Source organism: Aquabacter sp. DMC10, assembly GCF_056314145.1.
The window spans coordinates 166,812-221,865 of the sequence record NZ_JBQUYX010000008.1 but is presented as its reverse complement, the minus strand read 5'-3'; the positions used below and the strand labels follow the sequence as shown (position 1 = coordinate 221,865).

54 protein-coding genes (2 of these 54 only partly in view) are annotated in these 55,054 nt (G+C 69.0%); 31 read left to right on the top strand and 23 right to left on the bottom strand.

The window, feature by feature from the left end; genetic code table 11:
* Positions 1-158 carry the 3' end of a homoprotocatechuate degradation operon regulator HpaR gene (gene hpaR, locus ACT54L_RS20625; protein ID WP_476087516.1) on the top strand. Its footprint begins 442 nt before the window's first position, so the window shows 158 of its 600 coding nt (coding positions 443-600); its start codon lies beyond the left edge, outside the window; the stop codon is at positions 156-158.
* 11 nt (positions 159-169) lie between these two features.
* On the opposite strand, the gene ACT54L_RS20620 is transcribed toward hpaR, so the two are convergent.
* The 3 genes from ACT54L_RS20620 to ACT54L_RS20610 all read right to left on the bottom strand — a co-directional run bounded on the left by ACT54L_RS20620 (position 170) and on the right by ACT54L_RS20610 (position 3,042).
* Complete coding sequence (locus tag ACT54L_RS20620; RefSeq protein ID WP_476087515.1) at positions 170-493, bottom strand: 2Fe-2S iron-sulfur cluster-binding protein; 324 nt, start codon at positions 491-493, stop codon at positions 170-172.
* Positions 494-568: 75 nt separating this feature from the next.
* Positions 569-1,843 (bottom strand): NAD(P)/FAD-dependent oxidoreductase, encoded by a 1,275-nt coding sequence (locus tag ACT54L_RS20615; protein WP_476087514.1) that lies wholly within the window; start codon positions 1,841-1,843, stop codon positions 569-571.
* The gene (locus ACT54L_RS20610) at positions 1,840-3,042 is read right to left on the bottom strand and encodes a cytochrome P450 (RefSeq protein ID WP_476087513.1); all 1,203 of its coding nucleotides are present in this window, start codon (positions 3,040-3,042) and stop codon (positions 1,840-1,842) included. Before ACT54L_RS20610 ends, ACT54L_RS20615 begins: the two co-directional genes overlap by 4 nt.
* A gap of 153 nt (positions 3,043-3,195) precedes the next feature.
* Between ACT54L_RS20610 and ACT54L_RS20605 the strand changes: the two genes are divergently transcribed.
* Positions 3,196-4,110, top strand: a complete 915-nt coding sequence (locus ACT54L_RS20605) for a LysR family transcriptional regulator (RefSeq protein WP_476087512.1) — start codon at positions 3,196-3,198, stop codon at positions 4,108-4,110.
* Positions 4,111-4,117: 7 nt separating this feature from the next.
* Here the strand turns inward: ACT54L_RS20605 and ACT54L_RS20600 are convergent, their stop codons facing one another.
* Positions 4,118-5,137: a LacI family DNA-binding transcriptional regulator gene (locus tag ACT54L_RS20600; RefSeq protein WP_476087511.1), complete on the bottom strand. Its 1,020-nt coding sequence runs from the start codon at positions 5,135-5,137 to the stop codon at positions 4,118-4,120.
* 213 nt (positions 5,138-5,350) lie between these two features.
* Here ACT54L_RS20600 and ACT54L_RS20595 point away from each other — a divergent pair, with 213 nt between their 5' ends.
* Entirely contained in the window at positions 5,351-6,901 is a 1,551-nt protein-coding gene (locus tag ACT54L_RS20595; RefSeq protein WP_476087510.1) for an MFS transporter, read from the top strand.
* Positions 6,902-7,074: 173 nt separating this feature from the next.
* Here ACT54L_RS20595 and ACT54L_RS20590 read toward each other — a convergent pair whose 3' ends face one another.
* Complete coding sequence (locus ACT54L_RS20590; protein ID WP_476087509.1) at positions 7,075-8,301, bottom strand: ABC transporter substrate-binding protein; 1,227 nt, start codon at positions 8,299-8,301, stop codon at positions 7,075-7,077.
* Positions 8,302-8,343: 42 nt separating this feature from the next.
* Positions 8,344-9,627, bottom strand: coding sequence for a hydroxymethylglutaryl-CoA reductase, degradative (locus tag ACT54L_RS20585; protein ID WP_476087508.1), 1,284 nt, complete (start codon positions 9,625-9,627; stop codon positions 8,344-8,346).
* A gap of 217 nt (positions 9,628-9,844) precedes the next feature.
* Between ACT54L_RS20585 and ACT54L_RS20580 the strand changes: the two genes are divergently transcribed.
* From ACT54L_RS20580 to ACT54L_RS20545, 8 genes are all read left to right on the top strand, one after another.
* Positions 9,845-11,302, top strand: a complete 1,458-nt coding sequence (locus ACT54L_RS20580; RefSeq protein ID WP_476087507.1) for an aminotransferase-like domain-containing protein — start codon at positions 9,845-9,847, stop codon at positions 11,300-11,302.
* A 76-nt stretch (positions 11,303-11,378) separates the two neighbouring features.
* Entirely contained in the window at positions 11,379-12,140 is a 762-nt protein-coding gene (locus tag ACT54L_RS20575; RefSeq protein WP_476087506.1) for a GntR family transcriptional regulator, read from the top strand.
* Positions 12,141-12,468: 328 nt separating this feature from the next.
* A complete protein-coding gene (locus ACT54L_RS20570) occupies positions 12,469-13,344 on the top strand; it encodes a transporter substrate-binding domain-containing protein (RefSeq protein WP_476087505.1) in 876 nt (291 codons plus the stop codon).
* A gap of 64 nt (positions 13,345-13,408) precedes the next feature.
* Positions 13,409-14,062, top strand: coding sequence for an amino acid ABC transporter permease (locus ACT54L_RS20565; RefSeq protein ID WP_476087504.1), 654 nt, complete (start codon positions 13,409-13,411; stop codon positions 14,060-14,062).
* A 5-nt stretch (positions 14,063-14,067) separates the two neighbouring features.
* Positions 14,068-14,883 carry an amino acid ABC transporter ATP-binding protein gene (locus ACT54L_RS20560; RefSeq protein WP_476087503.1) on the top strand — a complete coding sequence of 272 codons (816 nt, stop codon included), beginning with the start codon at positions 14,068-14,070 and terminating at the stop codon, positions 14,881-14,883.
* A 17-nt stretch (positions 14,884-14,900) separates the two neighbouring features.
* A complete protein-coding gene (locus ACT54L_RS20555) occupies positions 14,901-16,268 on the top strand; it encodes an amidohydrolase family protein (protein ID WP_476087502.1) in 1,368 nt (455 codons plus the stop codon).
* A 3-nt stretch (positions 16,269-16,271) separates the two neighbouring features.
* A complete protein-coding gene (locus ACT54L_RS20550; RefSeq protein WP_476087501.1) occupies positions 16,272-17,039 on the top strand; it encodes an aspartate/glutamate racemase family protein in 768 nt (255 codons plus the stop codon).
* 77 nt (positions 17,040-17,116) lie between these two features.
* Positions 17,117-18,316, top strand: coding sequence for a PQQ-dependent sugar dehydrogenase (locus ACT54L_RS20545; RefSeq protein WP_476087500.1), 1,200 nt, complete (start codon positions 17,117-17,119; stop codon positions 18,314-18,316).
* 3 nt (positions 18,317-18,319) lie between these two features.
* On the opposite strand, the gene ACT54L_RS20540 is transcribed toward ACT54L_RS20545, so the two are convergent.
* On the bottom strand, positions 18,320-19,933 hold the full coding sequence (locus ACT54L_RS20540; protein WP_476087499.1) for a GMC family oxidoreductase: 1,614 nt from the start codon (positions 19,931-19,933) through the stop codon (positions 18,320-18,322).
* A 121-nt stretch (positions 19,934-20,054) separates the two neighbouring features.
* Here ACT54L_RS20540 and ACT54L_RS20535 point away from each other — a divergent pair, with 121 nt between their 5' ends.
* Positions 20,055-20,975 (top strand): LysR family transcriptional regulator, encoded by a 921-nt coding sequence (locus ACT54L_RS20535; RefSeq protein ID WP_476087498.1) that lies wholly within the window; start codon positions 20,055-20,057, stop codon positions 20,973-20,975.
* Here ACT54L_RS20535 and ACT54L_RS20530 read toward each other — a convergent pair.
* The gene (locus tag ACT54L_RS20530) at positions 20,956-21,714 is read right to left on the bottom strand and encodes a GntR family transcriptional regulator (protein WP_476087497.1); all 759 of its coding nucleotides are present in this window, start codon (positions 21,712-21,714) and stop codon (positions 20,956-20,958) included. The genes ACT54L_RS20535 and ACT54L_RS20530 overlap by 20 nt on opposite strands.
* Before the next feature lie 191 nt (positions 21,715-21,905).
* Here ACT54L_RS20530 and ACT54L_RS20525 point away from each other — a divergent pair, with 191 nt between their 5' ends.
* The 11 genes from ACT54L_RS20525 (at position 21,906) to ACT54L_RS20475 (ending at position 31,966) form a co-directional block, all read left to right on the top strand.
* Positions 21,906-22,856 carry a tripartite tricarboxylate transporter substrate-binding protein gene (locus ACT54L_RS20525; protein WP_476087496.1) on the top strand — a complete coding sequence of 317 codons (951 nt, stop codon included), beginning with the start codon at positions 21,906-21,908 and terminating at the stop codon, positions 22,854-22,856.
* A 48-nt stretch (positions 22,857-22,904) separates the two neighbouring features.
* Complete coding sequence (locus ACT54L_RS20520) at positions 22,905-23,981, top strand: tartrate dehydrogenase (protein WP_476087495.1); 1,077 nt, start codon at positions 22,905-22,907, stop codon at positions 23,979-23,981.
* A gap of 157 nt (positions 23,982-24,138) precedes the next feature.
* Complete coding sequence (locus tag ACT54L_RS20515; RefSeq protein WP_476087494.1) at positions 24,139-24,939, top strand: DeoR/GlpR family DNA-binding transcription regulator; 801 nt, start codon at positions 24,139-24,141, stop codon at positions 24,937-24,939.
* Positions 24,936-25,997, top strand: a complete 1,062-nt coding sequence (locus ACT54L_RS20510) for an ABC transporter ATP-binding protein (RefSeq protein ID WP_476087493.1) — start codon at positions 24,936-24,938, stop codon at positions 25,995-25,997. Before ACT54L_RS20515 ends, ACT54L_RS20510 begins: the two co-directional genes overlap by 4 nt.
* 54 nt (positions 25,998-26,051) lie before the next feature.
* Positions 26,052-27,317 carry an ABC transporter substrate-binding protein gene (locus ACT54L_RS20505; protein WP_476087492.1) on the top strand — a complete coding sequence of 422 codons (1,266 nt, stop codon included), beginning with the start codon at positions 26,052-26,054 and terminating at the stop codon, positions 27,315-27,317.
* Between the two features lie 269 nt (positions 27,318-27,586).
* On the top strand, positions 27,587-28,513 hold the full coding sequence (locus tag ACT54L_RS20500; RefSeq protein WP_476087491.1) for a carbohydrate ABC transporter permease: 927 nt from the start codon (positions 27,587-27,589) through the stop codon (positions 28,511-28,513).
* The gene (locus ACT54L_RS20495) at positions 28,510-29,340 is read left to right on the top strand and encodes a carbohydrate ABC transporter permease (protein ID WP_476087490.1); all 831 of its coding nucleotides are present in this window, start codon (positions 28,510-28,512) and stop codon (positions 29,338-29,340) included. The genes ACT54L_RS20500 and ACT54L_RS20495 overlap by 4 nt, the downstream gene beginning before the upstream one ends.
* Before the next feature lie 289 nt (positions 29,341-29,629).
* The gene (locus tag ACT54L_RS20490; protein WP_476087489.1) at positions 29,630-30,151 is read left to right on the top strand and encodes a YciE/YciF ferroxidase family protein; all 522 of its coding nucleotides are present in this window, start codon (positions 29,630-29,632) and stop codon (positions 30,149-30,151) included.
* Between the two features lie 85 nt (positions 30,152-30,236).
* A complete protein-coding gene (locus ACT54L_RS20485; RefSeq protein WP_476087488.1) occupies positions 30,237-30,440 on the top strand; it encodes a hypothetical protein in 204 nt (67 codons plus the stop codon).
* Between the two features lie 9 nt (positions 30,441-30,449).
* Positions 30,450-31,070, top strand: a complete 621-nt coding sequence (locus ACT54L_RS20480; RefSeq protein WP_476087487.1) for a cysteine hydrolase family protein — start codon at positions 30,450-30,452, stop codon at positions 31,068-31,070.
* A 38-nt stretch (positions 31,071-31,108) separates the two neighbouring features.
* Positions 31,109-31,966 carry an SDR family oxidoreductase gene (locus ACT54L_RS20475; protein WP_476087486.1) on the top strand — a complete coding sequence of 286 codons (858 nt, stop codon included), beginning with the start codon at positions 31,109-31,111 and terminating at the stop codon, positions 31,964-31,966.
* A gap of 54 nt (positions 31,967-32,020) precedes the next feature.
* Here the strand turns inward: ACT54L_RS20475 and ACT54L_RS20470 are convergent, their stop codons facing one another.
* The 5 genes from ACT54L_RS20470 to ACT54L_RS20450 form a co-directional block, all read right to left on the bottom strand.
* Positions 32,021-32,725 (bottom strand): alpha/beta hydrolase family protein, encoded by a 705-nt coding sequence (locus tag ACT54L_RS20470; protein WP_476087485.1) that lies wholly within the window; start codon positions 32,723-32,725, stop codon positions 32,021-32,023.
* 13 nt (positions 32,726-32,738) lie between these two features.
* Complete coding sequence (locus ACT54L_RS20465) at positions 32,739-33,893, bottom strand: DUF3182 family protein (protein ID WP_476087484.1); 1,155 nt, start codon at positions 33,891-33,893, stop codon at positions 32,739-32,741.
* A gap of 65 nt (positions 33,894-33,958) precedes the next feature.
* Positions 33,959-34,147 carry a hypothetical protein gene (locus tag ACT54L_RS20460; RefSeq protein ID WP_476087483.1) on the bottom strand — a complete coding sequence of 63 codons (189 nt, stop codon included), beginning with the start codon at positions 34,145-34,147 and terminating at the stop codon, positions 33,959-33,961.
* A gap of 29 nt (positions 34,148-34,176) precedes the next feature.
* Entirely contained in the window at positions 34,177-34,338 is a 162-nt protein-coding gene (locus ACT54L_RS20455) for a hypothetical protein (protein ID WP_476087482.1), read from the bottom strand.
* A gap of 115 nt (positions 34,339-34,453) precedes the next feature.
* Positions 34,454-35,593, bottom strand: coding sequence for a DNA topoisomerase IB (locus ACT54L_RS20450; RefSeq protein ID WP_476087481.1), 1,140 nt, complete (start codon positions 35,591-35,593; stop codon positions 34,454-34,456).
* A 173-nt stretch (positions 35,594-35,766) separates the two neighbouring features.
* On the opposite strand from ACT54L_RS20450, the gene ACT54L_RS20445 reads away from it, so the two are divergent.
* The 4 genes from ACT54L_RS20445 to ACT54L_RS20430 all read left to right on the top strand — a co-directional run bounded on the left by ACT54L_RS20445 (position 35,767) and on the right by ACT54L_RS20430 (position 38,639).
* Positions 35,767-36,093, top strand: coding sequence for a hypothetical protein (locus tag ACT54L_RS20445; protein WP_476087480.1), 327 nt, complete (start codon positions 35,767-35,769; stop codon positions 36,091-36,093).
* Positions 36,094-36,257: 164 nt separating this feature from the next.
* Positions 36,258-36,734 carry a hypothetical protein gene (locus tag ACT54L_RS20440; protein WP_476087479.1) on the top strand — a complete coding sequence of 159 codons (477 nt, stop codon included), beginning with the start codon at positions 36,258-36,260 and terminating at the stop codon, positions 36,732-36,734.
* A gap of 76 nt (positions 36,735-36,810) precedes the next feature.
* Positions 36,811-37,662, top strand: a complete 852-nt coding sequence (locus tag ACT54L_RS20435) for an endonuclease/exonuclease/phosphatase family protein (protein WP_476087478.1) — start codon at positions 36,811-36,813, stop codon at positions 37,660-37,662.
* Positions 37,659-38,639 carry a UPF0104 family protein gene (locus tag ACT54L_RS20430; RefSeq protein ID WP_476087477.1) on the top strand — a complete coding sequence of 327 codons (981 nt, stop codon included), beginning with the start codon at positions 37,659-37,661 and terminating at the stop codon, positions 38,637-38,639. Before ACT54L_RS20435 ends, ACT54L_RS20430 begins: the two co-directional genes overlap by 4 nt.
* Positions 38,640-38,698: 59 nt before the next feature.
* On the opposite strand, the gene ACT54L_RS20425 is transcribed toward ACT54L_RS20430, so the two are convergent.
* Complete coding sequence (locus tag ACT54L_RS20425) at positions 38,699-40,249, bottom strand: phospholipase D-like domain-containing protein (RefSeq protein WP_476087476.1); 1,551 nt, start codon at positions 40,247-40,249, stop codon at positions 38,699-38,701.
* Between the two features lie 195 nt (positions 40,250-40,444).
* On the opposite strand from ACT54L_RS20425, the gene ACT54L_RS20420 reads away from it, so the two are divergent.
* The 3 genes from ACT54L_RS20420 (at position 40,445) to ACT54L_RS20410 (ending at position 45,741) form a co-directional block, all read left to right on the top strand.
* On the top strand, positions 40,445-41,953 hold the full coding sequence (locus tag ACT54L_RS20420) for an OpgD/OpgG family glucan biosynthesis protein (RefSeq protein WP_476087634.1): 1,509 nt from the start codon (positions 40,445-40,447) through the stop codon (positions 41,951-41,953).
* Complete coding sequence (gene mdoH, locus ACT54L_RS20415) at positions 41,941-44,121, top strand: glucans biosynthesis glucosyltransferase MdoH (RefSeq protein WP_476087475.1); 2,181 nt, start codon at positions 41,941-41,943, stop codon at positions 44,119-44,121. Before ACT54L_RS20420 ends, mdoH begins: the two co-directional genes overlap by 13 nt.
* A gap of 186 nt (positions 44,122-44,307) precedes the next feature.
* Positions 44,308-45,741: an NAD-dependent succinate-semialdehyde dehydrogenase gene (locus ACT54L_RS20410; protein WP_476087474.1), complete on the top strand. Its 1,434-nt coding sequence runs from the start codon at positions 44,308-44,310 to the stop codon at positions 45,739-45,741.
* 46 nt (positions 45,742-45,787) lie between these two features.
* On the opposite strand, the gene ACT54L_RS20405 is transcribed toward ACT54L_RS20410, so the two are convergent.
* From ACT54L_RS20405 to ACT54L_RS20375, 7 genes are all read right to left on the bottom strand, one after another.
* Positions 45,788-46,630: a fumarylacetoacetate hydrolase family protein gene (locus ACT54L_RS20405; protein ID WP_476087473.1), complete on the bottom strand. Its 843-nt coding sequence runs from the start codon at positions 46,628-46,630 to the stop codon at positions 45,788-45,790.
* Positions 46,631-46,655: 25 nt separating this feature from the next.
* Positions 46,656-47,300, bottom strand: a complete 645-nt coding sequence (locus ACT54L_RS20400) for a polysaccharide deacetylase family protein (RefSeq protein WP_476087472.1) — start codon at positions 47,298-47,300, stop codon at positions 46,656-46,658.
* A gap of 41 nt (positions 47,301-47,341) precedes the next feature.
* On the bottom strand, positions 47,342-48,163 hold the full coding sequence (locus tag ACT54L_RS20395) for an ABC transporter permease (protein WP_476087471.1): 822 nt from the start codon (positions 48,161-48,163) through the stop codon (positions 47,342-47,344).
* A 1-nt stretch (position 48,164) separates the two neighbouring features.
* The gene (locus ACT54L_RS20390) at positions 48,165-49,004 is read right to left on the bottom strand and encodes an ABC transporter ATP-binding protein (RefSeq protein ID WP_476087470.1); all 840 of its coding nucleotides are present in this window, start codon (positions 49,002-49,004) and stop codon (positions 48,165-48,167) included.
* The gene (locus ACT54L_RS20385; protein WP_476087469.1) at positions 49,004-49,834 is read right to left on the bottom strand and encodes an ABC transporter permease; all 831 of its coding nucleotides are present in this window, start codon (positions 49,832-49,834) and stop codon (positions 49,004-49,006) included. The genes ACT54L_RS20390 and ACT54L_RS20385 overlap by 1 nt, the downstream gene beginning before the upstream one ends.
* Positions 49,835-49,836: 2 nt before the next feature.
* Positions 49,837-50,823 carry an ABC transporter substrate-binding protein gene (locus tag ACT54L_RS20380; RefSeq protein ID WP_476087468.1) on the bottom strand — a complete coding sequence of 329 codons (987 nt, stop codon included), beginning with the start codon at positions 50,821-50,823 and terminating at the stop codon, positions 49,837-49,839.
* 99 nt (positions 50,824-50,922) lie between these two features.
* Positions 50,923-51,567, bottom strand: coding sequence for an isochorismatase family protein (locus ACT54L_RS20375; RefSeq protein WP_476087467.1), 645 nt, complete (start codon positions 51,565-51,567; stop codon positions 50,923-50,925).
* A 135-nt stretch (positions 51,568-51,702) separates the two neighbouring features.
* Between ACT54L_RS20375 and ACT54L_RS20370 the strand changes: the two genes are divergently transcribed.
* The gene (locus ACT54L_RS20370; RefSeq protein WP_476087466.1) at positions 51,703-52,632 is read left to right on the top strand and encodes a LysR family transcriptional regulator; all 930 of its coding nucleotides are present in this window, start codon (positions 51,703-51,705) and stop codon (positions 52,630-52,632) included.
* A 4-nt stretch (positions 52,633-52,636) separates the two neighbouring features.
* Here ACT54L_RS20370 and ACT54L_RS20365 read toward each other — a convergent pair whose 3' ends face one another.
* Together ACT54L_RS20365 and ACT54L_RS20360 are read right to left on the bottom strand one after the other, a co-directional pair.
* Positions 52,637-54,304, bottom strand: a complete 1,668-nt coding sequence (locus tag ACT54L_RS20365) for an FAD-dependent oxidoreductase (protein ID WP_476087465.1) — start codon at positions 54,302-54,304, stop codon at positions 52,637-52,639.
* Positions 54,305-54,389: 85 nt separating this feature from the next.
* On the bottom strand, positions 54,390-55,054 hold the 3' portion of the coding sequence (locus ACT54L_RS20360) for a Bug family tripartite tricarboxylate transporter substrate binding protein (RefSeq protein WP_476087464.1). 397 nt of this gene lie beyond the right edge of the window; 665 of the gene's 1,062 nt are visible here — the last part of the coding sequence; its start codon lies beyond the right edge, outside the window — the gene reads right to left on this strand; it ends in the stop codon at positions 54,390-54,392.

Below are 55,054 nucleotides of genomic sequence, written 5' to 3'. Positions count from 1 at the left end.
CCTTGCTCCAGTCGTTGCTGCGGGAGCTGGAGGAGTGCCTGGACGGGCCGGCCATCGGCGATGCCTTGAACATTGCCGAAAGTGTGAACCTGCCCGCCCCCCGCCGCCGCGGCCGTCCGCCCAAGGCGCGCGCGGCCGAAGAGGCGGAAGAGGAATAGACGATGGCGCCTCAGACCTGCGTTTCCGGCACCCGCACGCGCAGACCGTCCATGTCCAGGGTCACGGTCACCTGACAGCCCAGGCGGCTGCCGGCCTCACGGGGGCTGGCGGCGAAGTCCAGCATGTCGCTTTCCCCGGGCTCCATGGGCGGCACGAGGGCGAGGTCCGCCGGGTCCAGATAGACATGGCAGGTGGCGCAGGAGCACGAGCCACCGCATTCGCCGATAATGCCCGGTACGCCGGCAGCAGTGGCGACCTGCATGAGCGACTGGCCAGTGGGGGCGGCGACCGCATGTTCGGCGCCGTCGGCTTCGATGAAGATGATCTGGGGCATAAGAACCGTCCGACGCGTCGCGCGCCTGTTGAGAGGGAAGAGTCCGGCGCGTCACGCGCCTTTTGGGAGGGAAGATCAGGCGGCCGGCGCCACGGCAGCCTTGGACAGAGCCTCTTTGGCATAGGCCTTCAGGTCGAAGCCTTCGCCCACGTCCTGCGGGGAAAGGGGAATGCCGCGCGCCAGCATCTGCCGGGCCGCCATATGGTCGGCGGGGCGGTTGGCGCTCTCGACGCCCAGGAAGCGCCCGTCGCGGAAGCACAGCACCGAGCCGGTGCCGGGCGCCTCGCCCCGCTGCACGATGGCCGTGTCATGGCCCTGGGTGAGGCCGGCGATCTGCAATTTCAGCGGGCCCTGGTCGCTCCAGAACCACGGCACGGCGTCATAGGGGGCCACGGTCTCGCCCATGATGCGCTTGGCCACGAGGCGTGCCTGATCGGTGGCGTTCTGCACCGATTCCACCCGGATGGGCCGGCTGGCGAAGGGGTTGGGATGCACGGCGCAATCGCCGATGGCAGAGATGGCGGGGTCCGATGTGCCGAGCCGGTCATCCACCAGGATGCCGCCTTCCACCGCAAGGCCTGCCGCCTGCGCCAATTCGGCATTGGGCTCGACGCCGATGCCGATGAGGACGAGGTCCGCCGGCAGAAGCGTGCCATCCTGGAGCACCACGCCGCTCACCTGTTCGTCGCCCACGATCTCCCGCACGCCGGCGCCGAACCGAAGCTCAGTCCCGAGGCCGCGCTGCACCTCTTCAACGAGAGCCGACATGGCCGGCGACAAGGCGCGGGAGAGCACCCGGTCCTCCCGTTCCAGGACCGTCACCTCCAGCCCTCGGGCGCGCGCGACGGCGGCGACTTCCAGGCCGATGAAGCCCGCGCCAACCACCACGAGGCGCTGCGCGGCCGGCATCAGGGCCTGGAGTTTCAAGGCTTCATCCGCTGTGCGCAGATAGAGGACGCCGGTCTTCTCCGCGCCCGGCACGGTCAGGCGGCGGTTGCGCGCGCCGGTGGCGAGCACGAGGGCGTCATAGGGCAGGCGTTCGCCGCCTTGAAGCTTCAGCTGCCGGTGCGCGCGGTCGATGGCTTCCACCCGCGCGCCCATGCGCAAGGTGATGCCTTCTTTCTCGTAATAATCCGGCGGCCGGTGCCAGAGCGCGGACGTCTGCGCCCCAGCCGCCAGCGCCGCCTTGGAGAGCGGCGGACGCTGATAGGGCAGATCGGGCTCGTCGCCGATGAGGGTGATGGCACCGGCATAGCGGGCCTGGCGCAAGGCGAGTGCCAGGTTGAAGCCGCCATGCCCGGCGCCGACAATCACCACCGAGGCGGGGAGGGGAGGCGCACCGTCCGTCATGCCCTGGCGGTTCCAGATTTGGCGTCCCAGGCGCAGGGCAGGTTGAGCGGTCCGCGAAACACCCAGCCCCCGAAGCGCGTCGGCTCGGTGGCGCTGAGGCGCAGGCCCTTGAGGGACGCGAACAGCTTCGGCAGGGCCACTTCCCCCACCAAAGCCCGCGCCGCCCAGGCGCCGAGGCAGAAGTGCGGACCGCCGCCAAAGGCGATGTGGGGTTTCTTGGGCCGGTTGATGTCGAAGGCGTCCGCCCGCTCGAACACGCTCTCGTCCCGGTTGCCGGAGGCCAGCACCACGCCGATGCGCGCGCCCTTGGGGATGAGCGCGCCGCCCAGTTCCGTCTCGCAGGTGGTCTGGCGCGGATACATGCCGATGGGCGAGATCCAGCGCACGGTTTCCTCGAACACGGCTTTCCAGAGGGCCGGGTCCGCTTCCACCTGCGCCCGCTGGTCGGGATGGGCGAGCAGGGCATAGGCGGCCGTGCCGATGGCGTCGCGCGGCTCATTGAGGCCGCCGCCGATGATGACCTTCACATTGGCCCCGATCTCGTCCCGGTTCAGCGGGTCGGCCGCGTGCAGCATGCAGGAGATGAGGGAGGAATCGGGCGTCGCGGTCAAGCGGCGGATGGCCGCGTCCACCGCCTCGTCGACACCCGCCGCCGCCGCTTCCGCCCGCCGCCAGATGGCGGGGTCGTCGCCATAATTGCCGGTGCCGTCCATCATGGCCTGCGACCATTCCCGCAAATCCTCCTGCGGGGTGTCGGTCAAGCCCAGCAGCAGGCCGAGCGCGCGTGCGGCACAGGGGGCGGCGAAGCGGTCGAACAGGTCCGCTTCCCCGCTCTCAGGCAAAGCGGAGATGAGATCGTCCACAATGGCATGGAAGGCGGGCATCCAGTGAGTCTTGATGAGGGCCGGCTTCAGCGCCGGCTCGCAGGCCACCCGCTCGCGCTTGTGGGTGGCGCCGTCCTTGCGCAGCATGGTGTGGCCCATGACGCGGATCATCAGCGAATTCTGCTCGGAGGCGGAGAACACCTCCGGATTGCGCTCCAGCGCCACGATGTCCGCATAGCGCGTCACCAGATAGCGATTGGCGGCGGGCACGAAGCAGGGCGGCTCTGCGCGCAGGCGCGCATAGATGGGATAGGGATCGTCCCACAATTGATCGAGGCGCACATGCGCGCCCGCGGACACGGTCCGGTCGTCCATTGGCGTCTCCTCCCGCCGCGTTGCGCGGCTCCGGCCCTTCGGGGCTCCATGGTGGCAGGGTGCCGGACTTTGCCTTGTTTTGCAAAATGGATAATTTGTTTATCAAATCCCGGTTTTTCCGGACAAGCCCCGCAAGGCCCCAGGGAAGAGCCCATGCAGATCCCCCGCTTCTCGCTCCGCCAGCTGGCCTATTTCGTCGCCGTGGCGGAGGCGGGCTCGATCCGCGCGGCCTGCACGCGGCTCAACATTTCCCACGCGGCGCTGAGCGCGGCGGTGGAGGAATTGGAGGCGGTGCTGGGCACGTGCCTCCTCATCCGCCGGCGGGCGCGGGGCATCAGCCTGACACCGGCGGGCACGGACCTGCTGCGCGAGGCCCGCGCCCTGCTGGAGGTGGCCGAGCAACTGCCCGGCCAGGTGATGGCGGGGGAGGCGCGCCTCGCCGGCCGGCTGGGGGTGGGGTGCTACACCACGCTCGCGCCCTTCCTCATTCCCCGCCTGTTCAGCGCCTTCGGCGATCTCCATCCGGGCATCCAGCTGGACCTGACCGAGGGCTCCATCCACGACATCACCGCCCTCTTGCGCACCGGTCGGTGTGAGGTGGCCATCGTCTATGATTTCGGGCTGGGCGAGGAATTCCGGCTCGACCGGCTCTATGCGGTGGCGCCCCATGTGGTGCTCTCCGCCGCCCACCGCCTCGCGGATCGGGAGAGCGTGGACCTGCGGGACCTCATAGACGAGCCGCTCATCGTCTTCGACGTGCCCCAGTCGGGGGCGAACACGCAGGATGTGTTCGCCCAGCTCGGCCTCGTGCCCCGCATCGCCTATCGCTCGACCTCCTTTGAACTGGTGCGGGGACTTGCGGCGCGGGGGCTGGGCTATGCGCTGATGCTGCAAAGGCCGGCGGCGGCGGTCAGCTATGACGGCGCCCCCCTTGTGACCTTGCCGGTGGAGGGCTATGGCCGGCGGGTTCATGTGGCGGTGGCCACCTCCCATGCGGTGCGCCCGACGCTGCGCGCCGAGGCCTTCCGCCGCCATTGCCTGGAGGCCTTCGCGGCAGCCGCTGTGTGAGGCGGCCTTACCGAGCCACGGGCGCGGCCGTCGATTCTCGCAGGACGGGGGTCGGGGGCAGCACCACCCGCACCGGCGGGCCGTCGGGCGCATGGATGGCGGCCAGCAAATGGTCCGCTGCCTCATAGCCCATGCGGTAATGGGGGATGCGGACCGTGGTCAGAGGCGGGCGCATGCGGTCCACGAACGGCATGTCGTTGAAGCCGGTGACGGAGACGTCCTGCGGACAGGTCAGGCTCAGATCTTCAAGCGCGCGGATCGCCCCGATCGCCAGCCAGTCATTGGCGGCGAGGACGGCGCTCGGGCGTTCCCCGGTCTCCAGCATGAGGCGCGCGCAGCGATAGCCTTCGGCCTCCGTGAAAGCGCCGGCGGTGATGTCGAGGCGGGCCTCCGGGGCAAGGCCCGCCGCATGGGCAAGCGCCTGAAAAGCGGCCCGGCGTGCCCGCCCTGTGGAGGTGCCCTGCGGCCCGCCGATATGGGCGATGCGGCGATGGCCGAGGCCGAGAAGGTGCTCGAACATCTGCCGCACGCCCGCGCCGTCATCGCTGATGACGGCCGTGATGGGCGCCCCGCTCTCCCGATTCATGAGCACCAGCGGCACCTTGCGTGCAAGGGCCGTCAGTCGCGCCGCATCCTCCAGATGGGCGGAGGCGAGGATGATGCCGTCCACCCGCCGGTCGAGATAGGTGTCGATGATGGCCTGTTCCTTGGCACCCCTGACATCGGAATTGGCCAGCATGGCCTGATAGCCGTCCTTGGCGAGGCGGTCCTCGATGCCCCGGAACATGGGGGGAAACATGGTGTTGGTGAGATCGGGCACGATCACCCCCACCATGCGGCTCGCCTGCGTGCGCAGGCTGGCGGCGATGGCGTTGCGGCTGTAGCCCAGCGTCTCAGCCACCTGGCGGACCCGGTCCACCACCTCCGCCGAGAGGCGGCCGGCGAGGGCCGGGTTGAGCGCGCGGGAGGCGGTGGAGGGGTGCACCTGGGCAGCGGCGGCCACCTCGCTCAATGTGGGACGCCTCATCCCCTGTCCCCCCTGCACCCGGCGTCCCTCATTCTCCCTCCAAGGGGCGCGGACCCTGGGCCGCTGCCCCGTTTCCAACCTCCGCCCATTGTGCAATCGATTGCATTGACCGTCCAGAGGCACTAGGCTGAGAAAAATCCCCTCTTGCATGGGTGCAGCCGGCGACCTCACGCAGCGGCGCCAGTGCGGATCGTGCTGCGGAGCATCGCGCCCATGGCTGCCCATTCCTCCGGTCCCGCTGCCCTGGACGCGGGTGCCCAGCGCTATCGCCGCCTGTTCCTGCCATTGTGGGTGGCCATGGTGGCGCTCCAGAGCGGATTGCTGGTGCACGATGTGGCGGCGGGCTGGCTCCTGGCCACGGGCGGTGCCAGCCGGAGCCTTGTGGCGCTGGCGCAGACAGCCTCCTCGCTGCCCTTCTTTCTGTGTGCGCTGCCCGCCGGGGCCCTGGCGGATCTGGTGGAGCGGCGGCGTGTGTTGCAGGCGACCGCGTTCCTGCTGTCCGGCGCTTCCGTTCTGGTGGCGCTGGCGGTGGGCCTGGATGCCGCGCCACCCGCTTTGTTGCTGGCGGCGTCCTTCCTGAATGGCTGCGCCAATGCTGCGTTCGCGCCCACCTGGCAGGCGATCACGCCCGAACTGGTGGACCTGCCGCGCTTGCCCGGCGCGCTGGCGCTGAACAGCCTGGGCATCAATGTGGCGCGGTCCATCGGGCCGCTCCTGTCAGGCGTTATCCTGGCCGTGGCCGGAGCGCCGGCGGCCTTCCTTTTCAACGCCGTGCTGTTCGCGGCGGTGGGCGGCACGTTCGTTCTTCTCGCGCCACGCCATCCCGTGACGCTGAAGGAGAGCCTGGGCTCCGCGGTGCGCGCGGGCGTGGCCTATGCGCTCCATGATGGTTCCTTGCAGCGCGTGGCGCTCCGCGGTGTCGCCTTCTTCCTGTTTGCAAGCACCTTCTGGGCCCTGGCTCCCGTGGTGGTGCATGAATGGTTCGCCGGCACCGGCCTGCTGCTGGGCTTCCTGGTGGGCGCGGCGGGGCTTGGCGCGGTGCTGGCGGCCGTGGTGCTGAAGCGTCTGCGCGCGCGCTTCGACCTGGACGCCCTGATGCTGGGGGCCGGACTTGCGGCGGCGGTGGCCCTGGCGCTGGTGCCCCTGGTGCCGGCCTTCCTCGGCCTGACGGCGCTTTACGGCATTCTGGGCTTTTGCTGGCTCATCTCCTTCTCGTCCATCCATCTGGCCGCGCAATTGCGTCTGGCGCCGTGGATCCGGGCGCGCGGGAGTGCCGTCTATCTCATCGCGGTGTTCGGCTCCATCGCGGTCGGCAGCTTGATGGCGGGGCTATGGGCCGACCGGCTGGGCGTCGGGCCGGCCTATGGGGTAGCCGCCGCCTGCATGTTCGTTGCGACGCTGGCCGCCTACCGCCTGCGCATCACCGCCAAGGTGCCGGTGGTGCTGGAGCGCTCGCGCCTCCTGCCATCTTCCACCGACGACAAGGGGCCGGTGGAGGTGCGCCTTGTCTATGCCCTGCCGGCGGGTGTGGACCGCGCCGCCGTCCGCGCAGCGCTGGATGCCCTGCGGCCGGTGCGCCTGCGGTCAGGCGCGCGGGCCTGGTCGGTCTGGGACAACCCCTCCGCCCTGGAGGAGCGCATCCGCTATCCCGACGGCGCGGCCCTGGAGCGCGCCGCCGCGCGGCAGACGGTGGCGGACGGCCTGCTGGAACAACGCCTGCTGGACCTCGCCCCCCACCCCTCCGCCTCTGTCGTGGCCGCCTGACGGCGGCGTCCGCCCTGAAGGCGGGGGCGAGAACGCCGTCGCTTCTGCCTCGCGGGATGGGGCGACAGCCATTGCCGACACACATCAAAGCCCGCAGCCATGGCAGCCGCGGGCTTTCCTGATGACGGGCCGTCGCGGCGGGGGCCCCGCGCCCTGGCTTCGGGCGCCGCGCCTTACTTCTTTTCGGCAACCATGGGGCAGTTGCCCTCGGCCAGCGGACGGAAGGCTTCCTTGGCGGGGATGGTTTCGATCAGGTTGTAATAGTCCCACGGGCCCTTGGATTCGGCGGGGGTCTTCACCTGGAACAGGTACATGTTGTGGATGTGCCGGCCATCGGCGCGCACCTCGCCCTTGCCGAACAGCGGGTCATCGGAGGGCATTTCCTTCATCTTGGCCACCACCACCTGGCCATCGGTAGAATTGGCGGCAGCGGCGGCGCGCAGATAGTGGAGCGCGCCGGAATAGACGCCGGCCTGATTGGCGGTGGGGCGGCGGCCATTCATCTGCGCCGCGAAGCGGTCGGCGAAGGCGCGCGTGCCGTCATTCATGTTCCAGTAGAAGCCTTCCGTGAGGAACAGGCCCTTGGCGGTGGCAAGGCCCACCGAATGCACGTCGGTGAGCTGCATCAGAAGGGCGGCGAGGCTCTGCCCACCGGAGGTGAGGCCGAACTCGGAAGCCTGCTTCACCGAATTGATGGTGTCGCCCACCGCATTGGCCAGCGCCACCACCTTGGCGCCGCTCGCCTGTGCCTGCACCAGGAAGGAGGAGAAGTCCGAGGTATTTGTGGGGTGGCGCACCTGCCCCAGCACCTTGCCGCCCTCCGCCTTCACCACCGCCATGGCGTCGGCCTCCAGCGCATGGCCGAAGGCATAGTCGGCGGTGATGAAGAACCAGGTGTCCTTCTTCTGCTTCAGCAGCGCCAAAGCGGTGCCATGGGCCAGCGCCCAGGTGTCATAGGTCCAGTGGACCGTATTGGGCGAGCACTTCTCGCCAGTCAGCAGCGCGGTGCCGGGGCCTGAGGCGATGAAGGCCACCTTCGAGCCACGCACCGCTTCCTGCACCGCCAGCGCGACGGAGGAGAAGGGCACGTCGAGGATGGCATCCACCTGGCCTTCCGTGACCCATTTGCGGGCGGTGGCCGAGCCGATGTCCGGCTTGTTCTGGTGATCCTGCGAGATCACCTCCACGTCGAGGCCCGGCTTTTCCTTCTTGAAATCCTCGGCCGCCAGGCGCGCCGCCACCACCGAGCCCATGCCCGTGGAATCGGAGGCAAAGCCCGACAGATCGGTGAGCACGCCGAGGCGGATCTTGTTGTTGGGGATCTCCGCTCCCGCCGGCGCGGCGGCAGCGGCGAGGAGGGCGGCGCCCGCGGCGAGCGCGAGCGTGGTCTTCCTGAGCATGGTCTTCTCCCTTGTGTGTTCTTGTTGACAGTCTCGCGCGGCTCAGGCGCCGCGCACGTCCTTGAGCACTTTCTCGGCCACGTCCATGCGCACGCTCGCGCGCTCCACCAGGATGCGGGCGACGGTGTCGATCTCCTCGCCCACGGCCCCCGCCATCATGGCGATGTTCTGGGCGTGGAGCGCCATGTGGCCCTTCTGGATGCCGGTGGTGGCCAGCGCTTTGAGCGCCGAGAAATTCTGCGCGAGGCCCACCGCCGCGATGATGCGGGCGAGCCGCTCGGCGGTGGTCACGCCGAGAATGGCAAGGCTGGCGCGGGCGGTGGGATGCACCTTGGTGGCCCCGCCGATGAGGCCCACCGCCAGCGGCAGCTCGATGGCGGCGGAGAGGTCGCCGTCCGCATTCACCTCATAGGTGGTCAGAGAGGTGTAGCGGCCGGAGCGGGCGGCATAGGCATGGGCGCCGGCTTCCACCGCGCGGGTGTCGTTGCCGGTGGCCAGCACCACGGCGGAAATGCCGTTCATGATGCCCTTATTGTGGGTGGCGGCGCGATAGGGATCGGCGGCGGCGAACTGGTAGGCGCTGATGATCCCGTCGCGCACCTCTTCCCCGCCAATGTCGGCGGTGCGCCACACCGCATGGGCGCGGGCGAGGCGCCGGTCGGCGAGGTTGGAGAGGATGCGCAGATAGACCTTGCCGCGCGCCCAGCTCGCAATGGCGGGAGCGAGCTTCTCGGCCATGGTGTTCACCGCATTGGCGCCCATGGCGTCGCGGGTGTCCACGATGAGATGCGTCACCACCATGGTGCCCGTGGGGGTGTCGAGCAGGCGCACCTCCAGGTCGCGGAAGCCGCCGCCCAGATTGACCAGGACGGGGTCGCAGGCATCGCACGCGGCCTTGATCTCCTCGCGCTTCTCCAGGATGCGCAGGCGCGCCGCATAGGGGTCCTTCACATCCACCGCCTGGACCTGGGCGATCATGAGGTTGCCGGAGACGGAGGTGGCAAAGCCGGTCTCGTAATTCTGCCGGGCGGCATTGCACACGGCGGCCACCACGGAGGATTCCTCGGTGGCCATGGGGATGAGCACGTCCTCCCCGTCCACCTTCATGTTGGTGGCGACGCCCACCGGCACGTTCATGGTGCCGATGACATTCTCGATCAGCTTGTCGGCCAGCACCGGGTCCAGATTGCCCATATTCTCCAGGTGCGCCACCTGGGTGTCGGACAGGCCGGCGAAGGCGGCCACCAGGTCGAGCCGCTCGCGGGGGGACTTCTTGTGGAAACCGGCGATGCGGGAGGAGCGGTTGGAGCCGGTGGCGGACGTCATTCTGGGGCCTTCCTTATGATCCGTGCGGGCGCGGGGCGGCGGACATGCGGGCGCGCGACAACACGGTGCGCGCCGGAGGCGGCGCGTCGCGAGCGTTCCATCCCTGATCCTTGTCCGGCCGCTCCAGGGCGACCCGTTGCCGCGACTTTCCGCTGACCCCGCCGGTACGGCAAGGAACACTTTGCGTCGGAAACGCCGGCGCCGTACCCTTCAGATCATGGGTACGGTTGCCGAGACAGACGCACAGACTGCAGAGGCGCCCTCGCGGGTCGGGGCCATCGTGCGGGCGCTCACCGAGCGCATCGACCGGGGGCAGATGCGGCCGGGGGAGCGCCTGCCCTCCATCCGCTCCGCCTTCTCAGCCTTCGGCGTGTCGCGCAACACGCTTGTTGAGGCCTATGAAAGGCTTGCCGCATCAGGCCGCATCGAGGCCCGCCCCGGCTCCGGCTTCTATGTGCTGGGCACCCCTCGTCCTGCCCCCGCCGTGCCCACCCGCCCCGCCGTGGTGGAGGCGGTGGACAGCGTCTGGCTGCTGCGCGAGCAGCTGGAGCAGCACTATGATGTGCGCGTGGGCGATGGCCGCCCGCCGCCCTCCTGGATGGAGGGCTCGGAGGTCGGGCGGTATCTCAAACCCATCAACCGTCCCGGCAGCCGTCCCTTTCCGGCAAGCTATGGCAGCCCGTTCGGATTTCCTTTGCTGCGCGAGGCCATCGCTGCGCTGCTCACCGAGCGGGCGATCGCGGGCGATCCGGCGCAGGTCTTGATGACGCAGGGCGCCAACCACGCCCTCGACCTCATCATCCGCACCCTGGTGGAGCCGGGCGACGCGGTGCTGGTGGACAGCCCCGGCTATTATCCGCTCTTCGGCAAGCTGCGCCTCGCCAAGGCGCGCATGATCGGCGTGCCCCGCACCCCCGAAGGCCCGGACGTGGAGGCGCTGGAGCGGGCCATCCTGGAGAGCGGGGCGAAGCTCTTCTTCACCCAGTCGCTGGCCCACAACCCCACCGGCTGCTCGCTCACCCCCGCCATCGCCTTCCGGGTGCTCCAGGTGGCGGCGCGCCATGATGTGGTGATCGTGGAGAGCGATCCTTTCGCCGACATCCTGCCCGCCGCCCGCCCGCGCCTCGCCGCGCTCGATCAGCTGGAGCGGGTGATCTATGTGGGCACGCTGGCGAAAACCCTCTCGGCCAGCCTGCGCTGCGGCTATGTGGTGGCCGCGCCCCGGCTCATCGAGCGGCTCGGCGCGCTCAAGATGGTCACCTCGGTGAACAGTTCCGGCTATGTGGAGCGCATCGTCCACGACCTCATCACGTCCGGCCAGTATCGCCGCCATCTGAAGCGCCTGCGTTGGCGGGTGGATGCCGCCACCGCCGCCGCCCAGGCGACCTTGGGCCGGCTCGGCCTGCCCATGTTCGGCCCGCCGGGCGGGGGCTTCTATCTGTGGTGCGAACTGCCGGACCGGCTCGACGACGCGGCCCTGTCCCGCGCGGCGGCCAAGCGCGGCATTCTTCTGGCGCCGGGCGCGGTGTTTCATCCCCAAGGAGGCGCGCATCACGGGGGTGCGCATCAGGGCGGCGCCCACCGGCCGGCCATGCGCATCAATGTGGCCTATGCGGACGATCCCCGCTTCGAGCGCTTCATGGCCGAGCATTTGCCGGGGGCGGCCGCGCGGTGAGGGCGGGCGGAGGGCTGGTCCCCGAAGCGCCGAACGCGCTATGGATGGCGCTGTGACGACAGGCGGTGACGGACCATTGTCCAGAGGGCAGAGCACTGAGGCGGGCGCACCCCGCCGCACCGAGACAGACCCCCGGCTCTCCCGGCGCATCCCCTTCGCGCGCCAGGTGGCCGACCGGCTGCGGGACCGCATCATTCGCGGCGAGCTGCCCCCCGGCGGGCGCATCGTGGAGCGCAGCCTGTGCGAGGCCATGGCGGTGTCGCGCACGCCGCTGCGGGAGGCGCTGAAGCTGCTCGAGGCCGAGGGGCTGGTGGAGATTTCCCAGAACAAGGGCGCGCGGATCATGTCCTTCACGCCGGCCGAGGCCTCGAACCTGTTCGAGGTCATTGCCGGGCTGGAGAGCCTTGCGGCGGAGCTGGCGGTGACACGCATGACGCCCGCCGATCTCGCCGAACTCGATGACCTGCATGCGCGCATGCTCGACCATTACCAGCGGCAGGAAAAAGACCCATATTTCGCCCTCAACAGCGCCATCCATGACACGGTGGTGCGCCTGTCCGCCAATCCCATCCTCATTTCCACCCATGCGAGCCTGATGCTGCGCGCCCGGCGCGGGCGCTACATGGCCATCATCGATCCCGACCGCTGGGTGGAATCCGTGGGCGAGCACGAGGCGCTCATGTCGGCCCTCCATGCCCGCGACGGCCTCACCGCCGGTCGCGTGTGGCGACGCCACCTGATGCGCACGGGCGAGACGGTGTGCGCGGTGCTGGCGGCCGTGGTGCAGGAGGAGACGGCGGACGCGAGCGACGGCGAGGACGCGTTTTCCGCCGATTGAGTGCCCATCTGCACAAATAACAGGCGCCTCCAGGCGCCTTCCCGCGTCCGGCTGCCTGCCGCGCGGCCGCGGCGCTGCGCGTGGCCGCGCGCCTAAGCCGTGGCTGGCAAGATGAAATTCGCGCGTTCCTTTGGGTCTGGGCCCGTGCCGCACCGGCGCGTCCGGCGGCGCATGGCGCGCCCTTGGGCGCTTATATGCCTAATCAATCGGCAGGTCGGATCTGGTCATTGATGGCTAATGCGCTGTATATATTAAATTAAATCGGATGGAATGCAATCTAATCAGGTGTTTAGCCGCCCTCCGGGGTCTTCAGGAAAGTGAGAGCCGCATGTTCTTCCCCCGTTCCGGGACCGCCGTCTCCCGCCGCCGCCTCTTCCAGATGTCGGGCCTGCTGCTCGCGGCCGCCACGCTGTTGCACGCCGCGCCGAGCCCCGCCAAAGCCGGGCCGCTGACCCTTGAGGACATCAAGAAGGCGGGTGTTGTCCGCGTGGGCGTCGAGGCCGCCTACCGGCCCTTCACCTTCCGCGACAAGGGCGAGATCGTCGGTTACGACGTGGACCTGGCCAAGGAGATCTTCGCGCCGCTGGGCGTGAAGGTGGAGTTCATCGACACCGCTTGGGCCGGCGTCATCCCCGCCCTCTATGCGGGCAATTTCGATGTCATCATGACCTCGCTGACCTACACCAAGGAGCGCGTGGCCAAGGTCGGCTATTCCATCCCCTATGCCGAGGCGACGCAGGAAATGCTCATCCGCGCCTCGGATGCGGGCACCATCAAGAATCTCGACGGCATGGCCGGCAAGATCCTGGGCGTGAAGCTGGGTTCGGCCGGCGACACCATGAAGACCAAGCTGGAAGAGAAGCTGAAGGCCGACACCGGCAAGGGCTTCTCCGAAGTGAAGACCTATGACGACCACCCCGCCGCCTATCTGGCGCTGGCGCAGGGTTCCGTGGACGGGGTCATCAATTCGCTGGCCACCCTCACCCAGGTGGTGAAGGACGCCCCCGGCAAGTACACCATCGTGCGCGACATCGGCCCGCGCAACTGGGCGGGCATCGGCACCCGCAAGGAAGACACCCAGCTCATCGATTTCCTGAACGAGCGCATCACCGCGCTCAAGGCCAATGGCGACATCTACAAGCTCCAGGAAAAGTGGTTCGGGACGCAGATGAAGCTCTCGGACAAGATCCCCGATTTCTCCTGACCCGTGCTGATCGGGACGGGCACCGCGCCCGTCCCCGCCGCCCCTGTGATGCGGATAGATGCCTATGACCATTGACTGGGCCGTCGTCGAGATGGCCATTCCCCTGCTCGCCGTGGGCACGGTGATGACGTTGAAGATCGCTTCGCTCGCCGCGATCTTCGGCCTTGCCGGCGGCATCGCGCTCGGCCTCATCGCGCTCGGCGGCTGGACCTGGGCGCGCTGGCTTGTGCGGGCCTATGTGGACTTCATCCGCGGCACGCCATTGCTGATCCAGATCTTCATCTTCTTCTTCGGCCTGCCGCTCATGGGGCTTCGGCTCGGCGAATTCTGGGCCGGCGTCATCGCCTTGTCCTTCAATTGCGCGGCCTATGTCTCGGAGATCGTGCGCGGCACGGTGGGCGCGGTGGAGAAGGGCCAGACCGAGGCGGCCAAATCCATCGGCATGACGCAGGACAAGATCCTGCTCTACATCCTCCTGCCCCAGTCCATCCGCCCCATGGTGCCGGCGCTCACCAATGACGTGATCACGCTGTTGAAGAATACGTCGCTGCTCTCCGTCATCTCGGTCTATGAGCTGACCCGCTCGGGGCAGGCCATCATCGCCTCCCATTTCGCGCCGCTCGAAATCTTCGCGCTGCTTGCCATCTATTATTACGCCATCATCTCCGTGCTCTCCTACATTTCGCGGGTGATCGAGCGGCGCTTGCCGGCCTGGTGAGGGTCATGATCGACATTCAAGACATCGCCCCCACGATCACTGTTCAGGAAAAGCCGCTTCTGTCCGTGCGCGGCCTGCGTAAGACCTTCGGCGAGCGGGAGATCCTGAAGGGCATCTCGTTCGACGTGATGGCCGGCCAGACCCTGGTGCTCATCGGCCCCTCCGGCTCGGGCAAGACCACGGTTCTGCGCTGCCTGAACTATCTGGAGACGCCCAGCGCCGGGCAGATCGAGCTTCAGGGCGAGCCCATTGGCGGGGCCTATGTGGGCGAGGCGGCCCGCTGGCAGCCTTTGCCGGAGGCCCGCCTGGCGCTTCAGCGCAGCCGCTTCGGCTTCGTGTTCCAGCGCTTCAACCTGTTTCCCCATCTCACCGCGCTGGAGAACGTGGCCATCGGCCCGCGCAAGGTGCTGGGCGTGTCCGCCACCGTCGCCAGGGCCCGCGCCGCCGAGCAACTGGCGCGCGTGAGCCTCTCCGACCATCTCCACAAGCGCCCGTCTCAACTCTCCGGCGGCCAGCAGCAGCGCGTGGCCATTGCTCGCGCGCTGGCCATGGAGCCGCGCCTCATCCTGTTCGACGAGCCCACCTCGGCCCTCGATCCCGAACTGGTGCATGAGGTGCTGGACGTGATGGGGACCCTCGCCAAGGAGGGCATGACCATGGTGGTGGTCACCCACGAAATGGGCTTCGCCCGCCGCGTCGCAGATCGCCTCATCTTCATGGCCGATGGCCATATCGTGGAGGAGGGCACGCCGGAGGCGGTCTTCACCGCGCCGCGCGAGGAAAAGACCCAGCGCTTCCTCGCCCATGTGCTGAACCGCTAATCCGCATCGGGGTCCCCATGTCCGAAATGCTCTCTAGCTCCGAGCCGCTCTACGACCTGGTCGTCACCGGCGCCACCGTTCTCACCGGCGCTCCGGCGGGCCACGCCATCGAAAATGCCGTCATCGGCATCACCAATGGCCGCTTCGCTCTGGTGGAGGAGGCCAATCCCGGCGCGCCGCCGCCGGCGGCTCGGCGCACCCTGGACCTGCCGGGGCGGGTGATCACGCCCGGCCTCGTGAACGTGCACACCCACGCCAATCTCTCCATGGTGCGGGGCGTGGCCGAGGATCTGGGCTTCGCGCCGGCCTATACGCCGGGCATCCCTCAGGGCCACATGGTGAGCGAGGAAGAGGCCTATGCCATCGCCCGCCTCGGGGCGCTGGAGGCGCTGCTGTTCGGCTCCACCCTCATCAACGACACCTTCGTGCACGCCCATGTGGTGACCCCCGCCATGGCCGATATCGGCCTGCGGGTCTGGTCGTGCGGGCGCATCCATGACGTGGATTTCTCGGGCGTCTCGGTGGGCCGCTGGGAGCATGTGGACGCCATCGGCGACCGCACCTTGCAGGCCGCGCTGGATCTCGCCGACCGCTACGAGGGCAAGAGCTTCGGCCGCATCGGCGTGCAACTGGCGGCGCACGCTCCCGACACCTGCTCGACCCCCTTCCTGCGGCGCATCGGCGAAGCCGCGCGCGAAAAGGGCCTGCGCGTCACCACGCACCTGTCCCAGAGCAAGGTGGAGGTGGCGCGCATTCGCGAGCGCGACGGCATCAGCCCTCCGGAATTGCTGGAGGAGGTGGGCCTCCTGAACGACCGCCTCACCGCCGCCCATTGCATCCATGTGAGCGAGAGCGACATTGCCCGCATCGGGCGTGCCGGCATCCATGTAGCCCATATCGCCAAGGGCAATGCGACGGGCGCCACCATCGCCCCCACCCACAAGCTGCGGGCCGCTGGCGCCAAGCTCACGCTGGGCACCGACAACATGCACGCCGACATGGTGGAAGTGATGCGCTGGGCGCTGGCCGTGGGCCGCATCCAGATCGGCTCCGTGACCGAGGATTGGCAGCCCGCCACCGTGTTCGAGATGGCCACCATGGCGGGGGCCCGCGCCATGGGCCTGGAGGAGGAGATCGGCTCCATCGAACTGGGCAAGAAGGCGGATTTCGTCGCCTTCGACTTCCGCCGGCCCCACCTGACGCCGCGCACCAATGCGCTCGGCAATCTCGTCCATGTGGCGCAGGGGCGGGATGTGGAACTGGTGGCGGTGGATGGCGAGGTGGTGGTGGAGGACGGTCGACCCACGCGGGTGGATGCGGACGCCATCCGGCGCGAGGCCGCCATCGCCATCGAAGATCTGTGGCAGCGGGCACGGGCGGGCTGACCCATGCGCATCCTTCTCATCAATCCCAACACCTCCGTCGGCATGACCGAGAAGATGGCCGCGAGCGCCCGCCGCGCGCTCGCGCCCGACGTGGAGCTGATCCCGCTCACGGCGGAGGAGGGCGTGCCCTATATCGCCAGCCGGGGCGAGGCGCAGGTGGCCGGCACCACCACGCTCGACCTCATCGCCCGCCACAAGACGGGCATGGACGCCATCGTCATCGGCGCCTATGGCGATCCCGGCCTCATCCCGGCGCGGGAATTGTTCGATCTGCCCATCACCGCCATGGCGGAAGCGGCCATGCTCACCGCCTGCATGCTGGGGCCGCGCTTTGCCATCGTCACCTTCTCCCACGCGCTGACCGCCTGGTACGAGGATTCCGTCGCCCTCTCGCGCCTGGAGGCCCGCTGCGCCGGCATCTTGGTGCCCGACGTGCCGTTCCGCTCGGTGGACAATGTGCAGCACGAGTTGGAGGACGAACTGGTGGCGCTCGCCTGCCGGGCGGTGCACGAGAACAAGGCGGATGCGGTGATCCTCGCCGGTGCTCCGCTCACGGGCCTGGCCTCGCGGGTCGCCGACCGGGTGCCCGTGCCGCTGGTGGACCCGCTCGACGCGGCCGTGGGGCAGGCCACCTTGCTCGCCCGGCTCAATCCGCGTCCGGCCTCCGCCGGCCGCTTCGCCCGCCCCGGCGCCAAGCCCGCGCGCGGCGTGCCGCCCGCCCTTGCCGCCTGGATCGAGCATCGGCCGGTGGCGGAGGGCGTTGCCTCCTGATCCCGGCGCGGCGAGGAAACGCCTGCACCCGCTCCGGCGTTGGTGCAGGATGGTTCCGCGCGATCCGGGAGAGGCACATGGGCCGAAAGACACCACAGGCAGCCGGCATTCTCCTTGCGGCTGGCCTTTTCTGCGGCCCGGCGCTGGCGCAGGATTTCAACGCCGCCCCGCCCAACGCCCCCAGCCAGACGCCCGCCTTTCCCGGCCAGACCCGCGCGCCGGTGATGGCCGACCCCGTCCAGCTTCGCACCGCCGTGGTGGCGCAAGGGCTCGACCATCCCTGGGGCATGGCTGAGCTTCCGGACGGGTCCTGGCTCGTCACGGAGCGCGTCGGCCGCCTGCGCCTCATCCGAGCGGATGGCGCGGTCTCCCCGCCCATTTCCGGCCTGCCGGCGGTGGATGCGCGCGGCCAAGGCGGGCTGCTGGACGTGGCGGTGCGCGCTGATTTCGACCGCACCCGGCGGGTGTGGTGGAGCTTCGCCGAGCCCCGCGGGGAGGGCGCCAATGCCACGGCGGTGGCCACCGGCACGCTTTCAGCGGATGGCACGGCCCTGTCCGACGTGAAAGTCATCTTCCAGCAGCAGCCCGCCTGGCGTTCCACCCTGCATTTCGGCTCGCGGCTGGTGTTCGACCGGGAGGGCGCGCTCTTCGTCACCACGGGCGAACGCTCGCTGCCGCAGCCGCGCCAGCTGGCGCAGGATGTCACCACGGATCTCGGCAAGGTGTTGCGCATCAATCCCGATGGCGGACCGGCGCCGGGCAATCCGAAGCTGTCCAATGGCCGGCCGGAAATCTGGTCCTACGGCCACCGCAACCTCCAGTCCGCCGCCCTCGGCCCGGACGGCGCGCTCTGGACGGTGGAGCATGGCCCGCGCGGCGGCGACGAGCTGAACCGTCCCGAAGCGGGCCGCAATTATGGCTGGCCGGTTATCACCTATGGCGAGGATTATAGCGGCCAGCCCATCGGCGAGGGTCTCACCGCCAAGGCCGGCATGGAGCAGCCGCTTTATTACTGGGACCCGGTGATCGCCCCGAGCGGCATGGCCTTCTATGAGGGCGACATGTTCCCTGCATGGCGCGGCAGCATCCTCATCGGGGCGCTGGCCGGCAAGGCGCTGGTGCGCCTCACCCTCGATGGGCAGAAGGTGACGGGCGAGGCCCGCTACCTGCAAGGCCGCTGGCGCATCCGCGACGTGGCGGTGGGCCGGGACGGGGCGGTCTATGTGCTGACCGACGCCACGGACGGCGCTTTGGTCCGGCTGACGCCGGAGAAATAGGCCTCAGCGGGCATCCTCCAGGATCAGCTGCGCGCCCCGTTCCGCGATCATGGCCGTGGGGGTGTTGGTGTTGCCCGAGGTGATGGTGGGCATGATGGAAGCATCCACCACCCGCAGCCCCTCCACGCCGAACACCTTCAGCCGCGCATCCACCACCGCCATCGGATCGGAGGCGAGGCCCATCTTCGCCGTGCCCACGGGATGGAAGATGGTGGTGCCGATATCGCCGGCAGCCTTGGCGAGCGATGCATCGTCGTCGCCCACGGCGGGGCCGGGCAGGTATTCCTCGGGCGCGTAGGGTGTGAGCGCGCTCTGGCGCATGAGGCGGCGGGTGACGCGGATGGCGTCGGCCGCCACCTGCCGGTCCTCGTCGGTGGAGAGATAATTGGGGGCGATCACCGGCGCCGCGTCCATCTCCGCCGAGGGGATGCGCACCGTCCCGCGCGAGGTGGGCCGCAGGTTGCAAGCGGCCACCGTGATGGCGGGGAAGCGGTGCAGCGGCTCGCCGAACTTGTCCAGCGACAGCGGCTGCACGTGGAACTGGATGTTCGCCCGCTCCTGGTGCGGGTCGGAGCGGGTGAAGATGCCCAGTTGCGACGGCGCCATGGTCAAGGGCCCACGCCGGCGCAGGGCATAGTCCAGCCCCATGAGGGCGCGCCGGGGCAGGGAATAATAGGTCTCGTTGAGGGTGCGGATGCCCTGGACCTTGTAGATGGCGCGCTGCTGGAGATGATCCTGCAGATTGCGCCCCACCCCCGGCCGGTCCGCCTTCACCTCGATGCCCAGCGGGGCCAGCCATTCGCCCGGGCCGATGCCCGAGCGCTGGAGCACTTGGGGCGAACCGATGGCGCCCGCGCACAGGATCACCTCGCCCTTGGTCCGCGCCTCCATCACCGCGCCATTGGCCCGGTAGCGCACGCCCACCGCGCGGCCATTTTCGAGGATGAGGCGGTTCACCGTCACTCCGGTCTCAAGCCGCAGGTTCGGGCGGGATAAAGCGGGCTTGAGGAAGCCGCGCGCCGAGGACCAGCGCCGGCCGCGCTTCTGGTTGACGTGGAAATAGCCCACGCCCTCATTGTCGCCGGTGTTGAAGTCCGGCACGGAGCGGATGCCCAGTTCGCCCGCCGCCCGCGCCACCGCATCCAGCACCGCCCAGCTGATGCGCGGCGCCTCGATGCGCCAGCCGCCGCCCGCGCCGTGGATGTCGCTCGCGCCGAGAAAATGATCCTCCAGGTTCTTGAAGGCGGCAAGCGCCTCGTCCCAGCCCCAGCCGGGCAGGCCCAGCTGACGCCAATGGTCATAATCGGCCGCCTGGCCGCGCATGGAGATCATGGCATTGATGGCCGAGCAGCCGCCGATCACCTTGCCGCGCGGATAGGCCAGCGAGCGGCCGTTCAGCCCCGGTTCTGCCACGGTCCGAAACATCCAGTCGGCGCGGGGATTGCCGATGGCGAAGAGATAGCCCACCGGGATGTGGAACCAGATCCAATTGTCGTCGCCGCCGGCTTCCAGCAGCAGCACGCGGTGGCGGCCATCGGCGGAGAGGCGGTTGGCCATGATGCAGCCGGCGGTGCCGGCGCCCACCACGATATAGTCGAAATCCCCATCTGCCTGCATGCCGCATTCCTCCCGCGCGCCGTTGCCCCGGTTGCGCTTGAGGGTGAGGTGCCAGCCTGGAGTTCTGCATTCAAGAACGATAATCTCCGCACCGATCTGCAAATTTGCAGGAATGAGCCTCATGGATTGGGACGACCTGCGCATCTTCCTCCATCTGGCGCGCACCGGCCGCATGTCCGGCGCCGGGCGTGCGCTGGGCATGGACGACACCACGGTGGGTCGGCGGGTGGCGCGGCTGGAACAGGAGGTGGGGGCGCCGCTGGTGGCCCGTGCCGGCCGGCGCACCGTCATCACCGAGCAGGGCCAGCGCCTCGCCCAGGCCGCCGAGGAGATGGAGGCGGTGGTCCTGCGCAAGATTTCCGGCCTCGGCGAGGACGAGATGCAGGTGGCCGGTCGGGTGCGCATCGGCGCGCCGGAGGGGCTGGGGGTGGGCTATCTCGCCGCGCGCCTCGCCACCCTCACCGCCGCCAATCCGCGCCTCCAGACCGAGTTGGTGGCCCTGCCGCGCGCCTATTCGCTGGCAAGCCGCGAGGTGGACATCGCCCTGACCCTCGACCGCCCCCGGGCGGGACAATTGAGTGTGCGCAAGTTCACCGATTATGGGCTGGGGCTCTATGGCACGCGGGCCTATCTCGCCGTACGCCCAGCGCCGGTTTCGGTGCACGATCTGAAGGCCCATGTGCTGGCGGGCTATATCCCCGATCTGCTCTTCACCACTGCGCTCGACTTCTCATTGCTCGCGGATCACGTGGAGGTCACGCCCGCCGTGCGCTCCACCAGCGTGATGGCGCAGGTGAATGCGGTGTTGAGCGGCGCCGCGGTGGGCGTGCTGCCCCATTTCCTCGCCGCCGCCCATGGGGCGCTGATCCCCCTGTTGCCGAAGGAGCTCACCTTCACCCGCAGCTATTGGATCTCGGTGCATGATGATCTGCGGCGGCTGAACCGCGTGCGGGCGGTGGTCGATGCCCTTCAGGCCGCCGTGCGGGAGGATCGCGCGCTTTTCGCCGGCCGGCGGCCCGGTCCTACAGATTGTTCAGCCTGAGCTGGCGGAGCAGCGGCACCAGTTCGTCACGCGCGTGCCGGCGGTGGGTGCGCGCCGCGTCCGCCGCCGCCTCGGGATCGCCGGCCCGGATGGCCTGCGTGATCGCGCCATGGGCCTGCGCCGAGCGGGTGGGCAGCGGCCGCAGATGGAGGGTGAACAGGCGGGCCCGGTGGAGCTGGTCGGTCACCGTGCCCACCATGCGGCCGAGCCGCTCGTTGCCGCTCGCCTGCGCCAGTGCATCGTGGAAGGCCTTGTCGGCCTGCGCCCAGGCCGGCCGGTCGGCGGAGGCAAGTGCGGCGTCCATCGCGGCCGTATGGCACTCCAGAAGCGTGGCGCTGGCCATCCGCTCCACCTCGGGCAGGCGGGCAAGGCGCTCCGCAGCGGCGCCTTCGAGGGCGATGATGACGTCGTAAATGTCCGCGATGTCGTCCGGCGAAAGGCCCAGCACCAGGATGCCCCGCTTGGGCAGGATGCGGACCAGGCCCTCCTCCTGGAGGCGCGCCATGGCCTCGTGGACGGGGGTGCGGCTCATCTCCAGCTGGCGGGCGATTTCCACCTCGCCGGCCTGGTAGCCGGGCGGATAGATGTTTTCCAGGACCGCGCGCTTGATGGCCTCATAGGCCTGGTCGGCCAGATTTGGCTTTTGCACCGCTGCGGGCGCGCGCAGGCGCAAGGGCGGGGCGTCGGCGCCCATGCGCGCGCCGTCCCTGCCGTCCACCTCTGCCTCCGCGTCCGCCATGGCCGTTCCGCTTCGCCGCGCCTGTCCTTCTTCTAGAGCGCCCCCCGCCCAAGCGAAAGCGCTCGGTGACGGTCTCCCCCGTGCACCCTTGGCGCCCTCGGGTTCCATCCTTGACACCTCACAGCATCGATGCAAACTTGCATGCAACAAAAAATTCATGGGAGGGGCGGGTGCATTCAAGGCTTCTTGCGATGGCGGCGGCTGCTGCCTTTGGTCTTTTCGCGACAGAGGGGCACGCGCAGTCCCGCTATCCGGAGCGGCCCATCACCATCGTCGTGCCCGCCGCCGCGGGTGGGCCGAGCGACACGGTCGCCCGCCTTGTCGCCCAGGCCATGACGCCCACGCTGGGCCAGCAGATCGTGATCGAGAACAAGGGTGGCGCCGGCGGCTCGCTGGGCGCGGGCGACGTGGCGAAGGCCGCGCCCGATGGCTACACGCTGCTGCTCTACCATATCGGGGTGGCCACCTTCGCCCCGCTCTATCCCAAGCTGCCCTACAAGCCGGAGGAATTCTCCCCCGTCGGCCTCGTCACCGAGGTGCCCATGGTGCTGGTGGGGCGCTCCGACCTGAAAGCCAACACCATGCCGGAGCTGCTGGCGCTGCTGAAGGAGAAGGACACCTCGCTCACCATCGGCACGGCGGGGGTGGGCTCGGTCTCCCATCTGTGCGCGCTGGTGCTGGCCAAGGAGACGGGCGCCAAGTTCGTGGACGTGCCCTATAAGGGCTCGGGCCCGGCCATGCTGGACCTGGTGGGCAAGCGCATCGACCTCATGTGCGACCAGACCACCAACACCGTGAACCAGATCAAGGCCGGCGACATCAAGGCCTTCGGTGTCACCACCCGCGCGCCCATTGCCGCGCTTCCCAACGTGCCGACCCTCGACCAGAGCGGCCTCAAGGGCTTTGAAATCACCGCCTGGCATGCGCTCTGGGCGCCAAAGGGGACGCTGGAGGCGATCCGGCTGAAGCTGTCGGAGGCGCTGAAGACGGCGCTGAAGGACCCCACCGTCATCGACCGCATGGCCTCGCTCGGCACCGTTCCCGTGCCGGACGACCTCGCCACCCCGGCCGCCCTCGACCGGCAGTTCCGTGCGGAGATCGAACGGCTCGGCAAGCTGCTGGCGGCCGTCGCCCCCAATTGAGCTTCACACCCCTTGAAACCTGAGACCCGGATCGTTTCGGAGACCCTGATGAAGACCTATAAGATTGCTGCCATTCCCGGCGACGGCATTGGCGGCGAGGTGATCTCGGCCGGCGTGGAGGTGCTCCACGCCTTGGCGGCGCGGGCGGGCACCTTCTCCTTCGCGGTGGATGAGTTCGACTGGGGCGGGGACTATTACAAGCGCCACGGCCGCATGATGCCGGAGAATGGCCGCGACCAGATCCGCGCCCATGACGCCATCCTCTTCGGCTCCGCCGGCCATCCGGACATTCCCGACCACATCACCTTGTGGGGCCTGCGCCTCGCCATCTGCCAGCCCTTCGACCAGTATGCCAACGTCCGCCCCACCCGCATCCTGCCCGGCATCACCTCGCCACTGCGGGGCGTTCAGGCGGGGACGCTCGACTGGGTGATCGTGCGGGAGAATTCGGAAGGCGAATATGCCGGCGTCGGCGGGCGCGTCCACCAGGGCTCGCCGCTGGAGGCGGCCACCGATGTCTCCATGTTCACCCGCGCGGGGGTGGAGCGCATCCTGCGCTTTGCCTTCCGCCTCGCCCAGTCCCGGCCCCGCAAGCTGCTCACCGTGGTGACCAAGTCCAACGCCCAGCGCCACGCCATGGTCATGTGGGACGAGATCGCCAACCAGGTGGCCGGCGAATTTCCGGATGTCACCTGGGACAAGATGCTGGTGGATGCCATGACCGTGCGCATGGTGATGAAGCCGGAAAGCCTCGACACCATCGTCGCCACCAATCTGCACGCCGACATTCTTTCCGATCTTGCCGCCGCGCTGGCCGGCTCGCTGGGCATCGCGCCGACCGCCAACTTGAACCCCGAGCGCGCCTTCCCCTCCATGTTCGAGCCCATTCACGGCTCCGCCTTCGACATCACCGGCAAGGGCATCGCCAATCCGGTGGGCACCTTCTGGTCGGCGGTGATGATGCTGGAGCATCTGGGAGAGGGGGAAGCGGCCACGCGGCTGATGGCGGCCATCGAGCGCGTCACCGGCGATGCGCGCTTCCACACGCCCGATCTCGGCGGCACCGCCCGCACCGCGGATGTGACCGCCGCCGTCATCGACGCCATCGCAGGCGCCAACGCCTGACACCGCAGCGGGGGGCCTCGCGATCCGCCTCCGGGCGGGTCGCGGGGCTTTTATGCGCCGGCGACATTCATTTGAATGTCATCCAACTGACGTCTCCCCTTCAATGACCATCCATAGGGTGCGCGCCATGTTCAAATGAACGTGGCGATGGATTGGTATGAACATAACGCCCCGGCAGCATGACATCGTGGACCGGGCCAAGCGCGGCGGCTTCCTCAATATCGAGGAGCTGGCCGCCCTCTTCGGTGTCACGCCCCAGACCATCCGCCGGGACATCAATCTCCTGTGCGATGCCAATCTGCTGCGCCGCCGGCGCGGCGGGGCGGAATATCTGGAGGCGCCACGGGTCAACCTGCCCTACGAATCCCGTCGCATCATCCATCCCGCCGCCAAGGAAGCCATCGGCGCCCATGTGGCCGGGCTCATTCCCAATGGCGCCTCGGTCTCCTTCGGCATCGGCACCACGCCGGAATTCGTCGCCCTGGCTATGCGCGGCCATGAGGACCTGACCGTCATCACCAACAACCTCAACGTCGCCATGGCGCTGAGCGGGCAGCCCTCCAACCGCATCGTGCTGCCGGGTGGGGCCGTGCGCCTGCCGGACCGGGATTTCCTCGGGCCGCAGGTGGAGGCCATGTATCGCGACTACCGGGTGGATTTCGGTATTTTCGGCGTCGCCGGCATCGAGCCGGACGGCACGCTCGTCGATTTCGACCGGGCCGAGGTGCTGGCGCGGCAAGCCATGCGCGAGAGTTGCCGGCGCTCCATCCTGGTGGCTGATGTCAGCAAGCTCGGCCGCCCCGCCCCCGCGCGCGGCGGACGGCTGGAAGAGGCGGACCTGCTGGTGCTGGATGCCCCGCCGCCGCCTGCCTTCACAGCCCTGTTCGCGGAGGAGGGCATCCGCGCGCGCCTGCGCATCGCGCAGATGGGTGCAGAGGGCGCGGGGAGCACGTCATGAGCTCGCTCGCCCCGCCCGCCGATTTCGTCCGCCTCGACCATGTCACCCGCACCTTTCCCGGCGGCGGCGGGGTGGAGGATCTTTCCCTGGCCGTGCCGCGCGGCAGCTTCACCGTGCTGCTCGGCCCCTCCGGCTGCGGCAAGTCCACCACCTTGCGCCTCATCGCGGGCCTTGAGACGCCCGATCGCGGCCGCGTCGAGATCGGCGGGCGCGACGTGACCGCCCTGCCGCCGGCCGCGCGCGGGCTATCGGTGGTGTTCCAGTCCTATGCCCTCTTTCCCCATCTCACCGTCGCCGAGAACATCATCTTCGGCCTCAAGGTGCGGCGGGTGGCGCGGGCGGAGCGGGACCGCAAGCTAAAGGAGGCGCTTCATCTGACGGGGCTTGAGGGCCTGGAGGATCGCCGCCCCGCCGCCTTGTCCGGCGGCCAGCGGCAGCGCGTGGCGCTGGCGCGCGCCATCGTGGCCGATCATCCGCTGTGCCTGATGGACGAGCCGCTCTCCAACCTGGACGCCAAGCTCCGCCATGCGGTCCGCCAGGACATCCGCGCCCTGCAGCGGCGCCTCGGCATGACCGTGATCTATGTCACCCACGACCAGACCGAGGCCATGGGCATGGCCGACCAGGTGATCTTGATGCGCAACGGGCGCATCGAACAGCAGGGCACGCCGGCCGAGCTGTATATGACCCCCGCCACGGCGTTTGCCGCCGGTTTCGTCGGCTCACCGCCCATGGCGCTCATTCCGGCCGCCCGCCTGTTGCCGGGCGTGCCGGCAGATCCGGCCTGGATGGCCGGTGTGCGGGCGGAGGACCTGCGGGTCGGCCGCCCCGGCGAAGGGCCGCTGGCGGCCCGGGTCTCCGCCGCCGAGTTCCTGGGCGCGGAGACCTTCCTCTACCTCACCCTTGCCAGTGGCGAGGACATGGTGGCCCGCGCGCCCGGCCGGCTGGAGCCGGCTCACGGCACCGAGGTCTCGCTGGCCTGGGACCCGGGCGCTGTCCACCTCTTCGACGGCGAGAGCGGCCGCCGGGTCCCATCCCCGCCGGCCCTGCCGGCCTGAGCCTTTCCCTTCACCCCCTGTACGCGTTCCTCCAACCCCCCGAAGGACACGAACATGAGACGCTTCCTCACCGCCGCCGCCACTGCGGCCGGCCTTCTTGCCGCCACCGTCTCGGCTTTCGCCAAGACCGAATTGACCATGTATTACCCGATCGCCGTCGGCGGCCCGCTCACCAAGGTGATCGACGGCATGATCGAGGGCTTCCAGAAGGACAATCCCGACGTCGCCGTCACCGCCGTCTATGCCGGCAATTATGACGACACCCGCGTCCGCGCGCTCGCCGCCATCAAGAGCGGCAAGCCGGCCCAGCTCTCGGTTCTGTTCTCCATCGATGCCTATGACCTCGTGGAGCAGGGCCTCGTGGTGCCCTTCGAGGACGTGGTGAAGACCGATGACGAGAAGGCCTGGCTGAATGGCTTCTACCCCGCGCTGATGGCCAATAGCCGCGTCGAGGGCAAGACCTGGGGCATTCCGTTCCAGCGCTCCACCATCGTCATGTACTACAACAAGGACATGTTCAAGGAAGCTGGCCTCGACCCCAACAAGCCGCCGAAGACCTGGGACGAGATGGTGGCCATGGGCAAGACCCTCACCAAGGAGGGCCGCTACGGCCTGATGGTGCCCTCCACCGGCTATCCCTATTGGATGTTCCAGTGCTTCGCGATCCAGAACGGCAAGGAGCTCATGAGCAAGGACGGCGCCGCCGTTCATTTCGATGATCCGGCCGTGATTGAGGCCCTCCAGTTCTGGAAGTCGCTCTCCACCGAGCACAAGATCTCGCCCACCGGCCTCGTGGAATGGGGCACGCTGCGCCAAGCCTTCGTGCAGGGCCAGACCGCCATGATGTGGCACACCACCGGCAACCTGACTGCGGTGAAGAACGAGGCCAAGTTCGACTTCGGCGTCGCCGAACTGCCCGCCCACAAGCAGCCGGGCTCGCCCACGGGCGGTGGCAATTTCTACCTGTTCAAGAGCGCCACCGAGGCCGAGCGCGCCGCCGCCCTCAAGCTCATCCGCTACATGACCGCGCCCGAGCGCGCCGCCGAATGGTCCATCGCCACCGGCTATGTGGGGGTGAGCCCCGCCGCCTATGAGACGCCCCAGCTGAAGGCCTATGGCGAAACCTTCCCGCAGGCGCTGGTCGCCCGCGACCAGCTCAAGGTGGCCATCGCCGAATTCTCCACCTGGGATACGGCCCGTGTCCGCGAGGCGCTGAACAACGCCATCCAGGCGGCGCTCACCGGCACCAAGAGCCCCGCCGAGGCGCTCAAGGCCGCGCAGACCACCGCCACCCAGCTGCTGAAGCCCTACAGCCACTGAGCATGAAGCGGGCGGACGCGGGTTTGGGAAACACCGCGCCCCGGCCGTAAGCGACACCGTCATGCTCGGGCTTGACCCGAGCATCTACGGCCAACCGCTTGGATGACCGTCGCACGGCTCGTCCAGGCCGATCCCCGTGGATGGCCGGGACGAGCCCGGCCATGACGGAACCGGCAGGTGCCCGCGGTTTTCAAGCGGGCTCTGACCGCCTCAATCGAAACCCGCCGGGGGAGGGCCTCTCGCGCTCCCCCGGTTTTTCGGATGATCCCATGCCCCTGTCCCGCGCTTCAGACACTCCCGCACCCGACGCGCTCGCGCGCCGCCAGCGGCAGCTTCTGGCCCTCTATGGCTGGATGCTGGTGACGCCGGCTTTGGTGCTGCTGAGCCTGTTCGCGGTGTGGCCGACGCTTGCCACCTTCTGGGGCAGCCTGTTCTCGCGCGGCACGGCGCGGCGGCCGGCAGTGTTCAACGGCATCGAGAATTATGCCGATCTCATCGCCGATCCCACCTTCTGGACGGTGCTTGGCAACACCCTCATCTATGCGGGCGTGACCATCCCCGCCTCCATCTTCCTGGCACTGGCCATGGCGCTGTGGGCCGATGCCAAGATCCCGCTGCGCAGCTTCGTGCGCGGCGCCTATTTCACCCCCACCATCCTGCCCATGGTGGCCGCCGCCAATCTCTGGCTGTTCTTCTATACGCCCGGCCTCGGTGTCATCGACACGCTCACTGGCCTCTTTGGCCTGCCGCCCGTCAACTGGCTCGGCCAGCCGCAGACGGCGCTGGGCGCGGTGATTGTCGTGACCGTGTGGAAGGAGGCGGGCTTCTTCATGATCTTCTATCTCGCCGCCCTCCAGACCATCCCGCCGGACCTGAAGGAGGCGGCGCGCGTGGAGGGGGCGGGGCGGCTGACCTATCTTCGGCGCGTGCTGCTGCCGCTCCTCATGCCCACCACCGCCTTCATCTTCATCAATGCGCTCATCAATTCGGTGAAGCTCATCGATCACCTGTTCATCCTCACCAAGGGCGGGCCGAACAACGCCACCAAGCTGGTGCTCTACTGGATCTGGGAAATGGCCTTCTCCTATTTCGACCGGCCCCACGCGGCCGCGCTCACCGTGATGGTGCTGGCGGTGCTGGGCGCGGTGGCGGTGTTCCAGTTCGCCGTGCTCGACAAGCGGATCCATTATCGATGAGCGTCGCCTTTCTCCCCCGCATCCGCCTCGTTCCGACGCTCGACGCCGCCGGCGCGCTGCTGCTCGCGCTCATCTGGATCGCGCCGCTCCTGTTCGCCGCCTGGGCTTCGGTTCATCCCGCCGGGCAGGCGCTGGATTTTTCCGGCAACGCGCCCTTCACCCTGGACAATTACCGCGCCGCCTGGGCCGCCGCGCCCTGGTTCACCTATGCGCTGAACACCCTCGCCTTGGTGAGCTTCACGCTTGCCGGCCAGCTCCTCTTGTGCACGCTCGCCGGCTTTGCCTTTGCCCGCTTTCATTTTCCCGGGCGCGAGGCACTGTTCGTGCTCGTCCTCCTGCAACTCTTCATCCTGCCGGAGGTGCTGATCGTGGAGAATTATTCCATGGTCTCGCGCCTGGCGCTCATCGACACCATCGCCGGCATGGGCCTGCCTTATGTGGCGAGCGCCTTCGGCATCTTCCTGCTGCGCCAGGCCTTCAAGTCGGTGCCGATGGAATTGGAGGAAGCGGCGCGGGTGGAGGGCTGTTCCTGGCTCGGCGTGCTCTGGCGCGTCTATGTGCCCGCCGCGCAGCCGGTCTACCTTGCCTATGCCCTCGTCTCCGTGGCCACCCACTGGAACAACTTCCTGTGGCCGCTCGTGGTGACCAACACGCCGGACACCCGTCCGCTGACGGTGGGCCTGTCGCTTTTCGGCGCGCCGGAGAGCGGGGTGAACATCTCCATCATCTCCGCCGCCACGTTGATGGTGGTGGCGCCTTTGATGGTGGCCTTCCTGATCTTCCAGCGCCAGTTCATCCAGGCCTTCCTGCGCGCCGGCATCCGCTGACGGCCGCGCCCCTATCGCTGCGACCAAATACAGCTCCGCCTAAGTAAAGCGTCGATTTCTGGTCAAGCTGCGAGGGGAATTACCACACGCACAATGTAGAGCTGAAGGTGTCTCCTCGGCCGGGGCAGATTTTGCGACGTAGGGGAACCTGGGCGCGTGCGGGCCGTTTCCTTGTGGTCCGCGAACGGCGGCGCCGCGCAGCGCCTGTGCGGGGCAGCCGAGGGCCAGCTTCCTCAGCCGCTCGCCCGCCGTCGCCGGACGCATCCGCCCCATTCAAGGACATGCTCCCATGGCTCAGCAGAAATCAATGAAGCAGGACAACGGTCAGGACAGCTCGCTGAACGAATTGTTCCTGGAGACCCTGAAAGACATCTATTACGCCGAAAAGCAGATCCTGCGCGCGCTGCCCAAGATGGCCAAGGCCGCCCGCTCCGAGGAGCTGAGGAACGCCTTCAAGCAGCACCAGGAGCAGACCGAAGGCCAGATCGATCGCCTGGAGCAGGTGTTCGAGATGCTCGGCAAGGCCGCCCGTGGCAAGCACTGCCCGGCCATCGTCGGCATCATCGATGAGGGCAAGGAGATCATCGAGGACTTCTCCGGCAAGGACGCGCTGGATGCCGGCCTCCTGGCGGGCGCGCAGGCGGTGGAGCATTACGAGATCTCCCGCTACGGTACGCTGAAAACCTGGGCCCGGCAGCTCGGCATGATGGATGCCGTGCCCCTCTTCGAGGCCACCTTGAAGGAGGAGAAGGAGACCGACGCGCTCCTGACCCGCCTCGCCGGTGCAGAGGTCAACGCCAAGGCGGCGTGAGGACGCGCGCAGCGGCGAATGCCGGCCCGAAGCGGATCGGCGCCGCGTGCGGCGGTCCGCGGCCCTCTGACCATGGGAGGTCACCATGTGGCTCAAGCCGAAGCTGATCGCAGAACAGGAAGCCGATGGGCATGACGTGATGCCCGGCTGGTGGGCGGTGGCCGAAGACGGCACGCCGGTCTCCGGCCCCTATCCCAGCCGCGAGGCGGCGGTGGTGGGCATCGGCAAGCGCGGCGCGGACCAGCCTACTGGCCGCCCCGGCGAGGCCGGGCCGCCGCCGGAGGAATGAGGGCCGGCCATGGGGCAGGGCCTCACCAACGGCCCGCTCGGCGCGGGCACGGCGCATCTGTGCATCGACATGCAGCGCCTGTTCGCACCGGGGGGACCCTGGCCGACGCCATGGGCGCCCCGCATCCTGCCCGCCGTGCTGGGGCTGGTGCAGCGGGCCCCGGGGCGAACGGTGTTTTCCCGCTTCCTGCCGCCGGACAAGCCCCGGGACATGCCGGGCGCCTGGCAACGCTTCTATGAGCGCTGGCGCCATCTGACGGGCGAGAGGATCGCGCCGGACCTGCTGGACCTTGTGCCGGAGCTTGCCGCCTTCACGCCGCCCGCTCAGGTGGTGGACAAGTCGCGATATTACGTCTTTTCCGGCCCGCGCTGCTTCCCTGTCCTGCGGCGGATGCAGGCCGACACGCTGGTCCTGTCGGGAGCCGAGACGGACGTGTGCGTCCTCGCCACCGTGTTTGACGCGGTGGACCTGGGCTTTCGCACCATCATCGCGCGGGACGCCATGTGCTCGTCCTCGGACACCGGCCACGATGCGGTGGTGACGATGCTGCGCGCCCGCCTGCCGCAGCAGGTGGAACTGGCCGAAACACAAGACATCCTCGCGGCCTGGAACCCCGTCGGCGTCCCCTGAGGCCGAGGGCCGGGGCCGCGCAACACGGGAGATCCCCCATGAACGCATCCACCCGCCCGCCGCTGCCGCCCCAGCAGCAGCCCATGCCGGGCGACACCAACGCCATGTCCCCGCGCCCCGATCATGGCGAGACCAGCTATGAGGGCTCCGGCCGTCTCAAGGGCATGAAGGCGCTCGTCACCGGCGGCGACAGCGGCATCGGCCGCGCGGTGTGCCTTGCCTTTGCTCGCGAGGGGGCGGATGTGTGCATCGCCTATCTGGAGGAGCACGAGGATGCGGAAGAGACCCGCCGCCTGGTGGAGGAGGCCGGGCGCACCGCCATCCTGTCCGCCGGCGACATCTCCGACCCCGCCTTCTGCAAACGCCTGGTGGATGACGCCGCCGAGGCCCTCGGCGGCCTCGACATCCTCGTCAACAATGCCGCCCATCAGGCGAGCTTCGAGAGGCCGGAAGATATTTCCGACGAGGAATGGGCGCACACCTTCGCGGTGAACGTCCATGCCATGTTCTACCTCAGCAAGGCCGCGCTGAAGCACATGAAGGCGGGCAGCTCCATCATCAACACCGCCTCCATCAATTCCGACCAGCCCAGCCCGTCCCTGCTGGCTTATGCCACCACAAAGGGGGCCATCCACAATTTCACCGCCGGCCTCGCCCAGGCCTTGGGCGAACGCAACATCCGGGTGAATGCGGTGGCGCCGGGGCCCATCTGGACGCCGCACATCCCCTCCACCATGCCGGAGGAGGCGGTGCGCACTTTCGGCGCGTCCGTGCCCATGGGCCGTCCGGGCCAGCCGGCGGAGCTCGCGACCGCTTATGTGATGCTGGCCGATCCCCGCTCCAGCTATGTGTCGGGCGCCACCATCGCGGTCACCGGTGGGCGTCCCTTCCTGTGAGCGCAAAGGCGCGGGCGCTCCGGGCGCCCGCGCATCCCTTGAGGTGAGATTTCCCTAACGGGCGCCGATCACCATCTCCTTGATCCAGCTTACCAGCAGGCGGGTGTAGGCGGCGCGGCTGCGCTCGTCCGAGAGCCCATGGTCGGCGCCGGAAATCACCCGGTAGGTGAGGGAGCGCACCTTCCGGCAGGCGGAGATGTAATTGGCGATGGTGGGGTGGGGGATATAGTCGTCACTCTCGGATTCGATAATCAGCACGTCGCCGCGAAACTTCGCGCAGGCGCCCAGCGCGCGGTTCTCGCGGGGCGCGATCTCCTGCGAGCGGAACAGGTTGAGATCGATGCGGTCGATCTTGCCCTTGGGCCGCTCCCAATGCTTGTCGCGATAGATGGCGGGCACCCGCAGCGACATCCAGCGCACCGGGCGCACCTCGGACAAGAGCGGGGCGAGATAGGCGCCATAGCTGGAGCCGATCACCGCGATGGCGCGCTGGTCGACGCCGGGCTGGGAGACGAGGAGGTCATAAGCGGCGAGCGCATCCTCGAAATTCTGCCGCGGCGTCACCGTATCGCGCATTTCTCGGGTGGCGGCGTGGCCGCGCAGGTCGAAGGTCAGGCACATGCAGCCCAGCGCCGAGATTTCGGCGGCGCGCCGGAGGTCGCTCTCCTGGCTGCCGGACCAGCCGTGCAGGAACAGGATGCCGGGAACGCCGGTGGCCGGCACCGCGAAGGTGCCGTCCACCAGTTCTTCCCCGGCCATGAACTGGACTTTCTCACTCCGCATGGGATCGGGATTCGACGAGCGCGTATTTTGCGAGGGGTCCGACTTCGGAGTCGTCAGCATCGTAATAGACATAGGCCTCTTCAGGCGGGCTTTCGGCGCGCCCATAGACTTCATGGCAGGAGGCGACGACAAAGCGCAGCTCGTCATCGCCGGCGAAGGCCCGCAGCGCAGCGATCTCCGCGCCGCTGGCGCCGCCGATACGCCAGCTCTGCTCCAGCACGCCTGACCGCAGGGTGCCGCGCGCGTCGCGGCCGATGGCCACGTCATAGTTGCGCCGCGAGGCGAAGAAGCCCGCGAAATGGCGATCGGCCGCCGCGTCGAACGCGCGGGCCTGTTCCAGGGCCTGGCTCATTTGCGGGGAAAGGGTGGTGCGGGAAAAGGCGGAGAAGCCGCCCCGTGCGCACAGGAGGCGCGACCCGCCATAGACCTGCTGGCCTTCATTATCCGTGGTGGCGTGCTGGGTGCCCACATAGGCAATGGAATGATCGCCCACCCTCACACGGCCGACCGAGAAGGTGGTGACCTCCGAGAGGTTGGTTTCAAGGACGAGGCCGCAGGCGGACAGGCAGTCTTCCGGCATGCGGGCGATGGCCGCCTCGGCATCCCCGGCATCCCCCGCCACATGCTGCTGATGGCCACCGTCCGCCCAGGCGGGCTTCAGCCGCACCGGGCCGTGCGGCAGCAGCCGATAGAGGGCGGTGCGGGCATCGGCCTTGGTGAAGGCGGAAAATCCCGGCAGGGCATGGGCCATCATGTCCTGCGCGAAGGCCAGGCTCCAGCCTTCCGGACGGGGGGACCCGGGGCTCGGGAGGGGATGGACAATGGCCTTCCCGCCCACCACCAATTGCGGCACCACGCCGCCGAACAAATCGTCGTCCGTCGTGATCTTCAGCGGCTGCGCATCCGCTTGGAGCAGGGTGAGGTCGGGGACCACATAGGGGCGCGCGGCTGAACCCTCGCGCGTCGTTGTGAAGGGAGCCAGGGCCTGGGCGAGCGCGGCAACGCTCCGGCTGCGATGGCCCGCATGGTCCAGCCCCGGCGCGGGGTGGTGCACGATGCGGCGGCCCCCGGCTGCAAGGTCAGAAGCCGGGCGGGAGGCGGTGCGGCTGGGCATGGAAGGGCTCGTCAGGGGGTGAGGGCGCATGGCGCGGTCTCCTATCGCAAGGTCAACGCGGGATTTTCCTCCCGCGTTCCCTGCGGCCATCCCGCCTACTGGCGCACGGGCGCGTTACCGGGCTCCGCGGGCGCCGTGGGCTGGGCTGGCGTTGCCGGGTCGGACGGCGCGGGGGCCTGGGCCGGGTCCGGCGTGATGGTGCGGGTGGTGGGAATGAGGGCCATTACCATGCCGATGATGAAGACCAGGAAGGCCACGGCGATGATCGCATTCTTCATGTTCATGGGCTTTGCCTTTCCATGGGCGGATGGGATCAGGACGGGTCTTCCCCAGGCAGGCGCCGTCCCGTCTCCTGGCGGCGGCGCCGGCGCTGCCAGGTGCCGTAGATGATGAAGCCAAGCAGGAGGGCGGCGCCGCCCACCACGGCGAAGAAGTACAAGCCTGCGGCGGCGTCGCTCGCTGCGGCCCAGTTCATGGCGCATTCCTCCAGCGTTCGGGCCCGTGAGGCCCTTCCGTAAGGTCGTCATCGGGGCAACGGGTGGGAGGCGCCTTGGTTCCTGGGGTGCGGCGTAGGGTCCGGGCGGGGCGCGTCAGCGGCCTTCCCGAATGAGGGTGGCCAGCAGGGTGGCGCGGCGCATGGGCGAGCGGTAGCGCTTCAGGAGCTGGGAGAAGCGGCTCAGCGTGCCGTCCTCGAACGCTTCCACCACGGCCGGCAGAACATAGCTCTTGCGGCAGATGGCGGGGGTGTTGTGGAGCGTCTCGGCGGCGATGCGCACCGCCTCCAGGATCTGTGCATTGCGCCGCCGATCGCTGGCGGCGGGCGCGCGGCCCGCCAGTTCTTCCAACACCCGGGCGGAGGCCACCAGGGTGCGAAAATCCTTGAGCGAAACGGGAATGCCCGCCACCTGCTTGAGATAGGCATTCACATCGCCGGCTCGCACGGCGCGGACCTCGCCCTCCCCGTTGCGGTACTGGAACAGGCGCCGGCCCGGCAATTGGCGCAGACCCGCCACCAGAGCGCGGAAGCGGGGATCGGAAATGGCGCACACCACCTGGCGTCCGCCCTTGGCCTGGAAGCTCAGCTGCAGCCCCTCCGGCTTCTCGCGCAAGTTCGACTTGAGCAGCGTCGCCGCACCCCGTGTGCCCCGCGCCTTCGCATAGGCCTCCTCGCCCGGGCGGATGGCGGTGAGCGTCACCAGTTCCACCACCCCGGCCAGCGCCAGCACCCGCGACCCCAGCGGCGCGGCCAGGTCGCGCGCCACCCGCCGGCGGATGCGGGGCAGGGCCTCGGCAAAGCGGGCGAGGCGTTCGGCCTTGAGCTGGCCCCGCACCTCCTCCCAGTCAGGGTGGTAGCGATACTGCACGCGCCCCGCCGCATCCCGCCCCACCGCCTGGAGATGGGCGCGGGGATGGGCGGAGAAGCGCACCTCCTGATAGGCGGGCGGCACCGCGAGCGCGGCCAGGCGCGCAATGACGGCCTTGTCGGTGAGGGGCGCCCCGGCGCCGTCGAAATAGCGATAGCCACGGCCATAGCGGCGCCGGGTGATGTCGAGCGTATCGCGCTGGACCATGACGAGCCCGGCGGCCCGGGCCAGCTTAGCCGTCGTGCGGGTCCGCGCCGTGCGGCCCGATGCCTTGGCGGTGGCACGGGGCAGCTTCGGGTGCGGGGGCGACGGGACGGCCGTGGCCTTGCGCGACGGGAGAGGCGAGGGTGTGGTTTGCAGGGGCATGGGAGGGTGTCATCCTTCGGGATGGAGGGCGCGCCGACGGGCGTGACGCCCGGTCGGCCGGTCCTCTCCCGTTGGGAAAACGCGCACCAAGAGGGCCTGTTCCTACCGGCGCGGGGGGAACGGAAGGAGCGAGCGGACATTCCCCTCTTGTCCCACACGGAGGGAGACTGCCCATGACCGAGACCCCCCACAATGCCGCGCGCGTGCGCCATGCGGTGGATAGCGGCGCCACGCGGGACAAGATCCGCTACCCCGACCCAGCTGCCGCGCCGCTCGGCACCGATGACGAAGCCGCCGGCCAGCCGCCCCGTGCGGGCGGGCCGCCCCAGAAAGGCGATCGCATTGCCGATGGCGACACCGCGCTGGGCGAGCTCTACGCCCCGGCCGGCGAGGAGGACAACCGCGCCCATGCCACCGCCCCGCCCAGCTGGCGCACCTGGGCTTTCATCGCCGCCGGCCTGGTGGTGCTTGGCCTGGTGGTGGCGACGTTCGCCAGCTAGGTGCGGCGAGGGGCCCCCACCCGCCGTATGGGGTGGTCGATGAGGGCTTGGAACAGCAGGGGGGGCCGAGGTCGTTGACCGCCACCGGGCGGAGGCCGTGGGGAAACCCTTTTGCCGGCGGCGGCGTTGACAGGTGACACACCCGCGTGCGGCAGGAGCGGAAAATGGACGAAAGAACAACAGCCTACCCGGACGACGCCCGGCAGAACCTGGAAGACCAGCACAATCCCCCCCTGTTTCAGCACGCAGCGATGCGCGGCGATCTCGACCAGGCCCTCGTCCATCAGGGTGGCGGCACCACGGGCGAGGTGGGGGGAGATCGGCCCGCCGAAGTCTTCGACAGCCCGCTTGCCGCCCGGAACGGGCGGGATGTGATTGGCGGTGCCGATGCGCCGGAGCCCCATTGGGACGCCCCACTGCCGGTGCGCATCCTCGTTGCCTCCGCCGGCAACCTGGAAATCCGCACCTTGCGGGATGCGGGGGCTCTCGTCTCGGGACGCCATTTCACCTTGTCCCACTCGGCGGCCCTGCAGGAGTGCGCCGACCTCTTGGGGCAGGCCGCCCGCAGTGGCGACCCCGATGACGTGGCGAGGGCTGCCATGCAGCTTCAAGGCTATCTGCGCGTGCTGGCCCTGGCGTAAGGCCGTGCGCGGCTGCGCCATCCGCTCGCGCGCGGGGCGGCTGGATCTTCACCGCGGCGGCAGGCGTTGACCTGTCATGCAGCCCGACGCTCCCACCCCGCCCCTTGCCGCCAAAGACCGCCCGCGCCTGCGTGTGCTCACCTATAATGTGCGCAGGTGCCTGGGCCTTGACGGGCTTTACGCACCGGAGCGCATTGCGCGGGTGATCGCGCAAACCCGCCCGGACGTGGTCGCGCTCCAGGAATTGGACGTGAACCGGCTGCGCAGCGGGGCGGTGGACCAGGCCCGCGCCATCGCCGCCCAATTGCGCATGGGCCACCATTTCCATCCGGCCATCCGGGTGCTTGAGGAGCTTTATGGCGACGCCATCTTGTCCGTCCACCCCATGCGCCTCGTGAAGGCCGCCGCCTTGCCGGGGCCGGTGGGACGGCGCTGGATCGAGCCGCGCGGGGCGCTCTGGGTGGAGGTGGAAGTGGCTGGCCGGCCGGTCCAGGTGCTGAACGCCCATTTTGGCCTTCTCCCGCGCGAGCGGCTCGACCAGGCTGGCGCCCTGCTGGGGCCGGACTGGCTCGGCCATCCCCACTGCCAGGGCCCCGCCGTGCTGCTGGGCGATTTCAACGCCCGCCCCGCCTCCTCTGCCTACCGCTTGCTCGCCACCCATTTGCAGGACGCCCAGCGCGCCCAGGGCCGTCCGCCCGCCGCCACCTTTCCCGGCCGCTGGCCGCTGCTGCGCATCGACCATGTGTTCGTGCGCGGGGGGCTGGAGGTGGAGGGGTGCGAAGTGGTCAGCGGGCGGGAGGCGCGCCTTGCTTCCGACCACCTGCCCCTCCTGGCGGATCTGCGCCTTCCCGCTCTGTCGCCGCCCTCCCGGGGGCAGGATCTGTCCGTCCCCGTCGGCCCTCTTCCCGTCAGCGAGACCACCCTATGAGCGGCGCCCTTTCTGGGACCGCCCGGCGGGGCGCGGCATTCCTCGGGCGGCTGCGCGCCCTCGGGACCAGCCGGACGGTCCAGCTGGGCGCCTTCCTTGCCGCCGTGGCGCTTGGTGCCAGCCTGCTCTGGCATGCGTTGAGCCGCTACAGCCTGGAGGAGTTGAGCGCGGCGGTCAGCGCCGTTCCGGGCCTGCGCCTGGCCGGAGCCGCGGGCTTCGCGGCGCTCAGCTACCTCTGCCTGACGGGCTTCGATTATCTCGGACTGCGCTGGATCGGGCGGCCGCTACCTTATGGGCGGGTGGCGCTGGCGTCCTTCACCAGCCTCTCCCTTGGCCATTCCATCGGGTTTGCAGGCTTGAGCTCGGGCGCCATCCGCTATCGCTTCTATTCCCGATGGGGGCTCAGCGCGGCGGAGGTGGCCCAACTGGTTCTGTTCTGCGGCGTCACCGTGGGACTCGGCCTGTCCATGCTGGCGGGCATCACTCTGGTGGTGGACCCGGCCACGGCGCAGAGCCTTCTGCGCCTCCCCGTGGAGACCATCATCACCCTCGGCGGGGCGGGCATCCTCGTGCCGCTGGCCTATCTCGCCTGGGCCATGCTGCCTGAGCGGTTCGCGCGGCGCACCCTCTGGCGCCTGCGGCGACCCACGGCCGGGCTCGCGCTGGCGCAGATCGCGGTGGGCACGGCGAACTTCGCGCTGGTGGCCGCCTGCCTGCACCAGGCGCTGACCTCCGTGGCTGAGGTTGCCTATCCCGCCGTGGCCTCCGCCTATGTGGCCGCCAACACCGCGACCTTGCTCACCCATGTGCCGGGAGGCCTTGGGGTGGTGGAGACCGTGGTCCAGCATGTGCTGCCGGGCGAGAATCTGATCGGCCCGCTGCTGGTCTTCCGCTTTGTCTATTTCCTGGCGCCCCTGGTGCTCGGCCTCTTGCTGCTCGCCGTCACCGAGCTGGCCAGCCGCCGCAGCTCACCCTAGGGCGCTGTGCGGCTCATGGCGCGCCACAGACACGCCTGCGCGTGGAACGGAGGGCCGCTTCAGCGCCAGAGCTTGTCCCACAGCCGCGAGAGGGAGAAGGGCTCCACCGGGTCGAGGAGCGCGGTGCCGGGGATGGGGTGCGTCGGCCCCTCCCGATAGGGCGCCTGGAACGGGCGCAGGCGACGCGACCCGCCGTTCAGCAGCTCCACCGAGGCAATGAGCGAGCCTGAGGCCTGGAGCTCCGCCGCCATCCGCGCGGGGCTGATGCCCAGATGCTCGGCCAGGAGCCCGTTCCGCACATGGGCGACGGCAGTGCCCGGATCGTCGGCGCCCGCGTCCAGCGTCACGTCGAACTCGCTGTCGAGCCCCACGGAGCGGTTGTTCAGGTTGGAGGAGCCGACCCAGAGATAGCGATCATCCGCCACCAATAGTTTGGCATGGACGAGAATGGAGCAGGGGCCGTCGCGACCCTCCACCACGGGGTGGAACACCCGCATGCGCCGGAACCGGTCCGCCCGCGCCAGGCGCCGCAGCAGGCGGTTGCGGTTGGCGCCCATGATGGCGCGCTCGAACCAGGAATGGGTGGTGTCGCTGACCACCGCGACGATTTCAGGCCCGTCCGGCTCCTGGAGGCGCCGCTCCAGGATCTCGCCCACATGATGAGCGGTCAGATATTGCGCCTCCAGATAGATGGACCGGCGGGCCGCGCGCAGAACGTCGGTGAGGAGGCGGGGCGCCTCAGCGATGCGGGGGCGGTCCTTCCAGGCGGGGAGGGAGCGGGCAAGGGCGATGGGCGTCTGGGCAAAGGCGGGTGCCACCGCGTCGGGCCAGACCATGGGATCGCCGGCGCGGCAGGGCAGGGCGATCACTTCGCCCGTGCAGCCGGTCCAGCGCTCCTGGGCGAGGGCGCAGATGTCGGCCGCCGCCGGCCCGTCCAGCATCAGCATGGCATCATGGACGGGGCCGTAGGGCGTGCCATTGGGCAGGCGGCGATGGGGATTGTCGGGGCAGTGGTCGCTGGTGTCCCAGCGATCCACGGTGAGGTCCATGCCGCCGGTGAAGGCGAGCGCGCCGTCGATGCAGACGATCTTCTGGTGATGGGCCGAATAGGCGAAGTGGGTGGGGTCGAGGCGCACCTGGATGCGCGGATGATCCTGCCAGGCCTCGCCCAGGAGAAGGCCCACCGGGGCGCTCGGCCCGTGGACCACGGCCGAGCTCCATACCAGCACCCGCACATTCAGGTCGGCATGGCGCTCCACTTGCCGGCGCAGCAGATCGCCCAGAGTCTCATCGCGGGCGGGGTCGTCGGGGCACAGGCGGATGCGACCGTCAAAGTCCCAGCCCACCACCAGGATGGAATGGCGGGCCTCCAGGATGGCCGCGTGCAGGGCGGCGAAATAGGCGCGGCCATCCACCAGCAGCCGGGCCCGGCGGGAGGTGGTGATGCGCGAGCAATTCTGGCCCTCGCGGAACAGGGCATTGGACGGGGGGGCGGCGAGCGCTGTTCGCGCCGACGGGGCGGCAGGATCGGCGGCAGGGCCAATGCCTTGGCGTGCCAGGTCGAAGGGCGTGTTCCACGCATTCAGGGAGGACGACGCAACCACGGACATCCGCTCCGTTCATGTGGGCTGTCCTGCCTCAATGCCGGCGGCCCGCGTTCGTTCCTGATCGGCCGGCACGCCCGCCGGACGGCACATGCCGGCCGCGCGCCGGGCGCCCGCGCGGGAACTTAAACCGGGCCTTTGGTCTTTCTCCCCCGATGCCGGTCCCATCCGCCGGGGGCTGGCGAGGCGGAGATGGACGTGATCGATCGCAGAAGCCTGATGCTGGGAGGCCTTCTTCTCCCGGCCCTGGATGTGCTGGCCGCAAGCGCCGCCCCGGCCGAGGAGAGCGCCCGGTTCGATGCCGGAACGGTGCGCACGATCGCCCGCACTCTGGCGGCCAATCCCTACAAGGCGCCGGACACCGCCTTGCCGGGGGAGCTGGACAAGCTCAGCTATGACGACTACCGCAACATCCGCTTCAATGCCGAGCGCGCCATCTGGCGGGGCGAGGGGCTGCCGTTCGAGGTGCAGCTCCTGCATCGCGGCTTCCTGTTCCGCGACCGCGTGGACCTTCATCTGGTGGCCGACGGCAAGGCCACCCGGCTGCGCTATGACCCCGCCTTCTTCCGCTTCGAGCATGGCTTGAAGGCGCCGCAGGGCAATGCGGACCTCGGGTTTTCCGGCTTTCGTCTTCATGGTCCGCTGAACCGCCCGGACTATTTCGACGAGATCGCGGTGTTTCAGGGCGCGAGCTATTTCCGTGCGGTGGCCAAGGGGCAGGTCTATGGCTCCTCGGCGCGCGGGCTGGCCGTGCGCACGGGCCATCCCTCGGGCGAGGAATTCCCCATCTTCAAGGCCTTCTGGATCGAGACGCCGCGGCCCGGCGTGCCCTCCGTGGTGCTGCACGGCCTGCTGGACAGCCCGAGCGCGGCGGCCGCCTTGCGCTTCACGTTGCGTCCCGGCGAGACCACGGTGATGACGGTGGAGATGGCGCTCTATCCCCGCGAGGACGTGGCCGAGGCCGGCCTTGGGCCGCAGACCTCCATGTTCCTGTTCGATCCCGGCGACCGCAGCGGCTTCGATGATTTCCGCCCCGCCGTGCGCGATGCCCAGGGGCTGGGCATCATCGACGGGCGCGGCGAATATCTCTGGCGGCCGCTGTCCAATCCCTCGCGGCTCCAGATCAGCGAATTCGGCGGCGCCAATGTGCGCGGCTTCGGGCTGATGCAGCGCCAGCGCTCCTTCTTCGATTATCAGGACCTGGAAGCGCGCTATGAGCGCCGCCCGAGCCTGTGGGTGGAGCCCATCGGCGACTGGGGCGAAGGCGCCGTGCAATTGGTGGAGATCCCCACCGACCAGGAGATCCACGACAACATCGTCGCCTTCTGGCGGCCCAAGGAGCCGCTGCGCAAGGGCGGCGAATATAATTATACCTATCGTCTGCACTGGACCTGGGACATGCCCACGCCCGCCAGTCTGGCCCGCTTCGCCGATCTGCGCGTGGGCGGGGAGGCCGGCCGGCGGCTGATGGTGCTGGACCTGGTGGACGGGCCGTTGCGGGACGTGAAGCTTGAAGACGTGGAGGCGCGCGTCTCCGCCAGCGCCGGTGCCATTTCCACCGTCGTCCTCCAGCCCAATCCCGACATTTCCGGCGCGCGCCTGTCCTTCGTGTTCGAGCCCAAGGGGGTGGACCTGTCCGAATTGCGGGCCGGCCTCTTTGCCGGCGGCAATCCCGTCAGCGAAACCTGGCTTTACCGATGGACCGCCTAGCTGCCCCCCGCCGCCGGCCCCGCCCGGCCGTCCAGGTGACGGGGGAGGCCCCGGCCACCCGCGAAGGGACCACCCCCGCGCCGGCCCTGCCGCCGGACGCTCCCCTCGCCATGCCGGCCCAGCCCTTGCACCGGCATGGCGAACCCATGCGGACCGGCCGCGCCGAGGCGCTGCGCCTCATGGGGCGGCGGCTGTTCGTCTTCGGGGGCGCCGTCCTGCTCACCGCCTTTGCGGCCTATGAGATGTACCGCGTGCTCGACGTGGGCGGGCTCACCGGGCTGGAAATGCTGGTCCTCGTCCTGTTCGTGGTGCTGTTTGCCTGGATCGGCCTGTCCTTCATGACGGTGCTGGGCGGGCTCATCGCCCCCCGCTATGCCATGGGCGTCCGTCCCGACGGCCCGCTGCCGGACCTCTCCTTGCGCACGGCCATCCTGCTGCCGGTCTATAATGAGGAACCGGCGCGGGTGTTCGCGGGGCTGGAGGCCACCTGCCAGTCCCTCCTGGAGACGGGGCGCGGCGATCTCTTTGATGTGTTCGTGCTAAGCGACACCACAAATGCGGACGTCTGGGTGGCGGAGGAAGCCGCGTATCTGGCCCTGCGCGCCCGCATGCCGGACATCAAACTCTATTATCGCCGCCGGCCGGAGAATGTGGACCGCAAGGCGGGCAATATCGGCGCGTGGGTGACGCGCTTCGGCGCGGCGTACGAGGCCATGCTGGTGCTGGACGCGGACAGCGTCATGTCCGGTGATTGCGTGGTGCGGGCCACCGCCGCCTTGGAGGTCGATCCCGGGCTTGGGCTGGTGCAGACCTTACCGGTGATCGTGGGCGGGCGCACGCCGCTGGCGCGGCTCCAGCAATTTGCCGGGCGCCTCTATGGACCGCTGATCGCGCGCGGGCTGGCCTGGTGGCATGGGCCCCATTCCAATTATTGGGGCCACAACGCCGTCATCCGCACCCGCGCCTTCGCCGAGAGCGCGGGCCTGCCCCATCTGAAGGGCCGCAAGCCCTTCGGCGGCCATGTGCTGAGTCACGACTTCATCGAGGCCGCCTTCCTGCTGCGGGCGGGCTGGGGCGTGCGCATGCTCACGCAACTCACCGGCAGCTATGAGGAAGGCCCGCCCTCCTTGTCGGACCTCACCACGCGCGACCGGCGCTGGTGCCAGGGCAATCTCCAGCATCTGGCGATCCTGCCTGCGCGCGGCCTGCGCTTGCCGAGCCGCATCCATCTCTTGACCGGCATCGGCTCCTATGTGACAGCCCCGCTCTGGCTGTTGCTGCTGGTGGCGGGGCTCCTGACCGCCCTCCAGGCCCGCTTCGTGCCGCCCACCTATTTTCCGTCCGGCTTTGCGCTCTTCCCCACCTGGCCGGCGCAGGACCCCATCCGGGCGGCCTGGGTGTTCGGCGGCACCATGGCCGTGCTGCTGGTGCCCAAGCTCTTCGCCTATGGCGCGATGCTGTTCGACCGGGAGGCGCGGCAGGGCTTTGGCGGGGCGGGGTGGGCCTTCCTGAACCTGTTGTGGGAATGCCTGCTCTCGGCCCTGTGCGCGCCGGTCATCATGGTCTCTCAGTCGCTCCATGTGCTGAGCATTCTGTCCGGCCGCGATGGCGGCTGGCAGCCGCAGCAACGGGACGATGGCTCCATCGGCTGGCGGGCGGCCTTCTGGCAGTTTTTGCCGCAGACGGTGCTCGGCCTCCTCTTCACCGCCGCCACCGCCGCCATTTCCTGGCCGCTGCTGGCCTGGATGTCGCCGGTCATCCTCGGCCTGCTGCTGGCGGTGCCCTTGGCCGTGCTGACCGGACGGGCCCGTGGCCGGGCGGTCTGGCTGGGCATCCCGGAGGACCGCGATCCCCCCGAAGTGCTGCGGCGGGCCATGGATTTGCGCGCCCGCGTGCGGCCGGCCCCCGAGGAGGCGGTGGCCCGCCTCGCCACCGATCCCGCGCTGCTGGCCTTCCACCGCGCCAGCCTGCCGGAGGGTGGGCGGCGGCGGCCTGGCGACGTGCGCGCCGAACGTCTCATCGCCCGCGCCAAGGTGGAGGATGCGTCCAGCCGCGCCGAGGCCTTGTCCCGCCTCAGCCCGCGCGAGAAGGCGGCGGCGCTCGGCGACGACGTGGCCCTGGCGGGGCTTCTCGCCTTGCCCGATGCGGCCGTCCCGGTGAATGGGTGAGGCGCCTCCTCGGGTCCCAGGCATTCGCCCCCGCTCTGTTCCGGTACCCTCAGCGCACGCATGAGGGGTCTCACCTGCCTTGCGTCAAGGGAACCTCGAAACCGGCGCGGGCCGTGCTAGGTTGCGCGCCGATTCAGCGGACGACCGTCCTGCGGCCGCCGCAATCCCATAAGCTCAGAGGCATCCATGTATCGCGACGTTCTGCTCCACATTGACGGCCAGTGGCGCGCGGCCGAGGGTGGCCGCACCATCGAGGTGCTCAATCCCGCCACCGAAGAGGTGATCGGCACGGTGGCCCATGCCTCGCGCGGGGATCTCGACGCGGCGCTGGCGGCGGCCGAGAAGGGCTTCCGGCAGTGGTCGAAGGTCTCCGCCTATGACCGCGCCAAGGTGATGCGCAAGGCCGCCGACCTGCTGCGCGAGCGCGTCGCCGACATCATGCCCCTGATGACCCAGGAGCAGGGCAAGCCGCTGGGCGAGGCCAAGGTGGAGACGCTCGCCGCGGCGGATATCATCGACTGGTTCGCCGAGGAGGCCCGCCGCGCCTATGGCCGCGTGGTGCCGGCCCGCGCGCCCGGCATCTACCAGCTGGTCATCAAGGAGCCGGTCGGCCCCGTAGCCGCCTTCACCCCCTGGAACTTCCCCATCAACCAGGTGGTGCGCAAGGTCTCGGCGGCGCTGGCGGCGGGCTGCTCCATCATCGTGAAGGCCCCGGAAGAGACCCCGGCCTCCCCGGCCGAGCTCATCCGCGCCTTCGTGGATGCGGGCGTGCCGGCGGGGGTCGTCAACCTCGTCTATGGCGTGCCGGCCGAGATCAGCGAATATCTCATCCCCCATCCGGTCATCCGCAAGGTGACCTTCACCGGCTCCACCCCCGTGGGCAAACAGCTGGCGGCGCTCGCCGGCCTGCACATGAAGCGGGTGACCATGGAGCTGGGCGGCCATTCCCCCGTCATCGTGTTCGAGGATGCGGACATCGAGGCGGCGGCCAAGCAGATCGCGGCGGCCAAGTTCCGCAATGCCGGCCAGGTGTGCGTGTCTCCCACCCGCTTCATGGTGCAGGAGAAGGCCTACGACCAGTTCGTGGAGCGCTTCGTCGCCTATGCCAAATCGCTGAAGGTGGGCAATGGCCTGGAGGCCGGCACCCAGATGGGTCCGCTCGCCAATCCCCGCCGCGTGCCGGCCCTTGAGGCGCTGCTCGCGGATGCCACCCAGAAGGGCGCGGAGATCGCCACCGGCGGCAACCGTATCGGCAACAAGGGCTATTTCTTCGAGCCCACCGTTGTCACGGGCGTCAACCGCGAGATGCGGATGATGAACGAGGAGCCCTTCGGCCCGCTGGCCATGATCTTCCCCTTCTCTGACTTCGACGAGGCGGTGGAAGAGGCGAACCGGCTCCCCTATGGCCTTGCCTCCTACGCCTATACCCGCTCGGCCAAGACCGCCAACGCCATCGCCAACTCGGTGGAAGCGGGCATGATGACCATCAATCATCTGGGTCTTGCGCTGCCGGAAGTGCCGTTCGGCGGCGTGAAGGATTCCGGCTTCGGCTCGGAAGGCGGCCTGGAGGCCATCGAGGCCTATCTGAACCCCAAGTTCGTCTCCCAGGCGGGCCTCTGAGGTTTCAGGCAAAAGGGCCGGGCGGCGTTGCGCCCGGCCCCTCCTCTCAAAGCGACGTCACCACTTTCTGGCGCTGGCGGCCGAGCCCGGCAATGCCCAGCTCCACCACGTCACCCGGATTGAGGAACACCGGCTGCGGCTTGATGCCCATGCCGACACCCGGCGGCGTGCCGGTGGCGATGATGTCGCCCGGCTCCAACGTCATGTACCGGCTGCAATAGGAAACCAGGGTCTTCACGTCGAAGATCATGGTGGCGGTGCTGCCCGCCTGCATGCGCCGGCCGTTCACGTCCAGCCACATGTCCAGCGCCTGCGGGTCGGGCACCTCGTCCTTGGTCACGAGCCAGGGGCCGATGGGGCCGAACGTGTCGCAACCCTTGCCTTTGTCCCATTGCGAGGACTGCATCTGGAAGGCGCGCTCGGACACGTCATTGACCACGCAATAGCCCGCCACATAGTCGAGGGCGTCAGCCTGCTCCACATAGGCGGCGCGGGTGCCGATCACGACGCCCAGTTCCACTTCCCAATCGAGCTTGGTGGAGTGGCGCGGCTTCAAGATCGGATCGTCCGGCCCGGAAATGGCGTTGTTGGCCTTCAGGAAGATGATGGGCTCGCTGGGGGCGGCGAGGCCCGATTCGGCGGCATGGTCGGAATAATTGAGGCCGATGCACACGAACTTGGAAATGCCGGTCCATGGCACGCCGAGGCGCGGGGTGCCCTCCACCTTGGGCAAGCTGGCGGCATCGAGGCCGGCCAGCGGCGCAAGGCCCTTTGCGATCAGGGCGGCGTCGATGTCGGGCACCACGCCGGAAAGGTCACGGAGCGTGCCATCGGCGGCCAAGAGGCCGGGCTTCTCGGCGCCGGGGGCGCCGTAGCGGACGAGTTTCATAAAATGTCTCTTTCAAGTGGGACGGTCAGGCGGCTTCGGTGAGATAGGGCTCCACATCGTGCATGTGGCGGCCCTGTTCGATGGGCACGCAATCGGCCGGGAAATCCTGCTGGAAGATGGCGCCGGCCGCCTTGGCGCTGGCGATGAAGCGGTCGAGATGGACCATGGCGCCGGTGGGCAGGTCGTGCAGCACCATCAGGGCATGGTCCTGGGCAAAGCAAAGCTCCAGCGCCCGCTCCACCCAGCCGGCCGGATAGGCCCAGTCCTCGGGGATCACGTTCCACAGGACGAGGGTGTAGCGATGGGCCTCCAGATGGGCGAGGGCCTCGCGGTTCAGCAAGCGCTGGTCCAGGAGCCCGCCGCCGCCGAAGGGCCGGAAGAAGCGGCGGGGATGGGCGAGGTCGCCGATGGCCGCCTCCGTGCGGGCGATCTCGCCCGCTGACATGCCTTGCTCGGGGCTGAGGCCCAGCGGCACCAGGTGGTTGTAGGTGTGGTTGCCGATCCAATGGCCTTCCGCGTGCGCACGCTCGCTGAGGGCACGGCGGTCGCGCAGCTTGTCGCCGACCACGAAGAAGGTGGACTTCAGATCGTGCCGGCGCAGCGTGTCCAGCACCTGCGGGGTGACATCGGGGTCGGGACCATTGTCGAAGGACAAGGTGATGCGGGTCATCACGGGCTCCGGGGAGGAAACGTCAGGGCGAGGCGCGGCGATCAGCCGGCGCCTTCGGCAGAGCGGGTGGCAAGGCGCCAGTGGCGGGTGCGGCGCTCCAGCAGGCGCACCAATTGGTCGAAGGCGAAGACCAGGGCCACCACCACCAGGATGGCGGCGAACACGCGGGGGCTGTCCAGCATGGTGCGGTAGCGGGTGATGAGATAGCCGATGCCCTCCGACGAGGTGAGCATCTCCGCCACCACGATGCCCACGATCACCAGCGCCCCGCCCACGCGGAAGGAGGACAGAACGGTGGGAATGGCGGCGGGCAGGAGCACCCGCGTCACCGTCTGCAGGCGGCTCGCCTTCAGGCTGCGCGCCACCACCAGATATTGCCGGTCGATGGTCTGCACGCCGGCCATGGTGCCGAGCAGGCAAGGGAGCACGCCATAGAGGCTGGCGAAGGCGATCTTGGCCTGCGGGCCGATGCCGAACCAGGCGGTGAAGAGCGGATAGAGGATGACGAGCGGCACCGCATAGAGCCCCGAGGCGAGCGGCTGCGCCACCTTCCGCAGCCTCGGCACGGAGCCGGCCAGCAGCCCGAGGCCGATGCCGCCGCCGCAGGCGAGCACCATGGAAATGCCCATGGCCTGGAGCGAGAAGGCCAGGTGCTTCAGGTAATCCGGCGCGCCGCTGACGAGCGCGGCCAGCGTCTGGGTGAGCGGCGGCAGAAAGAGCGAGGGCACCAGCCCCAGGCGCGGCAGAGCCTCCCACAGCACCAGCAGGGCCAGCCAGATGAGGCGGCGGGTGGTGTCCGGGGAGAGGCGCGGGGCGCGGGCGGTGGCCGGGCCACCTTCGGCGCGGGTTTCGGCGAGGGCCATGTCAGCCCCCCGCCTGGGTCTTGATCTGGCTCCAGATGCGCTCGCGCAATTGCGCGAACCGCTCGGTGGCCATCATGGCATAGGTGCGGGGCCGCGGCAGGTCCACTTCCACCCGGTCGACGATGCGGCCGGGCCGGGCGGACATGACGATGATCTCGTCGGCCAAATAGGCCGCCTCGGTGAGGGAATGGGTGACGAACACCACCGTCTTGCCGGTCTCTTCCCAGATGCGCAGCAATTCGTCGCCCATGGCGATGCGGGTCTGCTCGTCCAGCGCCGCGAAGGGCTCGTCCAGCATCAGGATGGGCGGGTTCTGCACCAGCCCCCGGGCGATGGACACGCGCTGCTTCATGCCGCCCGACAATTCGTGGGGATAGCGGTCCTCGAAGCCCTTCAGGCCCACCAGGGCCAGCTTTTCGCGGGCGCGGGCCTTCCGCTCGGCCTTGGGCATGCCGCGCAGCGAGAGCGGGAATTCCACATTGTCCAGCGCCGTGAGCCAGGGATAGAGGCTTGCCTCCTGGAACACCACGCCCACCCGGTCCGGGTCTGGCTGGCGCATGGGGGCGCCGCCGCACAGGATGGTGCCGGAGGTGGGCGCGAGCAGCCCTGTCATCATCATGAGCAGGGAGGACTTGCCGCACCCGCTCGGGCCCACGATGACCACGAACCGGCCGGGCTTCACATCCAGCGCGATGTCGGAAAGGGCCTGCGTTACCCGTCCGCCGGCATCGTAGGTGTGGTTCAGGCCGGCGATATGGATGGCGCCGGCGTCGCGGTCGGTGCCCTTGGAGGAGGGCGTGCCGGGGGCGGATCGGAGGGCCGTGTTCGCGGTCAGGGACATCAGCTTCTCCAATGCTCGCAGCGGGCCTCGAACCAGCGGACCGTCTCGTTGAACAGGATGGCGGCGGCGGAAATGATGAGGATGGCGGCCAGCAATTCCTTCAGCTGGAAGTTCTCGCCCCAATTGGCCACCAATTGCCCGAGCCCGGCGCGCGAGGCGTACATCTCGGCGAGCAGGATGCCGGTCAGGTTGAAGATCATGGCGAGCCGCACCGCCTCCAGCAGCACCGGCGCCATGGCCGGCAGATAGACGCGCAGCGCGATCTGGAGCGGGGTCGCCCCATAGACGCGGGCGACGCGGACCTGGTCGGCCTTCACCGATTCCAGGGCCGAGAAGGCACAGATGAGAACGATGAAGATGGTGGAGAAAACGCCGAAGCCCACCTTCTGTGCGAAGTTGATCCCGAAGGCCAGGATGAACATGGGAAGGAAAATGGTCTTCGGAATCGAGAAGAGCGTGAAGATGATGGGCTGGAGCACGCGGCGCCAATAGGGGCTCTCGCCGATGGCGATGCCCAGCACCACCCCGAGCGGGGCGGCGATGAGGAAGGCGACCATCACCTCCGCCACCGTCACCCCCGCCTGGGCGAGGAAAGCGGGGCTGACAATGAGCGTGCCGGCCGTGGCCAGCACCTCGCCCACCGGGGGGAGCAGCATGGGCTGGACAAGGCCCAGCGAGAGCACGGCCTGCCAAACGGCGAACAGGACGGCCAGCGTGCCGGCCCAGAGCAGGAGCCGCCCGCCGCCCCGCCAGCGCCGCGCGGGCGCGGGTGTCGGCGGGGCGGCGGCAGCGGGATGGGCGAGGGCGGGAGAGCCGGTGGGGGCGGCCACGCTCACGCCCCGAGGGTGACGGGGGTGAAGGCGGTGCTGACGATCTGGTCCGCCGGGGCGAGGTTGGTGAAGCCGCCAATGCGGGCCAGCTCCATCGCCACCTTGATGTCGTCCGGCGTCATGCGCCCGTCGGTGGACAGGGCGAGGAAGGTTTCCTCATATTCCTGCTTGGCCACCGCCTCGGGAACGTTGTTGGTCTCGGCGATGATCTTGATGGCCTGGTCGCGATTCTTGCGGATATAGTCCACCGCGCCATAAAGCGCCTTCAGCGTATTGGTGAGCAGCTGCGGCTTCTTGGCGATGATCGCGTCGGTGGATGCCCAGCCCACCGCCAGGTGCTTGGGAATGGCGGTGGCGAAGTCCAGCAGCGAGCGGGCCTGGTTGTTCTGGAGCAATTGGAAGCTCAGCGGCGAATAGACGATGGCCGCGTCCACATTGCCCGACAAGAGGTTGGGCACGAGGCCGCCGCCGCCCAGGGGCACGCTGGTGAAATCGATCTTGCGATCGGAGCGCATCCACAGCGCCATGAAATCGGAGAGCGAGCCGGAGGTGGTGATGCCCACTTTCTTGCCCGCAATGCCCGCCACATCCTTGATGGGCGAGGCGGTGGGCACCAGCAGGCGCCAGCCCGTATTGGTGTCGGCGCCGAGCGCGATGATGCGCGTCTCCACCCCACGCAGGCGGCCGGCGCCCACTTGCGCGACGAGGCCGATGGTGAGGTCGGACGATCCCGCCGCCAGCGCCTCGAAGCCTTCGCCGCCGCTGCGATAGACGGTGAGGTCCGGGGTGAGGCCGTAGCGGGTGAACAGGCCCTGCTTCACCGCCACGTCGGCGACGATGGAGGGCCACCAGGTCTTGGTGGGCAGGCCGATGCGCACCGTCTCGGCGGCAAGGACGGGGCGTCCGCCGACGGCCAAGGCCGCGGCTCCAGCGGCGAGCGCTAGGGCGCCGCGGCGGGTGAAGGCGGGGGTGGCGTGATGATTGTTCATTGTCTTTTTCCCTCCCAGGAGCGTTTTCGCGCCAAGCGGCACCCACCAAGCGGCACCGGTCCACGTGACACAAACGCGTTGAATCTGTCGGTGGTGCCGTCAGGCGGCGCGTTCGTCCGTCGTTTTGCCGGCCAGCTGGCGGATGATCTCGTCCACGCTGAGCACGTCGCCATATTTCAGGTCGATGTCGGCAAGGCTTTGGAGATGGGCATCGGCGAGACGGTCGGCGGTGGCTTCGCGGGCCACGATGGTGCGGAACCCGTGCTGGCAGGCATCCACGGCGGAGGCGCGCACGCAGCCGCTGGTGGTGCATCCGGCGATCACCAGCGTGTCCACCTGAAGCGCCCTCAGGCGATCGGCGAGATCGGTGGCGAAGAAGCAGCTGGCGAAGGGCTTGGCGAACACATGGTCGCCGGGCGCCACATGAAGGCGCGGGTCCTGCGCCACGCCCGGGCTGCCGGTGACGAGGGCGTGGAGCCCCTGGATCTTCTTCGCCCACACGCCCGCCTCGCGGGCGGGATCGTCATAGGCGATGGTGGAGAAGAAGACCGGCGCGCCGCGTGTGCGGGCGGCGGCGATGAGGCGGTTGGCTTCGTCGATTTCCTGCTCCATGGCGGCGCCCAAGGGCGCGGCAGGGTCTGTGAAGGCGCAGGTGAAATCCACCACCAGCAAGGCTGGAGCCTGGCCAAAGCCAACGGGGGAGCCGAAGCCGCGCGCGTGCACGGCGGCGAGTTCAGACGTCATGGCGTCTCCTTCCCTCACCGGGGATCTGACGTCCCCGTATCATTGCCGCGATCATGGGCCCATTCCCCGCTCTTGATTATCGGGAATTAAAAAAAGATATTATTTCCCATTCCTCGATAATCGCGGAGGACGGCAGTGGTTGCTTTGCCCGACGGCCCGCTGAACGAGGCGAGCATCCTTTCTTTGCGCTGCTTCGTGGCGGTGGTGGAAACGCAGAGCTTCTCCTCGGCCGCCCGCCAATTGCGCCTTGCCGCCTCCTCGGTCACCAAGCATGTGCAGGTGCTGGAGCATGCTCTGAAGGTGGCGCTGGTTCATCGCAGCACGCGGCGCATCTCCGTCACCGATGCGGGCGAGCGCTTCTACGACCAGTGCGTGGGCATCCTCGCCCAGGTGGATGCCGCCGCCACCGTCATGAGCACGGAGCGGGAATTGAGCGGGCATTTGCGGGTCACCGCCCCGCCCTCTTTCGTCGCTTCCTCGCTGGGGCCGAACCTCTACGCTTTCCTCGCCGAGCATCCGGGCATCACGCTGGACCTGATGGTCTCCAGCGCCACGCCGGACCTGATCCGCGACCGCATCGACGTGGCCATCACGCTGCAGGAAGAGCCCATCTCCAAGCTCGCCCATGTGCTGCTGGCATCCTGCGGCCGCATCCTGTGCGCGGCGCCAGCCTATGTGGCGCGGGCGGGCCTGCCGCGCACGCCGGAAGACCTCGCGCACCATGATTGCCTCGCCAGCCGCTTCTCCGATCTCGCCGAGACCTGGCTGCTGCGGGACGGGCCGGACGAGGAATGGCGGCCGGTCCATACCCGCAGCCGCCTGCTCTCCGACAATGGCGACCTCCTGCGGCTGGCCTGCCTGTCGGGCGCGGGCATCGCCAATTTCTACGCCTTCCACGCCCGGCAGGACCTGGCGGCGGGTCGCCTCATCGCGGTGCTGCCGCAGGTGCAGATGAAGCCGAAGAACATCTATGCGGTGATCCCTCATCGCCAGATCGTGCGGCCGCCCACCCGCGCCTTCATCGACTTCGCCCGCCGCCTCGCCACCGCCGCGCCGGCGTCGTGAAAGGCTAGGCGGCTCCGCTGATGCGGGCGACAAGGTCTTCCGGCCGGTCGGGCAGGGCATCGCCCCGCCAGGCCACGTGCTGGTCGGGGCGCACCAGGACCGCCTTGCGATCATAGACGGCGGCCTCGGGAGTCGGTTCGACGTCCAGCACCGCCAGCGGCACGCCGCGCGCCTGCGCGGCTGTCACGAGGCCGCTCACGTCGAGCGACGGGTCGAAGCGCAGCAAGGTGTAGTCGGGACCGAGCGCGTCATAAAGGGAGCGGCCATCGGAGAGCCAGAAGTGCGGCGCGCGGCAGCCGGGGACGGTGGAGGGCTCGAACGTGCCCATGCCATAGGCCGGTTGGGCCTCGCCGTCATAGGCGATGAGCGGCGAGCGGTCGTAGAAATAGCCGAAGTTCAGGCCGGCGCAGCAATATTGCTGGACGTTGAGGTCATACACATCCTGCCCGAAGGCCGCGCGCAGGGCATCTCCCTCGGGGCCGGGGGCCTCGATGTCCGCCGGCACCGCGCGGCGGCGCTTGGCCATCTCTTCCGCATGGCGCATGGCGAAGTGGGAGACCTGCTGGGTGATGGGTTGGCGCTCGGCCTCGTGGGCGTCGAGAATGGCCGGGCTCCCCCAGCCGTTCAGATGCGCCGCCAGCAGCCAGGACAGGTTGGTGGCGTCCGCAATGCCCGCATTCATGCCATAGCCCGCATAGGGCACCCAGATATGGGCGGCATCGCCGCAGATGAAGACGCGGCGATCGCGGAAGCGGTTGGCCACAAGGCGGCGGCCGAACCAGTCCTCCTTGCTCACGACGTTATAGGAAAAGTCCGGGCCGACGCCGAGAATGGTGCGGATGGCCCAGTCGCGGTCCACCGCGTCGAAGTCCGCTTCTTCGTCGCGCAGATAATTGTGCACCAGCCAAAGCTCTTTCCCGTCAATGGCATAGATGTTCCCGCTGCGGCGGGGATTGAGGGTGAACATGGACCAGGCGGGCGGCAGCTGCATGCGCGCGATGAGGTCAGGCGCGCGGATCAGCGTCGACTGGACGCGCTGAACCACCGCGTCGCCCTCCAGCCGCGCGCCCATCTGGCGGCGGATCTCCGATTTGCCGCCGTCGCAGCCCACCAGATAGGCGGCCTTGATCTCGAAGGGTGCGCCGGTTTCCAGGTCGCGGGCGGTGGCGGTGACGCCCGCCTCATCCTGGGTGAAATGCTCCACCTGCGTGCGGTTGAGGATGCGGATGTTGGGCTGGCGCGCCGCATGGGCGAACAGGATGGGTTCGAGGTAAATCTGGTTGATGCGGTGGGGCGGCTCGGGGGTGGGCCACCAGGTGTCCGGTCCCTCCTTTGAGGTGTAGCGGTCCCGCCGGCAGGGGATGGGGATGCGGGTGATCTCCGCGCCTACCGTGGCGGTGCGGTAGGATACGTCATTGGCATAGTCCTCCGGCAGCCCGGCATTGCGCAGAGCGCTGGCGATGCCGAGGCGACGGAAGATTTCCATGGAGCGCGCCGAGACGTGGTTGCACTTCACGTTCGGCGGCTCGCCGGCGGCGCGCACTTCCACCACCGTGACCGCAATGCCCCGCGCGGCGAGGTCGAGGGCGAGGGTGAGGCCGACGGGGCCGGCGCCGACGACGAGCACGGAGGGCGCGAGGGGGCGGGACGGAGTGGTCGAGGGGGTGGTCATGGCGTGGTCTCTGTCGGCAGCGCATGCGGAAGGGGGCCGCGCCGGAGCACGGCCGCACCACGGGAAGGCGGGTGGGCGGGAGGCGTCAGTCCGCCGTGGCGCCGCTGGCGCGCACCACTGGCCCCCATTTGGCGATTTCATCGCGGATGTAGGCCGCGAACTCCGTCGGCGTGTCGGAGACGGGCTGGAGGCCCACCCGCGCGAAGGCCTCGGCCGTCGCCGGGTCCGCCACGAAGGCGCGCAACTGGGTGCTCAAGGTTGAGACCACTTCGGGCGGAAGCCCGGCGGGGCCGACAATGCCTTGCCAGGCGGAGGCCTCGTAGCCGGCGATGCCCGCCTCCGCCAAGGTCGGCACGTCCGGCAGGCCGGGCAGGCGCTGGGCCGTGGTGACGCCCAGCGGGATGATCTTGCCCGCCTGGATCTGGCCGAGCGCGGGGGCAAGGTCCGACACCATGAGGGAGGTCTGCCCGCCCACCAGATCGTTCATGGCCGGCGCGCTGCCCTTGTAGGGCACATGGATGATGTCGATCCCGGTGCTGGCCTTCAGCAATTCCATGAACAGGTGCTGGGGCGAGCCGTTGCCGGCGGAGCCATAGGTGAGGCTGCCGGGCTTGGCCTTGGCCAGGGCGACCAGCTCCCTCACCGTCTTCACGCCAAGGGCGGGATTGGCCACCAGCACGAAGGGCACGTTGGCCACCAGGCCCACCGGCGTGAAGGCGGCCACCGGGTCATAGGGCAGCTTCTTGTAGA

Bases quoted from the DNA above. Each gene is read 5' to 3' on its own strand.
- ACT54L_RS20530 (WP_476087497.1), bottom strand. From the start codon at position 21,714: ATGGCGGACGCGGAGGCAGAGGTGGACGGCAGGGACGGCGCGCGCATG.
- ACT54L_RS20465 (WP_476087484.1), bottom strand. From the start codon at position 33,893: ATGCGCCCTCACCCCCTGACGAGCCCTTCCATGCCCAGCCGCACCGCC.
- ACT54L_RS20590 (WP_476087509.1), bottom strand. From the start codon at position 8,301: ATGCTCAGGAAGACCACGCTCGCGCTCGCCGCGGGCGCCGCCCTCCTC.
- ACT54L_RS20460 (WP_476087483.1), bottom strand. From the start codon at position 34,147: ATGAACATGAAGAATGCGATCATCGCCGTGGCCTTCCTGGTCTTCATC.
- ACT54L_RS20585 (WP_476087508.1), bottom strand. From the start codon at position 9,627: ATGACGTCCGCCACCGGCTCCAACCGCTCCTCCCGCATCGCCGGTTTC.
- mdoH (WP_476087475.1), top strand. From the start codon at position 41,941: ATGGACCGCCTAGCTGCCCCCCGCCGCCGGCCCCGCCCGGCCGTCCAG.
- ACT54L_RS20555 (WP_476087502.1), top strand. From the start codon at position 14,901: ATGTCCGAAATGCTCTCTAGCTCCGAGCCGCTCTACGACCTGGTCGTC.
- ACT54L_RS20375 (WP_476087467.1), bottom strand. From the start codon at position 51,567: ATGACGTCTGAACTCGCCGCCGTGCACGCGCGCGGCTTCGGCTCCCCC.
- ACT54L_RS20505 (WP_476087492.1), top strand. From the start codon at position 26,052: ATGAGACGCTTCCTCACCGCCGCCGCCACTGCGGCCGGCCTTCTTGCC.
- ACT54L_RS20515 (WP_476087494.1), top strand. From the start codon at position 24,139: ATGAACATAACGCCCCGGCAGCATGACATCGTGGACCGGGCCAAGCGC.
- ACT54L_RS20380 (WP_476087468.1), bottom strand. From the start codon at position 50,823: ATGAACAATCATCACGCCACCCCCGCCTTCACCCGCCGCGGCGCCCTA.
- ACT54L_RS20430 (WP_476087477.1), top strand. From the start codon at position 37,659: ATGAGCGGCGCCCTTTCTGGGACCGCCCGGCGGGGCGCGGCATTCCTC.
- ACT54L_RS20535 (WP_476087498.1), top strand. From the start codon at position 20,055: ATGGATTGGGACGACCTGCGCATCTTCCTCCATCTGGCGCGCACCGGC.
- ACT54L_RS20540 (WP_476087499.1), bottom strand. From the start codon at position 19,933: ATGCAGGCAGATGGGGATTTCGACTATATCGTGGTGGGCGCCGGCACC.
- ACT54L_RS20450 (WP_476087481.1), bottom strand. From the start codon at position 35,593: ATGCCCCTGCAAACCACACCCTCGCCTCTCCCGTCGCGCAAGGCCACG.
- ACT54L_RS20425 (WP_476087476.1), bottom strand. From the start codon at position 40,249: ATGTCCGTGGTTGCGTCGTCCTCCCTGAATGCGTGGAACACGCCCTTC.
- ACT54L_RS20545 (WP_476087500.1), top strand. From the start codon at position 17,117: ATGGGCCGAAAGACACCACAGGCAGCCGGCATTCTCCTTGCGGCTGGC.
- ACT54L_RS20480 (WP_476087487.1), top strand. From the start codon at position 30,450: ATGGGGCAGGGCCTCACCAACGGCCCGCTCGGCGCGGGCACGGCGCAT.
- ACT54L_RS20580 (WP_476087507.1), top strand. From the start codon at position 9,845: ATGGGTACGGTTGCCGAGACAGACGCACAGACTGCAGAGGCGCCCTCG.
- ACT54L_RS20410 (WP_476087474.1), top strand. From the start codon at position 44,308: ATGTATCGCGACGTTCTGCTCCACATTGACGGCCAGTGGCGCGCGGCC.
- ACT54L_RS20495 (WP_476087490.1), top strand. From the start codon at position 28,510: ATGAGCGTCGCCTTTCTCCCCCGCATCCGCCTCGTTCCGACGCTCGAC.
- ACT54L_RS20405 (WP_476087473.1), bottom strand. From the start codon at position 46,630: ATGAAACTCGTCCGCTACGGCGCCCCCGGCGCCGAGAAGCCCGGCCTC.
- ACT54L_RS20595 (WP_476087510.1), top strand. From the start codon at position 5,351: ATGGCTGCCCATTCCTCCGGTCCCGCTGCCCTGGACGCGGGTGCCCAG.
- ACT54L_RS20455 (WP_476087482.1), bottom strand. From the start codon at position 34,338: ATGAACTGGGCCGCAGCGAGCGACGCCGCCGCAGGCTTGTACTTCTTC.
- ACT54L_RS20565 (WP_476087504.1), top strand. From the start codon at position 13,409: ATGACCATTGACTGGGCCGTCGTCGAGATGGCCATTCCCCTGCTCGCC.
- ACT54L_RS20440 (WP_476087479.1), top strand. From the start codon at position 36,258: ATGGACGAAAGAACAACAGCCTACCCGGACGACGCCCGGCAGAACCTG.
- ACT54L_RS20525 (WP_476087496.1), top strand. From the start codon at position 21,906: ATGGCGGCGGCTGCTGCCTTTGGTCTTTTCGCGACAGAGGGGCACGCG.
- ACT54L_RS20365 (WP_476087465.1), bottom strand. From the start codon at position 54,304: ATGACCACCCCCTCGACCACTCCGTCCCGCCCCCTCGCGCCCTCCGTG.
- ACT54L_RS20600 (WP_476087511.1), bottom strand. From the start codon at position 5,137: ATGAGGCGTCCCACATTGAGCGAGGTGGCCGCCGCTGCCCAGGTGCAC.
- ACT54L_RS20390 (WP_476087470.1), bottom strand. From the start codon at position 49,004: ATGTCCCTGACCGCGAACACGGCCCTCCGATCCGCCCCCGGCACGCCC.
- ACT54L_RS20500 (WP_476087491.1), top strand. From the start codon at position 27,587: ATGCCCCTGTCCCGCGCTTCAGACACTCCCGCACCCGACGCGCTCGCG.
- ACT54L_RS20400 (WP_476087472.1), bottom strand. From the start codon at position 47,300: ATGACCCGCATCACCTTGTCCTTCGACAATGGTCCCGACCCCGATGTC.
- ACT54L_RS20605 (WP_476087512.1), top strand. From the start codon at position 3,196: ATGCAGATCCCCCGCTTCTCGCTCCGCCAGCTGGCCTATTTCGTCGCC.
- ACT54L_RS20485 (WP_476087488.1), top strand. From the start codon at position 30,237: ATGTGGCTCAAGCCGAAGCTGATCGCAGAACAGGAAGCCGATGGGCAT.
- ACT54L_RS20615 (WP_476087514.1), bottom strand. From the start codon at position 1,843: ATGACGGACGGTGCGCCTCCCCTCCCCGCCTCGGTGGTGATTGTCGGC.
- ACT54L_RS20610 (WP_476087513.1), bottom strand. From the start codon at position 3,042: ATGGACGACCGGACCGTGTCCGCGGGCGCGCATGTGCGCCTCGATCAA.
- ACT54L_RS20510 (WP_476087493.1), top strand. From the start codon at position 24,936: ATGAGCTCGCTCGCCCCGCCCGCCGATTTCGTCCGCCTCGACCATGTC.
- ACT54L_RS20560 (WP_476087503.1), top strand. From the start codon at position 14,068: ATGATCGACATTCAAGACATCGCCCCCACGATCACTGTTCAGGAAAAG.
- ACT54L_RS20470 (WP_476087485.1), bottom strand. From the start codon at position 32,725: ATGGCCGGGGAAGAACTGGTGGACGGCACCTTCGCGGTGCCGGCCACC.
- ACT54L_RS20435 (WP_476087478.1), top strand. From the start codon at position 36,811: ATGCAGCCCGACGCTCCCACCCCGCCCCTTGCCGCCAAAGACCGCCCG.
- ACT54L_RS20520 (WP_476087495.1), top strand. From the start codon at position 22,905: ATGAAGACCTATAAGATTGCTGCCATTCCCGGCGACGGCATTGGCGGC.
- ACT54L_RS20620 (WP_476087515.1), bottom strand. From the start codon at position 493: ATGCCCCAGATCATCTTCATCGAAGCCGACGGCGCCGAACATGCGGTC.
- ACT54L_RS20550 (WP_476087501.1), top strand. From the start codon at position 16,272: ATGCGCATCCTTCTCATCAATCCCAACACCTCCGTCGGCATGACCGAG.
- ACT54L_RS20570 (WP_476087505.1), top strand. From the start codon at position 12,469: ATGTTCTTCCCCCGTTCCGGGACCGCCGTCTCCCGCCGCCGCCTCTTC.
- ACT54L_RS20490 (WP_476087489.1), top strand. From the start codon at position 29,630: ATGGCTCAGCAGAAATCAATGAAGCAGGACAACGGTCAGGACAGCTCG.
- ACT54L_RS20475 (WP_476087486.1), top strand. From the start codon at position 31,109: ATGAACGCATCCACCCGCCCGCCGCTGCCGCCCCAGCAGCAGCCCATG.
- ACT54L_RS20395 (WP_476087471.1), bottom strand. From the start codon at position 48,163: ATGGCCCTCGCCGAAACCCGCGCCGAAGGTGGCCCGGCCACCGCCCGC.
- ACT54L_RS20445 (WP_476087480.1), top strand. From the start codon at position 35,767: ATGACCGAGACCCCCCACAATGCCGCGCGCGTGCGCCATGCGGTGGAT.